At 70.2% G+C, this 55,701-nt stretch carries 57 protein-coding genes (1 of these 57 only partly in view); 24 read left to right on the top strand and 33 right to left on the bottom strand.

The features are described 5' to 3' along the window. Positions 1-88 precede the first annotated feature (88 nt). The 4 genes from I4J89_RS39930 to I4J89_RS39945 form a co-directional block, all read right to left on the bottom strand. The gene (locus tag I4J89_RS39930; RefSeq protein WP_196419409.1) at positions 89-2,674 is read right to left on the bottom strand and encodes a lipopolysaccharide biosynthesis protein; all 2,586 of its coding nucleotides are present in this window, start codon (positions 2,672-2,674) and stop codon (positions 89-91) included. Between the two features lie 248 nt (positions 2,675-2,922). Then, the gene (locus I4J89_RS39935) at positions 2,923-4,083 is read right to left on the bottom strand and encodes a magnesium and cobalt transport protein CorA (RefSeq protein WP_196419410.1); all 1,161 of its coding nucleotides are present in this window, start codon (positions 4,081-4,083) and stop codon (positions 2,923-2,925) included. Between the two features lie 57 nt (positions 4,084-4,140). After that, positions 4,141-4,878, bottom strand: a complete 738-nt coding sequence (locus I4J89_RS39940) for an ABC transporter permease (protein ID WP_196419411.1) — start codon at positions 4,876-4,878, stop codon at positions 4,141-4,143. Positions 4,879-4,880: 2 nt separating this feature from the next. Continuing rightward, a complete protein-coding gene (locus I4J89_RS39945; RefSeq protein ID WP_230860415.1) occupies positions 4,881-5,825 on the bottom strand; it encodes an ABC transporter ATP-binding protein in 945 nt (314 codons plus the stop codon). A 62-nt stretch (positions 5,826-5,887) separates the two neighbouring features. On the opposite strand from I4J89_RS39945, the gene I4J89_RS39950 reads away from it, so the two are divergent. Continuing rightward, positions 5,888-6,841, top strand: a complete 954-nt coding sequence (locus I4J89_RS39950) for a helix-turn-helix transcriptional regulator (protein ID WP_196419412.1) — start codon at positions 5,888-5,890, stop codon at positions 6,839-6,841. Between the two features lie 115 nt (positions 6,842-6,956). On the opposite strand, the gene I4J89_RS39955 is transcribed toward I4J89_RS39950, so the two are convergent. Further along, entirely contained in the window at positions 6,957-7,463 is a 507-nt protein-coding gene (locus I4J89_RS39955; protein WP_196419413.1) for a GNAT family N-acetyltransferase, read from the bottom strand. Further along, positions 7,456-7,977 carry a GNAT family N-acetyltransferase gene (locus tag I4J89_RS39960; protein WP_309238680.1) on the bottom strand — a complete coding sequence of 174 codons (522 nt, stop codon included), beginning with the start codon at positions 7,975-7,977 and terminating at the stop codon, positions 7,456-7,458. Before I4J89_RS39960 ends, I4J89_RS39955 begins: the two co-directional genes overlap by 8 nt. Positions 7,978-8,066: 89 nt before the next feature. Between I4J89_RS39960 and I4J89_RS39965 the strand changes: the two genes are divergently transcribed. Further along, positions 8,067-9,470: a beta-N-acetylhexosaminidase gene (locus I4J89_RS39965; RefSeq protein ID WP_309238681.1), complete on the top strand. Its 1,404-nt coding sequence runs from the start codon at positions 8,067-8,069 to the stop codon at positions 9,468-9,470. A gap of 4 nt (positions 9,471-9,474) precedes the next feature. On the opposite strand, the gene I4J89_RS39970 is transcribed toward I4J89_RS39965, so the two are convergent. Further along, positions 9,475-10,677 carry a cytochrome P450 gene (locus I4J89_RS39970; RefSeq protein WP_196419416.1) on the bottom strand — a complete coding sequence of 401 codons (1,203 nt, stop codon included), beginning with the start codon at positions 10,675-10,677 and terminating at the stop codon, positions 9,475-9,477. A gap of 89 nt (positions 10,678-10,766) precedes the next feature. Between I4J89_RS39970 and I4J89_RS39975 the strand changes: the two genes are divergently transcribed. Both I4J89_RS39975 and I4J89_RS39980 read left to right on the top strand, forming a co-directional pair. Next, positions 10,767-12,650, top strand: coding sequence for a M48 family metallopeptidase (locus I4J89_RS39975; RefSeq protein WP_196419417.1), 1,884 nt, complete (start codon positions 10,767-10,769; stop codon positions 12,648-12,650). Positions 12,651-12,800: 150 nt separating this feature from the next. Continuing rightward, positions 12,801-13,247 carry a hypothetical protein gene (locus I4J89_RS39980; protein WP_196419418.1) on the top strand — a complete coding sequence of 149 codons (447 nt, stop codon included), beginning with the start codon at positions 12,801-12,803 and terminating at the stop codon, positions 13,245-13,247. Between the two features lie 32 nt (positions 13,248-13,279). Here the strand turns inward: I4J89_RS39980 and I4J89_RS39985 are convergent, their stop codons facing one another. Together I4J89_RS39985 and I4J89_RS39990 are read right to left on the bottom strand one after the other, a co-directional pair. Beyond that, complete coding sequence (locus tag I4J89_RS39985; protein ID WP_196419419.1) at positions 13,280-14,197, bottom strand: hypothetical protein; 918 nt, start codon at positions 14,195-14,197, stop codon at positions 13,280-13,282. Positions 14,198-14,208: 11 nt separating this feature from the next. After that, on the bottom strand, positions 14,209-14,868 hold the full coding sequence (locus tag I4J89_RS39990) for a hypothetical protein (RefSeq protein WP_196419420.1): 660 nt from the start codon (positions 14,866-14,868) through the stop codon (positions 14,209-14,211). Positions 14,869-15,174: 306 nt separating this feature from the next. Between I4J89_RS39990 and I4J89_RS39995 the strand changes: the two genes are divergently transcribed. From I4J89_RS39995 to I4J89_RS40010, 4 genes are read left to right on the top strand one after another with little or no spacing between them, the layout of a single operon-like run. Beyond that, on the top strand, positions 15,175-17,838 hold the full coding sequence (locus I4J89_RS39995; protein WP_196419421.1) for a sensor histidine kinase: 2,664 nt from the start codon (positions 15,175-15,177) through the stop codon (positions 17,836-17,838). Beyond that, entirely contained in the window at positions 17,835-18,257 is a 423-nt protein-coding gene (locus tag I4J89_RS40000; protein WP_196419524.1) for a roadblock/LC7 domain-containing protein, read from the top strand. The genes I4J89_RS39995 and I4J89_RS40000 overlap by 4 nt, the downstream gene beginning before the upstream one ends. Then, positions 18,247-18,633, top strand: coding sequence for a DUF742 domain-containing protein (locus I4J89_RS40005; protein WP_196419422.1), 387 nt, complete (start codon positions 18,247-18,249; stop codon positions 18,631-18,633). Before I4J89_RS40000 ends, I4J89_RS40005 begins: the two co-directional genes overlap by 11 nt. After that, positions 18,614-19,213, top strand: coding sequence for a GTP-binding protein (locus tag I4J89_RS40010; protein WP_196419423.1), 600 nt, complete (start codon positions 18,614-18,616; stop codon positions 19,211-19,213). The genes I4J89_RS40005 and I4J89_RS40010 overlap by 20 nt, the downstream gene beginning before the upstream one ends. Positions 19,214-19,217: 4 nt before the next feature. On the opposite strand, the gene I4J89_RS40015 is transcribed toward I4J89_RS40010, so the two are convergent. The 3 genes from I4J89_RS40015 to I4J89_RS40025 all read right to left on the bottom strand — a co-directional run bounded on the left by I4J89_RS40015 (position 19,218) and on the right by I4J89_RS40025 (position 21,324). After that, positions 19,218-20,267 carry a LacI family DNA-binding transcriptional regulator gene (locus I4J89_RS40015; RefSeq protein ID WP_309238682.1) on the bottom strand — a complete coding sequence of 350 codons (1,050 nt, stop codon included), beginning with the start codon at positions 20,265-20,267 and terminating at the stop codon, positions 19,218-19,220. Positions 20,268-20,501: 234 nt separating this feature from the next. Continuing rightward, positions 20,502-20,777: a hypothetical protein gene (locus tag I4J89_RS40020; protein ID WP_196419425.1), complete on the bottom strand. Its 276-nt coding sequence runs from the start codon at positions 20,775-20,777 to the stop codon at positions 20,502-20,504. Between the two features lie 322 nt (positions 20,778-21,099). Continuing rightward, on the bottom strand, positions 21,100-21,324 hold the full coding sequence (locus tag I4J89_RS40025; RefSeq protein ID WP_196419426.1) for a hypothetical protein: 225 nt from the start codon (positions 21,322-21,324) through the stop codon (positions 21,100-21,102). A 91-nt stretch (positions 21,325-21,415) separates the two neighbouring features. Here I4J89_RS40025 and I4J89_RS40030 point away from each other — a divergent pair, with 91 nt between their 5' ends. After that, positions 21,416-22,474, top strand: coding sequence for a lactonase family protein (locus I4J89_RS40030; protein WP_196419427.1), 1,059 nt, complete (start codon positions 21,416-21,418; stop codon positions 22,472-22,474). 248 nt (positions 22,475-22,722) lie between these two features. Next, on the top strand, positions 22,723-24,435 hold the full coding sequence (locus I4J89_RS40035; RefSeq protein WP_196419428.1) for a substrate-binding domain-containing protein: 1,713 nt from the start codon (positions 22,723-22,725) through the stop codon (positions 24,433-24,435). A gap of 103 nt (positions 24,436-24,538) precedes the next feature. On the opposite strand, the gene I4J89_RS40040 is transcribed toward I4J89_RS40035, so the two are convergent. After that, a complete protein-coding gene (locus I4J89_RS40040) occupies positions 24,539-25,621 on the bottom strand; it encodes an ROK family transcriptional regulator (RefSeq protein ID WP_196419429.1) in 1,083 nt (360 codons plus the stop codon). A gap of 114 nt (positions 25,622-25,735) precedes the next feature. Between I4J89_RS40040 and xylA the strand changes: the two genes are divergently transcribed. The 5 genes from xylA (at position 25,736) to I4J89_RS40065 (ending at position 32,896) form a co-directional block, all read left to right on the top strand. Continuing rightward, complete coding sequence (xylA, locus tag I4J89_RS40045) at positions 25,736-26,923, top strand: xylose isomerase (RefSeq protein ID WP_196419430.1); 1,188 nt, start codon at positions 25,736-25,738, stop codon at positions 26,921-26,923. A 5-nt stretch (positions 26,924-26,928) separates the two neighbouring features. Further along, positions 26,929-28,329 (top strand): xylulokinase, encoded by a 1,401-nt coding sequence (gene xylB, locus I4J89_RS40050; protein ID WP_196419431.1) that lies wholly within the window; start codon positions 26,929-26,931, stop codon positions 28,327-28,329. Positions 28,330-28,473: 144 nt separating this feature from the next. Further along, positions 28,474-29,904, top strand: a complete 1,431-nt coding sequence (locus tag I4J89_RS40055; protein ID WP_196419432.1) for a pectinesterase family protein — start codon at positions 28,474-28,476, stop codon at positions 29,902-29,904. Positions 29,905-29,906: 2 nt separating this feature from the next. Beyond that, a complete protein-coding gene (locus I4J89_RS40060) occupies positions 29,907-31,358 on the top strand; it encodes an RICIN domain-containing protein (RefSeq protein WP_196419433.1) in 1,452 nt (483 codons plus the stop codon). Between the two features lie 77 nt (positions 31,359-31,435). Beyond that, positions 31,436-32,896, top strand: a complete 1,461-nt coding sequence (locus tag I4J89_RS40065; RefSeq protein WP_196419434.1) for an MFS transporter — start codon at positions 31,436-31,438, stop codon at positions 32,894-32,896. Here I4J89_RS40065 and I4J89_RS40070 read toward each other — a convergent pair. The 7 genes from I4J89_RS40070 to I4J89_RS40100 all read right to left on the bottom strand — a co-directional run bounded on the left by I4J89_RS40070 (position 32,804) and on the right by I4J89_RS40100 (position 38,125). Then, positions 32,804-34,414: a glycoside hydrolase family 13 protein gene (locus tag I4J89_RS40070; RefSeq protein WP_196419435.1), complete on the bottom strand. Its 1,611-nt coding sequence runs from the start codon at positions 34,412-34,414 to the stop codon at positions 32,804-32,806. The two genes, I4J89_RS40065 and I4J89_RS40070, sit on opposite strands and share 93 nt — an antisense overlap. 28 nt (positions 34,415-34,442) lie before the next feature. Further along, positions 34,443-35,162: an HD domain-containing protein gene (locus I4J89_RS40075; protein WP_196419436.1), complete on the bottom strand. Its 720-nt coding sequence runs from the start codon at positions 35,160-35,162 to the stop codon at positions 34,443-34,445. Positions 35,163-35,204: 42 nt separating this feature from the next. Beyond that, positions 35,205-36,146, bottom strand: coding sequence for an MHYT domain-containing protein (locus I4J89_RS40080; RefSeq protein ID WP_196419437.1), 942 nt, complete (start codon positions 36,144-36,146; stop codon positions 35,205-35,207). A 201-nt stretch (positions 36,147-36,347) separates the two neighbouring features. Next, positions 36,348-36,494: a GPGG-motif small membrane protein gene (locus I4J89_RS40085; RefSeq protein ID WP_196419438.1), complete on the bottom strand. Its 147-nt coding sequence runs from the start codon at positions 36,492-36,494 to the stop codon at positions 36,348-36,350. Positions 36,495-36,550: 56 nt separating this feature from the next. After that, positions 36,551-37,294 (bottom strand): metallophosphoesterase family protein, encoded by a 744-nt coding sequence (locus I4J89_RS40090; protein WP_196419439.1) that lies wholly within the window; start codon positions 37,292-37,294, stop codon positions 36,551-36,553. Further along, on the bottom strand, positions 37,291-37,539 hold the full coding sequence (locus I4J89_RS40095) for a hypothetical protein (protein WP_196419440.1): 249 nt from the start codon (positions 37,537-37,539) through the stop codon (positions 37,291-37,293). Before I4J89_RS40095 ends, I4J89_RS40090 begins: the two co-directional genes overlap by 4 nt. Position 37,540: 1 nt before the next feature. After that, complete coding sequence (locus I4J89_RS40100; protein WP_196419441.1) at positions 37,541-38,125, bottom strand: nucleotidyltransferase; 585 nt, start codon at positions 38,123-38,125, stop codon at positions 37,541-37,543. A 140-nt stretch (positions 38,126-38,265) separates the two neighbouring features. Between I4J89_RS40100 and I4J89_RS40105 the strand changes: the two genes are divergently transcribed. Then, positions 38,266-38,958 (top strand): nucleoside/nucleotide kinase family protein, encoded by a 693-nt coding sequence (locus I4J89_RS40105; RefSeq protein ID WP_196419442.1) that lies wholly within the window; start codon positions 38,266-38,268, stop codon positions 38,956-38,958. Here the strand turns inward: I4J89_RS40105 and I4J89_RS40110 are convergent. Beyond that, positions 38,943-39,632: an SDR family NAD(P)-dependent oxidoreductase gene (locus tag I4J89_RS40110; protein ID WP_196419443.1), complete on the bottom strand. Its 690-nt coding sequence runs from the start codon at positions 39,630-39,632 to the stop codon at positions 38,943-38,945. The two genes, I4J89_RS40105 and I4J89_RS40110, sit on opposite strands and share 16 nt — an antisense overlap. Positions 39,633-40,172: 540 nt before the next feature. Here I4J89_RS40110 and I4J89_RS40115 point away from each other — a divergent pair. Next, positions 40,173-41,174, top strand: coding sequence for a sigma-70 family RNA polymerase sigma factor (locus tag I4J89_RS40115; RefSeq protein WP_196419444.1), 1,002 nt, complete (start codon positions 40,173-40,175; stop codon positions 41,172-41,174). A gap of 72 nt (positions 41,175-41,246) precedes the next feature. Here I4J89_RS40115 and I4J89_RS40120 read toward each other — a convergent pair whose 3' ends face one another. The 3 genes from I4J89_RS40120 to I4J89_RS40130 all read right to left on the bottom strand — a co-directional run bounded on the left by I4J89_RS40120 (position 41,247) and on the right by I4J89_RS40130 (position 43,334). Then, positions 41,247-42,209, bottom strand: coding sequence for a C40 family peptidase (locus tag I4J89_RS40120; protein WP_309238683.1), 963 nt, complete (start codon positions 42,207-42,209; stop codon positions 41,247-41,249). A 346-nt stretch (positions 42,210-42,555) separates the two neighbouring features. After that, positions 42,556-42,879 (bottom strand): DUF3817 domain-containing protein, encoded by a 324-nt coding sequence (locus I4J89_RS40125; RefSeq protein WP_196419526.1) that lies wholly within the window; start codon positions 42,877-42,879, stop codon positions 42,556-42,558. A 23-nt stretch (positions 42,880-42,902) separates the two neighbouring features. Beyond that, positions 42,903-43,334 carry a hypothetical protein gene (locus I4J89_RS40130; protein WP_196419445.1) on the bottom strand — a complete coding sequence of 144 codons (432 nt, stop codon included), beginning with the start codon at positions 43,332-43,334 and terminating at the stop codon, positions 42,903-42,905. Positions 43,335-43,420: 86 nt separating this feature from the next. On the opposite strand from I4J89_RS40130, the gene I4J89_RS40135 reads away from it, so the two are divergent. Together I4J89_RS40135 and I4J89_RS40140 are read left to right on the top strand one after the other, a co-directional pair. Beyond that, positions 43,421-43,672, top strand: coding sequence for a DUF6158 family protein (locus I4J89_RS40135; protein WP_196419446.1), 252 nt, complete (start codon positions 43,421-43,423; stop codon positions 43,670-43,672). A 2-nt stretch (positions 43,673-43,674) separates the two neighbouring features. Further along, complete coding sequence (locus I4J89_RS40140) at positions 43,675-44,193, top strand: DUF1360 domain-containing protein (RefSeq protein WP_196419447.1); 519 nt, start codon at positions 43,675-43,677, stop codon at positions 44,191-44,193. Here the strand turns inward: I4J89_RS40140 and I4J89_RS40145 are convergent. Then, positions 44,190-44,384, bottom strand: coding sequence for a hypothetical protein (locus I4J89_RS40145; RefSeq protein ID WP_196419448.1), 195 nt, complete (start codon positions 44,382-44,384; stop codon positions 44,190-44,192). The genes I4J89_RS40140 and I4J89_RS40145 overlap by 4 nt on opposite strands. A 288-nt stretch (positions 44,385-44,672) precedes the next feature. Between I4J89_RS40145 and I4J89_RS40150 the strand changes: the two genes are divergently transcribed. Then, on the top strand, positions 44,673-44,876 hold the full coding sequence (locus I4J89_RS40150) for a hypothetical protein (protein ID WP_196419449.1): 204 nt from the start codon (positions 44,673-44,675) through the stop codon (positions 44,874-44,876). A 49-nt stretch (positions 44,877-44,925) separates the two neighbouring features. Further along, a complete protein-coding gene (locus I4J89_RS40155) occupies positions 44,926-45,759 on the top strand; it encodes a GAF and ANTAR domain-containing protein (protein ID WP_196419450.1) in 834 nt (277 codons plus the stop codon). A 7-nt stretch (positions 45,760-45,766) separates the two neighbouring features. Here the strand turns inward: I4J89_RS40155 and I4J89_RS40160 are convergent, their stop codons facing one another. The 5 genes from I4J89_RS40160 to I4J89_RS40180 all read right to left on the bottom strand — a co-directional run bounded on the left by I4J89_RS40160 (position 45,767) and on the right by I4J89_RS40180 (position 49,465). Further along, positions 45,767-46,078, bottom strand: a complete 312-nt coding sequence (locus I4J89_RS40160) for an antibiotic biosynthesis monooxygenase family protein (RefSeq protein ID WP_196419451.1) — start codon at positions 46,076-46,078, stop codon at positions 45,767-45,769. An 85-nt stretch (positions 46,079-46,163) separates the two neighbouring features. Continuing rightward, positions 46,164-47,843, bottom strand: a complete 1,680-nt coding sequence (locus I4J89_RS40165; RefSeq protein WP_196419452.1) for an MDR family MFS transporter — start codon at positions 47,841-47,843, stop codon at positions 46,164-46,166. After that, positions 47,840-48,313 (bottom strand): MarR family winged helix-turn-helix transcriptional regulator, encoded by a 474-nt coding sequence (locus tag I4J89_RS40170; protein WP_196419453.1) that lies wholly within the window; start codon positions 48,311-48,313, stop codon positions 47,840-47,842. Before I4J89_RS40170 ends, I4J89_RS40165 begins: the two co-directional genes overlap by 4 nt. A gap of 9 nt (positions 48,314-48,322) precedes the next feature. Then, complete coding sequence (locus I4J89_RS40175; protein WP_196419527.1) at positions 48,323-48,931, bottom strand: class I SAM-dependent methyltransferase; 609 nt, start codon at positions 48,929-48,931, stop codon at positions 48,323-48,325. A gap of 30 nt (positions 48,932-48,961) precedes the next feature. Then, the gene (locus I4J89_RS40180; RefSeq protein ID WP_196419454.1) at positions 48,962-49,465 is read right to left on the bottom strand and encodes a hypothetical protein; all 504 of its coding nucleotides are present in this window, start codon (positions 49,463-49,465) and stop codon (positions 48,962-48,964) included. 203 nt (positions 49,466-49,668) lie between these two features. Here I4J89_RS40180 and I4J89_RS40185 point away from each other — a divergent pair, with 203 nt between their 5' ends. Continuing rightward, the gene (locus I4J89_RS40185) at positions 49,669-50,325 is read left to right on the top strand and encodes a response regulator (protein ID WP_196419455.1); all 657 of its coding nucleotides are present in this window, start codon (positions 49,669-49,671) and stop codon (positions 50,323-50,325) included. 86 nt (positions 50,326-50,411) lie between these two features. After that, positions 50,412-51,770 carry a hypothetical protein gene (locus tag I4J89_RS40190; RefSeq protein ID WP_196419456.1) on the top strand — a complete coding sequence of 453 codons (1,359 nt, stop codon included), beginning with the start codon at positions 50,412-50,414 and terminating at the stop codon, positions 51,768-51,770. A gap of 37 nt (positions 51,771-51,807) precedes the next feature. Here the strand turns inward: I4J89_RS40190 and serA are convergent, their stop codons facing one another. Then, the gene (gene serA / locus I4J89_RS40195; protein WP_196419457.1) at positions 51,808-53,025 is read right to left on the bottom strand and encodes a phosphoglycerate dehydrogenase; all 1,218 of its coding nucleotides are present in this window, start codon (positions 53,023-53,025) and stop codon (positions 51,808-51,810) included. Between the two features lie 179 nt (positions 53,026-53,204). Then, entirely contained in the window at positions 53,205-54,131 is a 927-nt protein-coding gene (locus I4J89_RS40200; protein WP_196419458.1) for an aminoglycoside phosphotransferase family protein, read from the bottom strand. A gap of 464 nt (positions 54,132-54,595) precedes the next feature. On the opposite strand from I4J89_RS40200, the gene I4J89_RS40205 reads away from it, so the two are divergent. Next, a complete protein-coding gene (locus I4J89_RS40205) occupies positions 54,596-55,468 on the top strand; it encodes a DMT family transporter (protein WP_196419459.1) in 873 nt (290 codons plus the stop codon). Here I4J89_RS40205 and I4J89_RS40210 read toward each other — a convergent pair. Continuing rightward, a protein-coding gene (locus I4J89_RS40210) for a glycosyltransferase 87 family protein (RefSeq protein WP_196419460.1) crosses the window boundary here: on the bottom strand, positions 55,359-55,701 show its 3' portion. It continues 833 nt past the right edge of the window; the window shows 343 of its 1,176 coding nt (coding positions 834-1,176); the start codon falls outside the window, past its right edge; it ends in the stop codon at positions 55,359-55,361. The two genes, I4J89_RS40205 and I4J89_RS40210, sit on opposite strands and share 110 nt — an antisense overlap.

Raw genomic sequence — 55,701 nt, forward strand, 5'->3', positions numbered from 1 at the left:
CCGCGCGTCGTTTATGAATACCCGATGTGCGGGTTAGCGAGAAAGCGCCCGGCCGGCCGGGGGGCAGTCCGGCCGGGCGCCGTCCGGATCAGCGATGCGCCATGATGAGCCCGGCCGGGTCGTAGCAGACCACGTCCAGGGCGCGGGCGATCAGCGCCGGGTCGTAGGTGGTGGCGTGGAACGTCGCCTCCAGGTGCAGGACCCCGTTCATCTCGCTGGTGGTCAGCGTGATCCCCTCGGGCCCGTTGAGCGTCGGGACGCTCTGGTTGACCCGGCCCGCCGGCTCGACCGCCCACGGCAGGTCGCCGAGCACGTCGTGCCGCCCCTGGTTGCTGAAGGTGAGCTGCGGCCGGGGCTCGACCGGGCCCTCGGTGGGGTACGGGTCCGGCATGCCCGGCGCACCGGTCAGCATGATCTTGCCTTCGCGCAGCAGCATCATGGTGAGGATCCGGCCGGTGGCCAGCTCCGCCTTCAGCGTCTTGTGGATGGCGACCGGGTCGGTGAGGCTGGGCGGCGTCAGGAACGGCCCCTGGCAGAAGTTGCTGTCGATGCTGACGCCCTTGTCCAGGTAGCGGCGGGCGTCGGCGAGGAACGTGGCACCCCGCAGGTCCGGCCGGTAGCCGTGCTCGATCAGCGCCGCGGTGAACGCCGCGAAGGTGATGGCCGAGGTGGTGACGCCGGGCGCGTACTCGTCACGCCAGGCGCGCATCTGGCCGAGCACCCGCGCGGACCGGGCGGTGCGTACGGTCAGGCCGTCCTGCCACGGGCGGGTGGGCGCCGGCTCGGGGTGCGGCGGCCGCGCGAAGCTGAGGCCCGTCTTCCACCGGTCGGGGTGCAGACCGAACTGCTTCCACCAGGCCTTGACCAGCGCCGTGCGGTGCCGCACCGACGGGGCGATACGTGCCGCCCGCTGCTCGTACGCGGCCAGGACGATCTCCCGCACCAGCGTGTTCACCGGGCCCGCGTCGCCGTACGCGTGCGACACCTTCAGCGCGAAGTAGCCGCCGCCGACCAGGATCCGCACCGGGTGGTGCCCACGCGGCTCGGACTGGAGCTGCCGGGTCATCGCGTCGAAGTCCACCGGGCCGGGGCCGAGGTCGGTCACCGCCTCGTGCACGTACCGGGCGAACGACGCGCCGTCCATGTGCTGCCAGTTGGAGCCGTTCCGGTCCAGGCGGGAGACCGCGCGGTGGGTCGGGTCGGAGACGTGCAGGCCGATCAGCGCCTCGCGGACCCGCTCGGCGTTGACTCCGGTGAGCGGGCCGACCGTGCGGATGTACTCCAGCGGCAGCCATGCGCGCTCGCGCAGGGTGAGGCTGGTGGTGGACATGACGTTAACTCCCTCTGCTACCGCGGACATGTCGACGACGGGGGCGAAGACGACCTTCAGGACCATCGGCGCGACCAGCACCGTCTCGATCACCATCACGACGACCACCGCGGTGACCAGGTCGTTGAGGTCGCCCTTGCTGCCGCCCCACCAGGCGGCCAGCAACTCCGCCACGCCGGCGAAGACCGCGAAGATCGCGGCGCCGCGGAGCTTGTTCTGCACCCGGGAGATGGCCAGGAAGAAGTGGTGGAAGACGAACGGGATGTAGGACAGCGCCAGGATGGCGAGGGCGGTGCCGGCGGTCTCCGCGTACTCCGCGCCGAACAGCGACATGATGAAATCGGAGAGGAAGAACACCACCAGCGAGGCGGGCAGGCCGATCACGAGGCAGATCAGCAGGCCGACGCGTACCTTGCCGCGCAGCGCGGCCTTGTCGCCGGCGGTCACCGCGAAGAGGGTCAGCGCCACGTTGCCCGGCACCATGGCCAGGAACGAGAGCACCATGAACGCGGTGTAGAACGCGGCGTTCGCCTCGGCCGACAGGACCGCGGTCACCACCAGCGGCAGCGCTGCCCGCGGCAGGTAGGTCGCCAGGTTCAGCAGGTTGTGGTCGAAGGTCGCCTTGCCGCGGCCGCGCAACAGGTTCGCCCGGGGACGCAGCGAGTCGATCATGCCGCGCTTGCGGAGCGTCCGGTGCAGGATCACGGTCGACGCGACGATGCCGGCCACCCAGGTGAGCAGGATGCCGCCGCCGGTCAGCACGCCCGGCAGCAGCGCCACCAGGGCGAGGAGCACCAGCTTGATCACCGAGAACCAGGCGTTGCGCATCAGCTGGAGCGGGCCTTGCAGCAGGCCGACCATCGCCTCGTCGAGGACCAGGGTCATGGCGTTCAGCGCGATGCCGACGACCAGCAGCGCGGTCGCGGCGTTGCCGCCGAGCGCGTCCTGCAGGCTCGGGATCCACAGGTGGGCCAGCGCGACGTAGATCAGACCTCCGACGGTGGCCGCGGTGCCCGCGGTCAGCAGACAGGTCGAGATCAGGTCCCACTTGCCGCGGGCGATCGACGGCAGTTCGGCGATCAGCATGGTGCCCATGCCGAACATGCCGATCGTGCCGACCAGTGTCATCGCGGCCACTGCGGCGGAGGCCTGGCCGACCGCCTCGATCGGTGCCAGCTGGGCTGCCACCCACCAGTACGCGAAGCCGAACAGCGACGTGAGAAGCGTGGTCGCCATCAGGGATCCGGCGTTGAGGAAGAGGTCGACGTGACCCTTCAAGGCCGAGAAGATGCCGCCCTTGCCCGTCGACTCCGCGTGCTGCGGTGCGGCGTCGGTTGCCGTCACTAGGTACTCCCCCCAAAGATCGACGCAGTCAGCCAAACTAGTAACTAACCGTGTTCGTGCGCTAGGGCAAGGCGCCCGAGCTTCGCCGACCGTCCGGTGTGGAAACTAGCCGTATCGGTGGTTGACACGCACCGATGGGTTGACGAACCCCACCATGCTGGGGGTCTTTAACGCCGCTGTCACCCTTGATCGGGGCGCGTCGCGGCATTGTGACTTGCATCGCTATAACTGTGTGTGATCAATTTCGATCATAGCCAACCCGCTTGCTTGAGCCGCCGGTGGAGGCCGCCGCCGATCAGCGCCATGATGACGATCGAGGCGGCGAAACCGTACGGCGAGTCCAGCCCCGGCATCACGTCGAAGTTCATCCCGAAGATCCCGGCGATCACGGTGGGCACCGCGGCGATCGCGGCCCACGAGGCGATCTTGCGCATGTCGTGGTTCTGATCCACCGAGACCTGGGTCAGCCGGGCCTGGAGGATCGAGTTCAGCAGGTCGTCGAAGCCGGCCACCCGGTCCACCGCCCGGGCCAGCCGGCCGCGGACGTCCACCAGGTAGGGCCGTAGTCCGGTCGGCAACTCACGCATCTCCAGCAGTCGGGTCAGCGGGTCGGCGAGCGGCAGTACCGCGCGCTTGAACTCCACCATCTCCCGTTTGAGCTGGTAGATGTGCGCGAACTCGGAAGTGCGTACGGTGGCGAAGGTCTCCTCCTCGATCCGCTCGAGGTCGTGCTGCACATGATCGGAGACCTCCAGGTAGCTGTCCACCATCCGGCTGCCGACCGCGTACGCCACCGACCACGGACCCAGCCGCAGCACCTCCGGGCGCTGTTCCAGCTCCCGGCGCACCGCCCAGAGCGGGCCCACCGGGCCGTGCCGCACGGTGATCGCGAACCACGGGCCGATCAGCACCGTGACGTCGCCGGTTTCGACCACCTCCGAGGTGGCGGTGAGGTCGTCGTGCTCGACGTACCGCGCGGTGCGCAGGACGAGCCGGGTGACCTCGCCGACGGTCTCCACACCCGGCCGGTGCCCGCCCGAGACAGCCTGCTCGACAAGGAGGTGGTGCAGGCCGAACAACTCGGCCACCGCGCCCATGGTGGCCCGGTCCGGTTCGTGCAGGCCCAGCCAGACGAACGAGCCGCGCCGGCGGGCGAGCCGGGCGGCCTCGGGGTAGGGGATCTGTCCGGCCCCGCCGCGGCGTACCCCAGCGGTGTAGACCGCGCAGTCCACCACCGCGTCCGGATTGCCTCGGCGGGCGGCCGGCGCCGGCGTGGCCGGCTGGGTCAAGCTCTCCAGCAGCCGCCCGAGGGCCCGGGGGAAAGTGGGCAGAGCCGGCAGGACCGGCAGAGCGGGCCGCCGGGACTCGGCATCAGCCGAGCCGCGCCGCCCGCGTCGCCAACCGAGCATCGCCGCTACCTTTCTCCCGCACATTCGCTGCGAGAGAAAGGTAGCGGTCGCCGACCATCAGTCCGAGCGCTGCATGGCACGTACCCCGACGAAGAGGCCCAGCAGGGCCATGCCGGCGGCCGCGATCACACCCTCGACCGTGCCGCGCGTCAGGACGTCCCCCGAGAACAACGCGCGTTCCGCGTTCACCACGTACGTCATCGGGTTGAAGTGGGAGAGCGCGCGCAACCAGCCCGGACCGTTGTCGATCGGCAGCAGCACCCCGGCGAGCAGCAGCAACGGGAAGAGCAGCGTCTGCTGCACCGTCCAGAACAGCCACTCCTTGTTCTTCGAGGCCAGCGCGAGCGTGTAGGAGAGCGCGCCGAGACCGATGCAGAACCCGGCCAGGATGAGCAGGCCCAGCACGGCGCCGCCCAAGTGCAGCTCGAAGCCGAACGGGATGCAGACGACGACGATCAGCGCGGCCTGCGCGACCATCGGCACGATCTCCTTGAGTGCCCGCCCGATCAGCAGTGCCGGCCGCCGCAGCGGGGTGACCAGCATCCGTTCGTGCGAGCCGGTCTGCATCTCGAAGAGCAGGTTGGAGCCGGTCATCGAGGAGCCGAAGAGGCAGGACATCACGACGATCCCGGGGACGAACCATTGCAGCGACGACTCACCGGGTAGCAACGGCGCGAACAGCGCCAGAAAGAACAGTGGCTGGATCATCGAGAAGATCACCGAGAACGGGTCCCGGATGACCGGTCGCAGTTCCCGGCTGAAGACCACTCGGGTGTCGCTGACGAGCGAAGTCATGATCAGACCTCCACGGTCTCTTCGGCGCGGCCCTCGCGAAGGCTGCGGCCGGTCAGGGTCAGGAAGACGTCATCGAGCGTGGGGCGGGTGACCTCGATCGAGGAGACGGCGAGGCCGGCCGCGCTCAGGTCGTCGAGCAGCTTTGGGGCCTGTTGCGGGCCGTCCTCGGCGGTGACGCGTACCTCGGTGCCGTGCCGTTCGGCGTGTAGCGTGCGGGCCGCGGAGATCGCGTCGTGCTCGGCGGTGAAGCCGAGGATCACGTGGTCACCGACGTGCTTGGCCTTGAGCCGCTGCGGGGTGTCGTCCGCGATGATCCGTCCGTGGTCGATGACGATCACCCGCTCGGCCATCGAGTCGGCCTCGTCCAGGTAGTGCGTGGTGAGCACGATCGTGGTCTCCCGCGCTTCGCGCAGGCGCAGGATGTGCTCCTGGAGGTTGGCCCGGTTCTGCGGGTCCAGACCGGTGGAGGGCTCGTCGAGAAAGAGCAGCTCCGGCGAGTGGATCAGGCCCATCGCGATGTCCAGGCGGCGGCGCTGGCCGCCGGAGAGGGTGGAGACGGTACGGTCGGCGACGTCACCGAGCCCGAGAGAGTCGACCAGCTCGTTCGCCCGCTCCCGCGCCGGGCGGACCCGCATCCCGTACGCCCGGCCCTGGCTGACCAGCTCGTCGCGGCCCCGCTGGCTGTGCCCGGCGCCGTTGCCCTGTCCGATGTAGCCGATCCGCAGGCGTACCTCACGCTGTTGCCGTACGACGTCGAAGCCGCCGACCGAGGCGTTACCGGCGGTCGGCGGGATGAGGGTGGTCAGCATCCGCAACGTGGTCGACTTGCCGGCGCCGTTCGGCCCCAGCAGCGCCACCAGCTCGCCCCGCGCCACCGTCAGATTGATCCCGTCGACCGCGCGGACGTCCTTGAACTGCTTCGTCAGCTCTCGCGTCTCAATCATCATGTCAACGACGCTAAAGTTTTAAGCGGCCACTTTCTGACCGCAATGCGATGGAGTCTGGATTCATGGCGAATACGAGTGCTCGGATGCTGCGACTGCTGTCGTTGCTGCAGACCCACCGCTACTGGCCCGGCGGCGAGCTCGCCGAGCGTCTCGAGGTCAGCCCGCGCACGCTGCGGCGCGACGTGGACCGGCTGCGCGAGCTCGGCTACCCGGTGGACGCCGCCCGCGGCGTCGCGGGCGGCTATCAGCTCCAGGCCGGCGCGGCGGTGCCGCCGCTGCTGCTGGACGACGAGGAAGCGGTCGCGATCGCGGTCGGGCTGCGCAGCGCCGCCGCCGGCGCCGTGGCCGGTTTCGAGGAGACTTCGGTACGCGCACTCGCGAAGGTGATCCAGTTGCTCCCGCCCCGGTTGCGCCGCCGGATCGACGCGCTGCAAGCGGTCACCGCCCCCGGTGTGTTCGGCGGCGGCCCGACGCTGGACGCGGCGTCGCTGACCACGATCGCGATGGCGTGCCGGGGCGAGGAACGACTGCGGTTCGATTACACCCCGCGCGAGGGCGAGACGATGCGCCGGCACGTCGAGCCGCACCGGCTGGTCTCCCTCGGCCGCCGCTGGTACCTGGTCGCCTGGGACCTGGACCGGGGTGACTGGCGCAGTTTCCGGGTGGACCGGTTGACCGGCCCGGCCCTGACCGGTGCCCGGTTCCGTCCCCGGGACCTGCCCGGCGGCGACCCGGTGGCCTGGCTGCGGGCCCGGCTCGCCACCATCCCCAACCGCTACGACGTGTCGGTGCTGATCCACGCGCCGGCCGAGGTGGTCCGCTCCTTCGTCGGCCAATGGGCCGCGGTGGAGCCGCTGCCGGACGGATCGTCGCGCCTGCGGATGAGCGTCGACGACCTGGGCTGGCCGGTCATGCTGCTCGGGGTTCTCGCCGCACCGTTCACTGTGGAGTCGCCGGAGGAGCTCCGCGACCAGCTGCGCACGACCGGTGAAGCGCTGGTCCGTGGCGCGGCATGAGCCCAATATGGACGGACCGGCACCCCCGTGGCGCCGGTCCGCACAAAGAAGGTACCGACCGGGTGCGACACTTTCGCGTCACGTTTAAGCCCACGCTTATATAAAATTTCTTGAATCAGATCGGTCGGCGCAGGAGCCAGGATCGGTAGTCCTCGGCGCCGGTCGTGCCGTACGCCGGCCGCTCGCCCTCCTTGACGAAGCCGCGCGCCCGATAGAACGGGACGGCCAGCTCGTTTCCGGCCAGCGCGGCCACCCACATCTCGGTCGCGCCCTGCTCGCGGAGCTGCTCGGTGATCCGGTCCAGGAGCAGCGTGCCGAGCCCGCGCCCCCGTTCGCCCGGCTCCAGGTACAGGGTGAACAGCTCACCCGCGCCGGCGGTGGTGATGCCGCCGGCGGCGAAGCCGAGGACCCGGCCGTCGTGTTCGGCCACCTGATAGCCGAGCCAGTCCGGCGGGGTGGCCGCGATCGCCTTGCCGACCCGCTCCGGCCGGTAGAACTCGTCCAGCATCCGGTTCAGGTAATCGCTGCTCACCAGGCCGGCATAGGTCGCGTGGTACGCCCTCGCGCAGATGTCACAGATCGCTTCGACGTCCTCGTCCCGCGCAGCGCGCACCTCAGCCATGGGCGAAGGATAGGGTCCTTTGCCGGATATGGTCGTCGTGCCACTCGCGGCCGACCAGGAAGCGTTTCACCCCGACGATCTCGAAGCCGTGTCTGGCGTAGAACTTCGCGGCCCGGCTGTTCTGCTGATTCACCCCGAGCCAGCAGGACTCCGACCCGGTCCCGGCGGCCGCGGCGAGGGTCGCGGTCATCAGCGCGCCGGCCAGGCCGCTGCCGTGCCGCTCCGCCGCCAGATAGAACTTGCTCAGCTCGATGCTGGTCTTCTCGTCCACCACCGCGGCCACATCCGGGTCGGTGATCGGTCCGCGGACCAGCATCGAGTAGCCGGCCGGCTGATCGTCCGCGGACACAATCACGATGATCCGGTCCGGGTCGTCGAGGTAGCGGGCGAAGCTCTCCACCGACAGGTGCTCGGCGATGAAGGCGTCGATGTCCGCCTGCGCCGTTCCGGGCGGGCAGGCCAGCCCGAAGGTTCGGGCGGCTAGGTCGTGCAGCGGCTTCTCATCGCCGATCACGCCGTGACGTGTTTTATGGGGTGGCATGGGTTTTCCGCCGCGGGGCCAGCACGGTGATCGTCATGAGGAAACAGTTTAGAGTGTTCAGAGTGCGCGCCCAGACGAAGCAGCTCAGCGACGTGATCCCACTACCGGCCTCGGTGCGGCCGGACCCGGCCGTGACCTTCACGATCACTGCCGGCACGGCGGTAAGCGCAGTCGGCGAGGCCGCCGGTGTCGCCGCCCATCTGAACCTGCCGATCAGTGCGGACGGGTCCGTCCGCCTCCTCCTGGACGAGACGCTGGCGGCCGAGGCCTATCGGCTGGCGATCACGGCGGATTCGGTCACCTTGTCGGGCGGTTCGCCGCAGGGGCTGTTCTGGGGCGTGCAGACGGTGCTCCAGCTCGGCGAGGTGCTGCCGGGTGGCGTGATCGAGGACGCGCCCCGGTACGCGTACCGGGGCGCGATGCTGGACCTGGCCCGGCACTTCTTCACCGCCGCCGAGGTGAAGGCGCACATCGACCTGCTCGTCCAGTTCAAGATCAATCACCTGCATCTGCACCTCACCGACGACCAGGGCTGGCGACTGGAGATTCCCGGCTGGCCGCGGCTCACCGAGGTCAGCGGAGGTGCGGGCACCGGCGTGGACGGGACCGGGCCGGGCTTCCTCACGCTGGCCGAGTACGCCGACGTGGTCGCGTACGCCGCCGAACGGTTCGTCACGATCGTCCCGGAGATCGACATGCCGGGGCACGTGAACGCGGTGCATGTGGCGTACCCGGAACTGACCGCCGACGGTCAGGCGGTGGCGCCGCGCACCGACGCCGAGGTCGGCTACAGCTCGCTGGTCGCCGGCATGGAGGAGACGTACGCCTTCGTCGAAGACGTGATCAAGACGGTCGCCGACCTGACCCCCGGCCCCTACCTGCACATCGGCGGCGACGAGTGCCTGTCCACGCCGCCGGAGGACTACCGCACCTTCCTGGCCCGGGTGCTCCCGCTCCCCGGCAAGTACGGCAAGCGGGCGGTCGGCTGGCACGAGATCGCCGCGGCCGACCTGCCGGAGACCGCGGTCGTCCAGTTCTGGCGGATCGAGGGCGACGAGCCGAACGTGACCCGGGCCGCCGCGGCCGGACGGCAGGTCATCATGGCGCCGGCCGACCGTACCTATCTGGACATGAAGTACGACGCGGACACCCGGCTCGGCCTGGACTGGGCCGGTCACCTGAGTGTCGAGCGGGCGTACGACTGGGACCCGGCCGACCGGCTGCCCGGCGTCGGCGAGGAGGCACTGCTCGGGGTCGAGGCGCCGCTCTGGTCGGAGACGCTGCGCAGCGTGGCGGACGTGCAGTACCTGACGCTGCCCCGGCTGCCGGCCATCGCCGAGGTGGCCTGGTCGCCCCGGGGCAGCCGGGACTGGGAGTCGTTCCGGGCCCGGCTCGCCGCCTTCGGCCCGCGCTGGGACGCCGCCGGCATCGCCTACCACCGCTCCGCCGAGATCGACTGGCCCTGACCGGTCAGGGCACCACGATCTCGATGCCGCTTCTGGGCCGGGCCGGGATCCGGCTCAGGTCGATGTCGGGGTTCTGTGGCGGCAGGTAGTAGTTCAGGCGCGCCAGCCGCTGGACGAGCGTGCCCAGCACCGCGATCGTGACCTTCTCGCCGGGGCAGCGGTGCCCGGTCCGCGGATCTCCGCCGCCCTGCGGGATCAGGTCGAAGTCGCCGATCTCCCGGCCCAGGAAGCGGTCCGGGCGGAACGCGTACGGGTCCTCCCAGAGAGCCGGATCGTGGTGCTGGCCGTAGATGTCGAGCAGCACCAGCGTCCCGGCCGGGATCGGCTCACCCTGGAAGAAGAGGTCACGGGTCGCCCGTCCGCCGAGGAACGGTGCGAACGGGTAGAACCGGCGCAGTTCGTGCACGAACGCCCGGGTGTATTCGTCGTCGTCCCGCAGTCGTGACACGTGTCGTGGCCAGCGGTCCAGCGCGTGCGCCGCGAAGGCGACGAACCAGGCCACCGCCGTGGTCGGCCGGATGATGTTGAGCAGTTCCACGGCCGCGGTGCGCGGGTTCAGGAGCCCGTACTCGTCGGTGTGGTGCGCGACGACCGACAGGGGTTCCGGGGACGCCTCGGTTTCGCGTACCGTCGAAATGATCTTAGAAAAGCGCCGCTCCTGCCGCTGTCGCGCGGCCAGGGCCCGCGCGGCGCGCGGCCCCACCGTGGCGAAGCCGTCCGCCATCGCGACCAGATCGCGGGCCAGGGCATTCACCTCGGAGTCCGCCACCGGTACGCCCACCCAGCGGGTCACCGCCCTCGCGATGATCCGCGCCACCTCGTCGAACAGGACGACCGGATTGTCGCCCCGCCACCCCTCGGCCGCCTCGTCGAACGCCTCGCCGGCGAGTTTGGCCAGCGTGTCGATGCCGTCGCCGAGCAGCAGGTGGGTGAAGAGCAACTTGCGGAGCCGATGCGGCCCGCCGTCCAGGGTGTGCACGGCGCCCACGCCGAAGAGCGTGCGCACCATCAGGGCGGGCAGCGCGGTGTGCCGTTCCAGATTCCCGTCGGCGTAGAAGAACCGTGCCGCGGAGGGCCCGCAGATGCCGACCGCCGGCTGCCCCATGATCCGGGTCCGAACCGGGCCGCCGTGCGCGCGGCGGCGCAGATCGGGCAGCCAGGCGTACCCCTTGAGAGCGACGGCGAGGGTCTGATCGAGGTCGGCCATGTCGCTCGTATATCCCGCTGCGCGGGTGCGAAACGGACGCGCCTGGTTTCGGCACCTACGCTAGGGCCGATGTGCGGGAGGAGTACGGCTTGAGCAACGGTGCACGAGCGGCCAGGGTGTCGGCCGCGGCCCTGGCCGGGTTCCTGCTCGTCGCGGGACTCCAGTTGGCTGTGGTGCTGCTGGTCCTTTGGACGGCGCTCACGCTGCTGCCGAGCGCCGTCGCGCTCCGTGCCGGGGTTCCGCTGAGCATCGCCACGTTCGGTGCCGCCGGATACGCGACCTGGCGTGCCCTGCACACCCGGCGCCGCGTGCCGGCCGGGGTGGCGGTCACCCGCGACGACGCTCCGCGACTCTGGGAACTGGCCGACAAGGCCGCCGGTGCGGCCGGAGTGCGCCCGCCGGATTCGCTGACCGTGGTGGCCGACGCCACCGCGGTGCTCGGGGAACGGACCCGGCTGCTCGGCCTGATCGGCGGCCGCCGTGACCTGTATCTCGGCCTGCCGCTGCTGATGGCCTGGGATCCGGACCGGTTGCGCGCCGTGGTCGCGCACGAACTGGCGCACACCTCGCCCCGGCTGAGCCGGTGGGCTCCGGTCGCGTACCGCGGCCGGGTGGCCGTGAGCCGGATCGTGCCGCGCATCTCCCGGCGCAACCCGGCGGGGGCGGTGCTGCGCGCCTACGCCGGCTGGTACCGGCGAATCGAAGCGCCGTTCAGCCGGGCTCAGGAGCTGGCCGCCGACCGGATCGCCGCCGAGCACGCCGGCGTGGCGCCGGCGGTCGCGGCACTGCGCGACCTGCCGGCGCTGGCCGGGATGCAGCGGCTGTTCCACGCCGAATATCTCGGGCCGGGATGGCAGGCGGGGTACGTTCCGGACGACGTCTTCGGAGGGCTGCTGCGGGTGCTGGCCGCGCGTGCCGTGGAACTGACCCGGCTGCGGGCGCAGGACCCCGAGCCGTCCGGGCCGTGGGATCCGCATCCGCCGTTGGGGGAGCGGCTGGCGGCTCTGGCGCCCTCGCCCGACGGTGAGGAGCCGGCGGAGGCCGGTGAGCCCGCTGTCGCGGAGAACGCCGAACCGGCCGAAGAGCTGGTGCCTGACCTGCCCAAACTCGGGCGGGCGCTGCAAGCGGTGGCGTTCCCGCCCGGCGGGCGTACCGTCGTGTCCTGGTCCGAGTTTCTCAGCCTGGCGCGTACCGCCGAGATGGAGCGGGAGGCGGAGGCCACGCTGGCCACCATCTCGCGAGCGGTCGGCGCTCCGGTGCCCGGCCCGGAGCGGGTGCTGGAACTCGCCGGCGACGGCCGGCTGCGGGAGGCGGCCGGCACGCTCTTCCCGGACTTGTCGCCGGAGGAGACCACCGGGCGCGTCGTCGACCTGCTCGGCCTGATGCTGGCCCTCGCCGCGCTGCGCAGTGGAGTCGTCCGGTGGCGGCACAGCTGGACCGGCGCGGCCGAGGTGGTCGGGGTGGACGGCGCGTACCTGAATCTCGCCGAGCTGGCCGTGGCCGCCGCCGATCCGGCCACCACCCAGTCCGTCCGTGAGTATCTGGAGAAGATCGGTGTGGACCTGGCCGCGCCGGCGGGTGGCGCGGGACCGGCCCGCGCCCAGGTGCTCGGCGGTCTGGTCAACCTCTCCGCGGACGGGAAGCGGACCGACCTGCTGATCACCGATCTCGGTCTGTACCTGGTGCCCGGCCTGCCCCGTGGCCGGACCGCCGAGGCCCGGCGCCGGCTCGGCCGGATCGCCGCCGCGGGGATCCCGGCGTCGGCCAGCACGCCGGCCGACGCCGACGGCCGGTTCCTGCCGTTCGTCGACGTGGCGTCGCTGACCACGAAGCCGGGGCGCCGCCGGGGCTGGGTGATCGGCCTGCGCGACGGTGGAAGCGTGACCCTGCGCCCGGCGCTCGACACCGAGGAACTGCCCGGCGGCTGGTCGGCCTGGGAAGACGCGGCCGCCTTCCTGAGCGGAACCCGCTGATCCTCCAGTCTCATCCACGACGGATGAGCAACCATTACGTCACTTTGGGTCACAATAACCTCAGCGATTGTTCGCTTCGGTGTCTACGCAATTGGGTAGCACGGGTGCCGGGGAGGCGCGACGATCGTCTCGGAGGCGGGGAGGGCGCTCATGGAACGAGGTCCACTGGCGCTTTTCGGAGCCATCGTGGCGATCGGTCTCGGTCCGGCCCTCTGGCTGGGCGCCCAATTGGGCACGGTGAAACTCGCTCCGGACGAGCGTCCGGCCACCGTCGGCGAGCAGGTTCCGGACACCGGGACCGAGCTGGATTTCGGCGGGGCGGGTGCGGGTGACTCGCCGGAGACCGCGGATCCGGTGACGCGTTACCCGATTCCGCCGGCCGATTCCCGTACTCTCCGCACCACCACGAAATCGCCGGCCGACCCGGTGGTCGAGTTCACCCCGAGTCGCTCGGTGAGCCCGTCCGCCTCGCCGTCGATCAGCGAGCCGGCGCCGTCGCCGTCGGTGTCGCCCAGCGCGCCGTCCGCGGACCCCGAGCCGTCCGGGCCGCCCACCGGGGACGATCCGGACGTCGAGCCGACCTTCCCGCAGGACTGATGAGGGAGCCCCGGCCGGGGCTCCCTTCTCGTTCAGAGGCCGAGTAGCCGGTCCAGGATGTCCCGGTAGCTGCGCAGCTCCACGCGGAGCGCCTCGGTGTCGTCGCTGCCCTTGGACAGCGAGCCACGCTGGTCCCGGAGCGCGCTGGTGAGCTTGTCGACCGCCTCGTCCACCAGGCCGGCCGCCTCCGCGGTGGCACCCTTCGGGTCGTCGACGAAGCGCAGCTGCACGTCGCGCCACCGTTCCCGCAGGGCCTCGGTGTCGGCGGTCGGGAAGAACGCCGGCGGGCCGGCCGGCGTGGCCTTCTCGTGCTGATCCTTCTCGGTCTTGGTCTCGGGCCGGGTCTCATCGGCGAGCTTCGGGTCGTCGAACGTGCCGCGGTCCTCCAGGGCCAGATCGACGGCGGCCTCTTCGGACGCCTTCTCCGGCACCCTCTCGGACACCTTCGGGTCGTCGAACGTGCCGTGATCCTCGAGGGCGACGTCGACGGGGGTCTCGTCGGCGGGCTTGTCGTGGCCGGGCTCGTCGCGGTCGGCCTTGTCGTGGTCGGCCTTGTCGTGGTCGGCCTTGTCGTCGGTCGTGGTGGAGCTCAGCGGCACGGTCCGATCGACGTCGTCCGCGTGCCGGGCGTCGCCGATCGGAACGGTCTGGTCGTCCGCCACGCCGGACGCCGCGTCCGTGGTGCGGTCGGTGGGCCGGGGCCCGGCTTCCTGCGGGCCGGCGGCGGCCGACGCGGCGACCGCGCCGCCCACAGTGGACGCCCCGAACGCCGTCGGCTGCGGTGCGGGCTCGTGGACCGGCGGCCGGTCCGCGCCCTCGGCCGGCGCGTGCTGCCACGGTGAACCGGCACGCTGGGCCGGAACGGCCACCGGCTCGGACTGCACGGTGCCGTCCCGGTCCTCGGGGTCCCGCTCGTCGTTGTCCTTGGCCTCGTTGGAGAAGAAGCGCATCGTCAAGCTCCTCAGCGGCTGGTGGCGTCGGGGCGAGTACGCGTGACGCCGGGATCGGTGGTGGTGTCCTCTGTGTCGTCCACGTTACGGCGGGGTGCGGGTGCGGTGGTTTCCTCGGCGGCCGGGCCGTTGTGCGCCACCGGGTCCTCACCGAGCAGATCGGCGAAGAGCGCCCGGTAGTGGACCAGGGCCTGCCGCAGGTCCTCGGTCTCGGCCTCGTCGCTCTTGCTGCGCCGGCTGATGTCGTGCGCGGCGCGGTAGTGCTCGAGGGTGGAGGCGTGCTCCACGGACAGGTTGGCGAGGCGTTCGTCGTAGTCCCCGGTGGGGTAGCCACGCTCGGCGATCAGCCTGGTGACCAGCTCGTCGGCGGTCTCGACCGCCTCCTTCGGGTTGTCCACGAAGCGGATCTGGACTTCCTCCCAGGCGGCGGAGTACTTGGAGCGCGACTCCGCGGACAGGGGCTTGAGTTCGAGTTGCGCGTGCCGCTTGGTGCGCTCGAGCAGTTCCTTCTCGGCCTCGGTGCGGTTGCCGGTGTCGGCGACCACCCGGTCGTACTCGGGCCCGAAGGTCTGCTGGAGCTTGCGGCGCCGCGCGGCCCGGACACCGAGGGCGATCGCGGCCAGCGCCAGTAGGACGACGACGATCAGGACGATGGTGACGGTGGCGGACATCAGGTTCCTCCTTCTTCCGTAGGAGGTATTCCCACTGGGTACCAGCCGCCAATCCCATCACTCTGGGTCACCGTTACGGCGTTGTCACATGGCTGACCGTCGTACAAAAAGATCGCATGCCAATCTGCCAGGGCAAACGGGATGGAAGCCCAGCATCTGATACAGCGCGGAACTAGCTGAGACGGACGTCATTACGTATTCTGCCGAAGCGCATGAGTCAGGCGTGGCAGCCGTCGCATTCTGATCGCCTCGTCACGGCCGGCCAGGCGTTGATCGTTTCCTACCGAACCCCTCGGGCGGAGCCTGATGAGAAGTCACAACTGGTCGATCCGTTCGAAGATCATCGCGATGGTCGCGGTGCCGCTCTCGGCACTGCTCGCGCTCTGGATCTTCGCAACAGTGGTGACTTCCGGCCCGGCACTCACCCTGCTGGAGGCTCGCGAGGCCGTGCACCGGCTCGGTGACCCAGGGCTGCAATTGATCATGCAGGTGCAGCGGGAGCGGCACTTCTCCGCCGCCTACCTGGCCGTCCGTAAATCGGAGTCGAGCGATCTGGCCCAGCAGCGGGTGGCAACCGACAAGGCGATCGCCGCCTTCCGCGACTCCGCCGGCAAAGCCGACCTGGACGAGGCGGTCCGGGCCGAAGTGGCCGAACTGGACACCAAGCTCGGCGGGTTGCGTGAGATCCGCGCCCGGATCGACGCCCGGGACATCGACGTGCTCGGCCAGATGGAGTATTTCAACGGCGTGGCCGACCTCGGGTTCGACGTCTCCCGCACCGCTGCGATCTTCTTCAGCGAGCGGGTCGACCGGGAGGTCCGCGGTGTCATCAGCGCGTTCCGCGGCCAGGAGTACCTGAGCCGGGCCGACGCTCTGATGGCGGCGGCCGCGGCGGCGGGCCGTATCGACGGCGTCTCGCGCCGCGAGCTGATGGAGAACCTCAGCACCTCGCGGTACCTGCTGGAGGCCGGTGTCGCCGACATGCCGGTCGGCGTGCAGGGCGACTTCTCCAGACTGGTGATGAGCCCGACCCTGCTCGAGCTCACCCGGATGCAGAACGCGCTGATCGAGGACAGCTACATCGGCGGGCCGACGCCGATCTCGGGTGCTCAGTGGCAACCGGTCTACGACCAGGCGACGCAGGACCTGACCGCGTTCCAGTTGCGAGCGGTCGAGCAGATCGCCGAGGACGCCACGCCGCTAGCCGCGAGCGTGCTGCTCTGGCTGGCCGTCGCCGGCCTGCTCGGTCTCGCCGCCCTGATCGTCTCGGTCTTCGTCTCGGTACGGTTCGGCCGCTCGATCGTCGGCCGCCTGATCCGGCTGCGGCGCGAGGCCCTGGAGATGGCCTCCGAGCGACTGCCCTCGGTGGTCCGGCGGCTGCAACGCGGCGAGGCGGTCGACGTCGAGGTCGAGACACCGCCGCTGGAGTACGGCCGGGACGAGATCGGCCAGCTCGGTCACGCCTTCAACGACGTGCAGCGTACGGCCGTGCAGTCCGCGGTCGAGGAGGCGAACGTCCGGCGCGGCATCAACGAGGTGTTCCTCAACATCGCCCGGCGCAGCCAGACGCTGCTGCACCGCCAGCTCTCCCTGCTCGACCGGATGGAGCGCCGGGAGACCGAGCCGCAGGAGCTCGAGGACCTGTACCGGGTCGACCACCTCGCCACCCGGATGCGGCGGCACGCCGAGGACCTGGTCATCCTCGCCGGTGCGGCGCCGGGCCGGGGCTGGCGCAACCCGGTGCCGGTGATCGACGTGGTGCGCGGCGCGATCAGCGAGGTGGAGGACTACAAGCGGGTCGACATCCGCTCGGTGAACTCGTCCGCGATCGTCGGCCGGTCGGTGGGAGACGTGATCCACCTGCTCGCCGAGCTGATCGAGAACGCCGCGTCGTACTCGCCGCCGCACACCCGGGTGCAGGTCGTGGGCCAGGTGCTGCCGAACGGCTACGCGATCGAGATCGAGGACCGCGGGCTCGGGATGAGCCCGGAGGCGCTCGAGGAGGCGAACCGCCGTCTCGCCGAGCCACCGGACTTCGACCCGACCGACAGCGCGCGGCTGGGTCTGTTCGTCGTCGCCCAGCTGGCGAACCGGCACCAGATCCGGGTGTCGCTGCGAGCCTCCGGGTACGGCGGAATCACCGCCATCGTGCTGATCCCCGGCGAGCTGGTGACCGCCGCACCCGGCCCGGCCGTGCCGGTGGGGTCCGGTGGCGTACCGCAGCCGGCTCTGAACGGCCCGCTCGTCGGGTCGGGCAGCGACGACCCGGCGCGGCATTCGCTTGCCGCTCTGCAATGGCAGGGCGGCGAGGAGCTGCGCCAGGTGACCGTGGCCGGGCGGCGCGCCGAGGCCGACCCGGCGCCGGAGGAGGCGACGACCCAGTCCGGTTCGCACGCGGCCACCGGCGAGATCGGCGGGCCCTCGCCGAGCCTGGTCGCCGCCGAGTTGAGTCCGGACGGGCTGGTCCAGCGGCGGCGGGTCCGTCGCCGGAGCGAGCCACCGGCCGACCTGTCGCCGGACGCGATTCCAGCGCCGCGGGCGGTGCCGCGCAACTCGGCCCCCGCGGCACCGATGGAACCGCTGCCCCCGGCGCCGCTTCCGGAGGCCGTCGACGCGGACGGGCTGCCCAAGCGGGTCCGCCAGGCCAACCTGGCACCGCAGCTGCGCCAGCCGGTGGTGCAGCCGGAGTCGAGTGCGCCGGCGCGCTCCCCGGAGCAGGTCCGCTCGCTGATGAGCGCCCTGCAAATGGGTACCACCCGGGGCCGCGTCGACGCCTCCCGCGTCGCCTCCGCGGACCAGCCCGAGATCCCGGGCAATGGAGTGATCCCCGAGGCGGCTACCGTCAGCATCCCGGCCTTCGTCGATGTCGCGACGGCGCGGGACAACGCACCATCCGGGACCGAGGCGGGTGCGGCCGGCGACCGTGCCGCGGGTCCCGCGGAGAACCTCAGGCTGGAGAAGGACGCATAGTGGCAACGACGAAGCAGAGCGCGAACCTCACCTGGCTCCTCGACGACCTCGTCGAACGGGTGCCAACCGCGCAGCAGGCGGTGGTCCTCTCGGCCGACGGGCTCATGCTGGGTTGTTCCGCGGCGATGAGCCGCGAGGACGCCGAGCACCTCTCGGCCATGGCGGCCGGTTTCCAGAGCCTGGCCAAGGGCGCGAGCCGGCATTTCCGGGCGGGTCAGGTACGCCAGACGGTGGTCGAGATGGAGGAGGCCTTCCTCTTCGTCACGGCCGCCGGGCAGGGCGCCTGCCTCGCCGTGCTGGCCTCCGCCGACGCCGATCTGGGCCTGATCGCCTACGAGATGGCGATGCTGGTGACCCGGGTGGGACAGATCATGAGCGCTCCGGAGCGGACGGTCCTAGCACCGTCCGATGCCCTCTGAGCAGCCGCGGGTGAATCACGACTGGCTGGACAACGACGCGGGGCCGGTGGTTCGTCCGTACGCGATGACCCAGGGCCGGGTCGCTCCCTCGGGGGGCGACTTCGACCTGGTCGCCTTCGTCGTGGCCACGGTTCCCGACATGCCGCTCGGCCCGCAGCTGCAACCTGAGCACCACGCCATCGTGGCTGCCGCGTGGGAGCCGATCTCCGTGGTTGAATTGGCGTCCCAACTGGACCTCTCCATCGGCGTGGTCCGCGTGTTCCTCGGTGACCTACGCTCAGCGGGCCTCATCTCGCTGTACGAACCTCCGGCGGCCACGCAGCCGCACGACGTCGACGTACTCAAGGCGGTTGTCAATGGACTCCGTGCGCTCTGACCGCAACGGCGGCTCGTCGCGCATTCCCGTCGCCCTCAAGATTCTCATCGCCGGTGGGTTCGGGGCGGGCAAGACGACGATGGTCGGATCGGTCAGCGAGATCCGGCCACTCCAGACCGAGGAGGTCCTCACCGGCGCCGAGGGTGCCGATGACGTCTCCGGCGTGGAGGGCAAGACCACCACGACCGTGACGATGGACTTCGGCCGGATCACCATCACCGAGGACCTCCAGCTCTACCTGTTCGGCACGCCCGGCCAGGACCGGTTCTGGTTCCTCTGGGACGAGCTGTCGCAGGGCGCGCTGGGCGCCGTGGTGCTCGCCGACACCCGCCGGCTGGCCGACTGCTTCCCGTCGATCGACTACTTCGAGCAGCGGGGTACGCCGTTCGTCGTGGCGGTGAACTGCTTCGACACCCACCACCGGTTCGCGCCGGAGGCGGTGGCCCGCGCCCTAGACCTCGACCCGGGTGTGCCGGTCGTGCTCTTCGACGCCCGCGACCAGGTGGCGGCCCGCAACGTGCTGATCGAACTGGTGGAGTACGTGGCCCGGCGTCAGCTCACCTCCGCCGGGCGCCGCTGACGGTTCAGAGCGGCGCCGGTCCGGTGCTTCCCCGGACCACCAGCGTGGCGGGGAGCAGGACGTGCGGCACCGGACCGGTCTCCCCGGTGCGGGAGCGGCGGATCGCCTCGGTCAGCGCGGCCGCCGCCAACCGGCCCTTCTCCTCGACGTCCTGATGCACGGTGGTCAGGGCCGGCTGGAGCTGGGTGGCCAGCGGACCGTCGTCGAAGCCCACCACCGACAGGTCGGCCGGCACCCGTAGGCCCAGGTCGTCGGCGGCCTGGAGCACGCCGACCGCGGTGGCGTCGGAGAAGCACAGGATCGCGGTCGGCCGGTCCGGCCGGTCCAGCAGCGTGCGCGTGTCCCGGCGTACGTCATCGGTCCGCTCCAGAGGGTGCCGGATGACGACCGGCTCGACCCCCGCGGGTTTCAGCACGTCGAACCAGCCGAGCCTGCGCTGGCGGGAGGAGTGTCCCTCCACGACGTCGTCCGGGTCGGTGATGAAGCCGTACCGTCCGTGCTGGCCGTTCGTCGCGATGGCGATCCGGCGGTGGCCGAGGTCGAGCAGGTGCCGCGCGGCCGCGCCGGCGCCGTCGCGGTCGGCGATGTTGACGCTCGGCACGTCCTCGGCTCGTTCTTGGTCGACGAAGACCATCGGGAGCTTGCGCCGGCGCAGCCAGGCCACGGCCGGTGAGGTGGGGTCGCAGGAGTAGACCAGCGCCCCGTCGATCGCCACGTCCCGGGCCGGCACCAGGTCGTCCGAGCCGGAGGCGGTGAGCAGGGTGAGCGCGAGGCCGGTCGGGGTCAGCTCCTCGGCGATCGCGGCGAGGAAGCTGCCGGCCACCAGGTCGGTGAACGCGTACCGCAGCGAGTCGGTGAGCAGGATGCCGACGGCGCCCGTGGTGCCCTTCGCGAGCGCCCGGGCGGCGGGGTCGGGTCCGACGTAGCCGAGCTCCTGTGCGGCGGCGAGGATCCGCTCGCGCAGGGCGGGGGAGAGCTGGTCCGGGCGGGAGAACGCGTTCGACACCGTCATCCGGCTCACGCCGAGCCGGTCGGCGATGGTCTGTAACGTCACCCTGGGCACCGGTCACCGTCCCTTTCCGCTGCCCACACGGTAGCGCCGGATGCCGGGATCGCCTCCACCGGACGGCGGTGGGAGGCGATCCCGCGGTTCGGAATCCGACGGGACTTGGTGCTTGGCCCGGACCGGCTTGGCCGTTCTGGCTCGGACGCCTCTACCGCGTCCGCAGCGACCTTGCAGGTGGGATCGCTGCCTCGGAGCGCGAGCTTGACGTTCGCGCGTCACCGGTCAGTAGAGCACCCCGGAGAAAAGGTCCAAGATCGGCGTTCCGCTCGAGTTGTACGCGACAATCTCGGCCTTCGCCCCGGTCGAGGTTTCGCCGGGGAACCGTACCCATACCGTCTCGATCGACTTCTTGCTGCAGGACCATGCGCTGGTGGACCAACGGCGCGTTCCGTTCGGGTACGTGAGGTACACCCGGAAGGTGCTGCAGTTGCTCGGATAGTCGGCGAGGGTTCCGCTGGCCTTGTACTCGTACGCCCCGTTGACGATCTCCCGGCTCACGCAGGGAGTGGCTCTCCATCCGTTTTCCGTGTAGGTCGCCCGGCACTCCGTTTTGAGCGCCCACGCTGGAGTGCCGGTGGCGACTACCGCCCCGGCAGACGCGAGCACCGCTGCGAAGACGGCCGAAATGGCTCTTTTCCCGATCATCCATGACCTCCCGTAGCGCTGACCGGCAAGTCAGCGAGTCCGGTGCAGTCTAGATCAACTATTCGTCAGGATCTATGCGCCGACGCTGTACGTGTCGGACTGATGACGCTCCGGACTTAAGGCCATCCTCGCCGACAGGCCGCGCTGCCGAGCGAATTCGCTACGCCCCGGCACCTCAGCTTGAACCCCGGCGGGGATGGCGAATAGCGGTGGATCGGGCGGGAGCGGGCGGGGCGATCGCGACGGACGCACGGTACAGCGCGCGGGACAGCGACAACCGCAGGCGTGGAGTACGGCGTACGCGCTCGGGTTCAACGACGACCGGAGCGTCCGGCCGGGCACTGTAGACCTCGCGGGTGACGCTCTGGACCCCGCGGAGGTACGCGGCGGGCAGTTCCATGGCAGCCTCCTCGGTTCCTGTTCTGTACCGGTACAGTAACCCTGCTCTTCTGTACCGGTCAAGAAGACAAGTCGCCCGTAGGATCAGGGTCATGGGTTCCAGTGCTGAATACGTCTTCGTCGGCTGTTACACCGGAGAGAAGGGAGGCGAGGGGGACGGCATCACGCTGGTGCGCCGCGATCCGGCCACCGGGGAGCTGACCCGGCTGGGTCTGGCCGCACGCACTCCGTCGCCCTCATTCCTGGCGCAGCACCCGACTCTCCCGGTGCTGTACGCGGTCAACGAGCTGGACGAGGGCACGATCACCGCCTTCGCGGTCGCGCCGGACTGCTCGCTGATCCCGCTCGCGGTGCAGCCGACCGGCGGCGCCGACCCGTGCCACCTGGCCGTCACCGCGGACGGCCGCCACCTGGTCGTGGCGAACTACGGCGGGGGATCGGTCACCGTCTTCCCGCTGGACGCCGAGGGTGTGCCGGATACCCGCAGCGACCTGCTCACCCTGGCCGGCTCCGGTCCGGACGCCGAACGCCAGAGCGAGCCGCACGCACACCAGATCGTCCCGGACCCGAACGGCGCCGACGTGCTCATCTCCGACCTGGGCTCGGACCGGGTGTGGCGGTCCAGGTTGGACCCGGTCTCCGGCCGGCTGGGCCCGGCCGAGCCGGCGATCGAGGCGAAGCCCGGCACCGGTCCGCGGCACCTGACGCGCTCCACCGACGGTGCGGTCCTCCTGACCGGCGAGCTGGCGGCCAACCTGTCCTGGTACCGCCCGGCCGGCGGGCCTCAGCTCGAGTCGCGCGGGGAGGCGAGGACGAGCACGCTGCCCGGGCCGACCTTTCCGTCGGAGATCACCATGGGCCGGGACGGCCGATTCGCGTACGTGGCGAACCGCGGGCCGGACACCGTCTCGGTTTTCGAGTGGGACGGCGAAACGGCGACTCTGATCGCCGAAGTGCCCAGCGGTGGAGCCTGGCCGAGGCATATCACGCTCCTCGGCGATCACCTCTACGTAGCCAATGAGCGTTCACACAACGTGACGGTTTTCCGAGTCGATCCGGACACCGGAATTCCCGGTTCGCAAGGCGAGCCGACCGGTGAGCCGAGCCCCACCTGTCTGCTCCGGTGGAGCCCCTCGATGATCAGGCCATAGGCGAGATCGGGCAGGGCGGCATGTGTGGTGATCTTTCGGAGAAATCCGGCATCGCCGCCCCGCCGGTCGCCACCCATCGAGACGACGTAACTACGCTGGGTGTTTTCTAGATCGGCAATGGCCAATCTGAGTAACTTTCGTCCGAACGTATATGGCATTCAGCTTCTGACATGCGCACTATGGAGCGCGTGTCTGGCCGCCATCGTAGAACGTTCAACTCGAAGGGAGCCGGCGTAGTCGGAGGAGCGATGGCGATAGTCGTCGTCATTTCCGGCGCGTGGCTCACCTATCAACGGTTCGCCGACTCCGGTTGTACCGGATCGGTGCGACTGTCCGTAGCCGCTGCCCCCGAAATCGCCCCAGCGGTTAAGCAGGTCGCCGACAAGTGGAGCCAAGACGGCGCCGAGGTCGGTGGCACGTGCGTCTTCGTCGACGTCGCTGATCAGAGTGCGGCCACGGTCGCCGGCGCGGTATCCCGCGAGCACTCGGTGATCCTCGCCGGCCTGGGTCAGGCGCCAGAGTCGGTCAAGGTGCCCGACGTGTGGCTGCCGGACTCGTCGACCTGGCTGCTGCGCCTGAAGAACGAGGCTTCCGGGTTCGCGCCCTCCAAGGTCGTCTCGGTGGCGCAGAGCCCGCTGGTCGTCGCCATGCCCGAGCCGATCGCGCAGAAGGTCGGGTGGGAGGGCAAGAAGCTGTCGTGGAAGACGCTGCTGGCCCAGTTCAACTCCGACACGCCGCTGAAGGTCGGCATCGTCGACCCGGCCCGGGACGCGTCCGGGCTGATGAGCCTGCTCGCGATCTCCCAGTCGGCGACCGGCCTCGACCCGACCGGCGCCAAGCGGGTCGAGTCCCTGCGGACGCTCGCGGAGCGCGACGCGAAGGTGCGTGCGGAGCTCCTGGAGAGCTTCCCGCGTGCGGCCACCGAGGACGAGCTCGCCAGTGGTCTCAGTGCCGCGCCGCTCTCCGAGGAGGCCGTGGTCTCCTACAACGCTCAGCAGCCCACCGTGCGGCTCAGCGCGCTCTACGTGGACCCCAGCCCGCCGGCGCTTGACTACCCGTACATGATCATGCCGCAGGTGGTGGACCAGCAGAAGGCGGCCGCGGCCGACGGACTGCTCGCCCAGTTGACCGGCGGCGGCGCGAAGAACGCGCTCGGTAGCGCGGGTCTGCGCGCTCCCGACGGGACGTACGGCTCCACCTTCAAGGCTCCGGTCGGCGCCCCGGCGGCGTCGCCCGCGATCACCCCGTCGGCCGGCAAGCCCGCGACCGGTGGCACGGCCGCCTCCGGGGTGACCGGTGCGGACCTGAGTGGTGTGGTCGGTAGCTGGATCGCGACCACCCTGCCCGGCCGGGCGCTGGCGGTCTTCGACGTCTCCGGTTCGATGAACGAGCCGGTGCCGACCGCCGGTGGCGCGAGCCGTGCGGAGGTGACGAAGCAGGCGGCACGTGCCGGTCTGTCGCTCTTCGGTGACGACTGGCAGGTCGGCGTGTGGCGGTTCTCCACCAACCTGGACGGCAACAAGCCTTACAAGCAGCTCGAGCCGATCCAGCCGCTCACCAACGCACGGGACCGGCTGAGCCGGTCGATCGACAAGCTCAACCCGGTGAAGGACGGCGGAACCGGCCTCTACAACACGGTGCTGGCCTCGTACCTGCAGGTGAAGAAGGGCTACCAGGGCGGCCGGATCAATTCGGTCATCCTCTTCACCGACGGCGAGGACTCCAGCCCTCCGGGCGGACTCAGCCTGGAACAGCTGAAGGTGGAGCTCAAGAAGGCCTACGACCCGACGAAGAAGATCCGTCTGGTGCTCATCGGTATCGGTACCGAGGTCAACAAGGATGAGCTGAAGGCCATCGAGGGCGCGGTGGAAGGCAGTGGCGCCTTCTTCGCCGAGGACCCGACGGACATCACGAAGATCTTCGCGCAGGCGATCGGTCAGCGGTCCGGCTCAGGGAAGTAACGACAGACACACCAGGCGGCCGCCATCCTTACGCAAGGATGGCGGCCGCTCTGTGCATTTTCAGATGTACGCGCGACCGTGCTCTACCTCGCGAAAGAGGCGGTCACCCCGCCCGGCGCAACCAGGAGGCGGGGTCGTCGCGCACCGCCCGGATGACGGTGTCCGCCGCACCGCGCATGGCCGCGTCCGCGCCGAGCGTCGCCGCTCGTAGGGTCACCGGCGCCAGCCCGGCGGTGAGCACCCGGCGGTCCAGTTCCGCCTCGATCCCACCGCGCAGCCGCCCGAAATACGGCGCGTACGCCCCACCCAGCACGATCACCGGCACGTCCAGCAGATTGACCACCGCGGACAGGGCGATCCCGAGCGCCCGGGCGGCCAACGGCTCGTCCCCGGCCAGGAACTCCTGCCCCGCGTACTGCTCCAGGCATCCGTTCGCCCCGCAGCGGCAGAGCCGGCCGTCCGGGAAGACGGTGAGGTGCCCGATCTCGCCGCTCCAGCCGCGCACACCCCGGTAGAGATCACCGTCCAGAACCAGGCCGGCACCGATGCCGATCTCGCCCGACACATACAGAAACGTGGGGTCGCCGCCGGTGACCCGTAGCTCGCCGAGCGCCGCCAGGTTGGCCTCGTTGTCCACGGTGACCGGCAGGTCGGCCAGCTCCGGAACGCCGCGCAGCAGGGCCGGCGCGTCCACGTCCTGCCAGCCGAGGTTGGGTGCCACCCGGATCAGTCCGCCGTCGGCGACCAGGCCCGGCACGGCCAGCGCGGCGCCGGTCACGGTCAGCCCGTCGGCCTCCGCGGCGAGGCGGGCCCGGGCGGCCAGCGCGCCCAGAGCGGTGAGGGACCGCGCGGCGCCGGCCGGCCGCTGGTCGTCGTGCTCCACGAAGCGCTGCCGCACCGCGCCGGTCAGGTCGACCACGCAGGCCGCCAGGTAGTCGACGTTGATCTCCAGCCCCAGGCCGGCCGGGCCGGCCGAGGTGAGCGCCAGCCCGGCGGCGGGCCGCCCGGCGCCGGTGCGCGGTGGCGGGTCGATCTCGGTCAGCAGTCCGCCGGCGATCAGATCGTCGACAAGCGCGGAGACGGTGGCGCGGGTGAGCCCGGTGGCCGCCGCGATAGCCGCCCGAGATGGGTGATCTGCGCTGTTCGCCACGGTGTGCAGAACCAGCGCGAGATTATGGGCTCGCACGCTCGCTTGGCGCACTGGCGTCGTCGGGGCGCTCAACACGCCCTTGACACTGCCACACCTGAGTCAAATAATTCAACCAATAAACAAATCCACCATGTTTCGTGGAGGTAACCCGTGGCACTCCAGCCCACCCGTGACGACAAGTTCTCCTTCGGCCTCTGGACGGTCGGCTGGCAGGCCCGCGACCCGTTCGGTGACGCCACCCGCACCGCCCTCGACCCGGTCGAGGCCGTGCACAAGCTCGCCGAGATCGGGGCCTACGGCATCACGTTCCACGACGACGACCTGGTGCCGTTCGGTGCTGACACGCAGACCCGCGACGGCATCATCGCCGGCTTCAAGAAGGCGCTCGACGAGACCGGCCTGATCGTCCCGATGGTGACCACCAACCTCTTCACCCACCCGGTGTTCAAGGACGGTGGCTTCACCAGCAACGACCGTTCGGTCCGGCGTTACGCGCTGCGCAAGGTGCTGCGCCAGATGGACCTCGGCGCGGAGCTCGGCGCCAAGACCCTGGTCATCTGGGGCGGCCGCGAGGGCGCTGAGTACGACTCGGCCAAGGACGTCCAGGCCGCCCTCGACCGCTACCGCGAGGCGCTCAACCTGCTCGCGCAGTACTCCGAGGATCGTGGCTACGGCCTGCGCTTCGCCATCGAGCCGAAGCCGAACGAGCCGCGTGGCGACATCCTGCTGCCCACCGCCGGTCATGCCATCGCGTTCACCCAGGAGCTGGACCGTCCTGAGCTGTTCGGCATCAACCCCGAGGTGGGCCACGAGCAGATGGCCGGCCTCAACTTCACCCACGGCATCGCCCAGGCGCTGTGGCACGGCAAGCTCTTCCACATCGACCTGAACGGTCAGCACGGCCCGAAGTATGACCAGGACCTGGTCTTCGGTCACGGCGACCTGCTCAACGCGTTCTCCCTGGTCGACCTGCTGGAGCACGGCGGCGTCGACGGCGCCCCGGCCTACGACGGTCCCCGGCACTTCGACTACAAGCCGTCGCGCACCGAGGACTACGACGGCGTCTGGGAGTCGGCGAAGGCCAACATCCGGATGTACCTGCTGCTCAAGGAGCGGGCCAAGGCGTTCCGCGCCGACCCCGAGGTGCAGGCGGCGCTCGCCGCGTCCAAGGTCGCCGAGCTCGGCGCGCCGACGCTGAACCCGGGCGAGACGTACACCGATCTGCTCGCCGACCGCAGCGCGTTCGAGGACTTCGACGCCGACGCCGCCGGCGCCCAGGGGTACGGCTTCGTCAAGCTGAACCAGCTCGCCATCGAGCACCTCATCGGGGCCCGGTAACCGCGATGGCACTGGTAGCCGGGATCGACAGCTCGACCCAGTCCTGCAAGGTCGTGATCCGCGACGCGGAGACCGGCCGGCTGGTCCGGCAGGGCCGGGCGAGTCACCCGGACGGCACCGAGGTGCATCCGGACGCCTGGTGGGCCGCGCTCCAGTCGGCGATCGAGGAGGCCGGCGGCCTGGACGACGTGGCCGCCGCCTCGGTCGCCGGTCAGCAGCACGGCATGGTCGTGCTGGACGAGAACGGCGAGGTGGTCCGCCCGGCGCTGCTGTGGAACGACACGCGCAGCGCCGGGGCGGCCGCCGACCTGATCGAGGAGCTGGGCGGCGGCGACAAGTGGGCGGACGCGGTCGGCATCGTGCCGGTCGCCAGCTTCACGCTGACCAAGCTGCGCTGGCTGGCCCGCAACGAGCCGGCGAATGCGGCGAGGGTGGCCGCGGTCTGCCTGCCGCACGACTGGCTGACCTGGAAATTATCAGGATCCACTGATATTTCGGACATCAGGACTGATCGCAGCGACGCCAGCGGCACCCTCTACTGGTCGGCGAAGACCAACGAGTACCGGCACGACCTGCTGGAACTCGGCTTCGGCCGCCCGATCGCGGTACCCGAGGTGCTCGGCCCCACCGGCATCGCGGGGCGACTGGCCAACGGCGCGCCGCTGGGGCCCGGCGCCGGTGACAACGCGGCGGCCGCCCTCGGCACCGGCGCGTTGCCCGGCGACGTGATCGTCTCGATCGGGACCTCCGGCACGGTCTTCGTCTCCTCGGACGTCGCGCCGCAGGACCCGAGCGGCACGGTGGCCGGCTTCGCCGACACCACCGGGCGTTTCCTGCCGATCGTGGTCACGCTCAACGCGGCCCGGGTGCTCGACGCCGCGGCCAAGCTGCTCGGCGTCGATCACGAGGAGCTGTCCCGGCTCGCGCTGTCGGCTCCGGCCGGTGCGGACGGGCTGGTCCTGGTGCCGTACCTGGAGGGGGAGCGCACCCCGAACCGGCCGGACGCCACCGGCGCGATCCACGGTCTCACCCTGAGGACCTCGGACCCGGCCCACCTGGCCCGGGCCGCCGTCGAGGGCATGCTCTGCGCGCTCGCCGACGGCCTGGACGCGCTGGTCGCGAACGGCGCGGCCGCCAACCGGATCGTTCTGGTCGGCGGTGGGGCGCGCAGCGAGGCGGTTCGCCGCATCGCACCGGCGCTCTTCGGTAAGCCGGTGCTGGTCCCGCCGCCCGGCGAGTACGTCGCCGACGGCGCGGCACGCCAGGCCGCGTGGGTCACCCTGGGCGGTGACGTCCCGCCCACCTGGTCGGCGGAAACCCCTGCGCTGTACGAGGACAGCAGCGTCCCGCTGATCCGCGAGCAGTACGCGGCCGCACAGGACGCCGTGATCGACCGGCCTCGCTGAGTCCTGGGGACGGCTCTGCCGGGCCGTCCCCCAACTTATTTGCGAACTTTTCTGTTGTCCCCTCTCCGCAGCGGCATCTACCTACCTGCACAGGAAGACCGGCCATCCCCCGGCCGCCATCCCCGCAGGTAAGGAAGGACCGCAGTGGCAGAGAGAAGATCTCGCAAGCGGACGCTGCTCGGCCTCGTGGCCGCGCTCGTCGTGCCGGCCGGGCTCGTCGGTTACTCGATGTTGCCGTCGAGCGCGGCGGCCGCCCCGACGGCGGGCAACACGTACCAGCTCATCGTGAAGAAGAGCGGGAAGTGCATCGACGTGCCGGCCGCGTCGAAGGACAACGGTGCCCTGCTTCAGCAGTGGGGTTGCACGGCGAACTCGACGTGGCAGCAGTTCAAGCTGGTGGCGTCGGGCAGCAACTTCCTGTTGCAGAACGTGAACAGCGGTAAGTGCATCGACGTGCCGTCCGCTTCGAAGACGTCGGGTCAGCAGCTGCAGCAGTGGGGTTGCGTGGGCAGCCAGACCAACCAGCAGTTCCGGCTGGCCGCTTCCGGGACCGACACGTTCCAGATCATCAACATCAACAGTGGCCTGTGCATCTCCGACCAGGGGGCCTCGACGGCCAACGGCGCGGCGATCATCCAGGAGACCTGCACCGCCAACTCCAACAAGCAGTGGGCGTTCACCCAGGTCGGCGGCGGATCCACCGGGTCCTTCACGGTGGCGAGCGACGGCACCGGGACGTACCGGACCGTGCAGGCGGCGATCGACGCGGTCGGCGCGAACAACGCCAGCCGCAAGACGATCACCATCAAGCCGGGTACGTACCGGGAGATCGTGACCGTCCCGTCGAACAAGCCGTTCATCACGCTTCAGGGCGGCGGCGACTCGGCCGACGACGTGGTGATCGTCAACAACCGCAGCAACGCCGGTGGTTACGGCACCTCGGGCAGCGCCACCTTCTTCGCCAACGGCAAGGAGCTCGTCGCCGCCAACCTGACCATCGCGAACGACTACGGCGAGGGCAGTCAGGCGGTGGCCGCGAACCTGGGTGGCGACAAGCTGGTCTTCGACAACGTGCGTTTCCTCGGCGCCCAGGACACCCTGCTGGTCAACAGCGGCCGCTCGTACGTCAAGAACTCCTACGTGGAGGGCACCGTCGACTTCATCTTCGGCGGGGGCACCGCGGTCTTCAACGCGACGAGGATCTATCAGAAGCGGAGCACTGGCGGCCCGATCACGGCGGCCCGGACCGACCCGGGGAACGCGTACGGCTTCCTCATCTACAAGAGCACGGTGACCGGCGCGACCAACAACACCACCCAGCTCGGCCGCCCGTGGGGCGCGGACGCGCAGGTGCTGTTCCGCGAGACCAGCCTGAGCGCCACCATCAAGACCGCCCAGCCGTGGACCGACATGTCGTCGAACTCGTGGAAGAACGCCCGGTTCCTGGAGTACAAGAACACCGGTTCCGGGGCGACCACCAACAGCAACCGGCCGCAGCTGAGCGACTCGCAGGCCGCCAACTACACCCCGCAGAAGTACCTCGCGGGCTCGGACAACTGGAATCCGGTGGGTTGATCATGGCTATCTCCAAGAAGCGCGCCGCCCTGCTGGCCACGGTCCTGGCCGTCCCGGCCGCGGTCATCGGCTGGTCGGTGCTCCCGTCGAGCGCGGCGGCCGCTCCCACGGCCGGTAACACGTACCAGCTCGTCGTGAAGAAGAGCGGGAAGTGCATCGACGTGCCGGCCGCGTCTAAGGACAACGGCGCCCTGCTTCAGCAGTGGGGTTGCACGGCGAACTCGACGTGGCAGCAGTTCAAGCTGGTGGCGTCGGGCAGCAACTTCCTGTTGCAGAACGTGAACAGCGGTAAGTGCATCGACGTGCCGTCCGCTTCGAAGACGTCGGGTCAGCAGCTGCAGCAGTGGGGTTGCGTCGGTTCGCAGACCAACCAGCAGTGGAAGGTGGCCGCTTCCGGGACCGACACGTTCCAGATCATCAACATCAACAGTGGCCTGTGCATCTCCGACCAGGGGGCCTCGACGGCCAACGGCGCGGCGATCATCCAGGAGACCTGCTCCGCCAACTCGAATAAGCAGTGGGCGTTCACCCAGGCGGGTGCCTCGAGCGGGGACCGGACCTGGCCGGCCACGCCGGACGGGTTCGCCGCCACCGGCGGCGGCACGACCGGCGGCGCGGCCGGCGCCACGGTCACCGTGAGGACGCTCGCCGACCTGACCAAGTACGTCACGGCCACCGAGCCGTACGTCATCAAGGTGGCCGGGACGATCACGATCACCCCGAAGGGCACCGAGCTCAAGGTCAAGTCGAACAAGACCATCGTCGGGGCCGGCACCACCGGCGAGATCGTGGGTGGTGGCTTCTTCCTGGGCGAGGGCGTCAAGAACGTCATCATCCGGAACCTCACCATCCGGGACACCCAGATGACCGAGGACGACCCGGACGACAAGACGTACGACTACGACGGCATCCAGATGGACACGGCGGATCACATCTGGATCGACCACTGCAAGATCACCCGGATGAACGACGGCATGATCGACAGCCGGAAGGACACCACGTACCTGACCGTGTCCTGGAACATCCTGGACACCGGCAACAAGGCGTTCGGCATCGGCTGGACCGAGAACGTGACGGCGCGGATGACGATCCACCACAACTGGATCAAGAACACCGCGCAGCGGAACCCGAGCACGGACAACGTCGCGTACGCCCACCTGTACAACAACTACCTGCAGAACATCACCTCGTACGGCAATCTGTCGCGGGGCGGCACCAGGATGGTTCTGGAGAACAGCTACTTCGACAGGGTGGCGAACCCCTACTACAACGACACGTCGGCCGCCCAGCTCAAGCAGAGCGGCAGCATCGTGACGAACTCGTCGGGCAAGCAGCAGACCAACGGGTCCGCGTTCGACCCGAAGAGCTTCTACTCGTACACCCTCGACGCGGCGGCGGACGTCCCCGCACTGCTGGCGAAGTACGCCGGCCCGCAGGCCAACATCGGAAATTAACCAGGACCCGCGGGGGAACGGGAAGGGCGGCGCTGTCCCATGGCAGCGCCGCCCACGCGTCTAACGTATACCGCGGGATGGGCAGAGGCGGGGCCGTGCACCGCGTATACAGCGTGGTGGTCTTCGTCATCCTGGCCGCCCTGGACAACGTCGCCATCGGGATCGTCCCGCCGCTCTACGGCAGCATCGCCACCGAGCTCGACGTCGGTGAGGGACACATCGCGCTCGCGACCACGATGATGTTCCTGTTCAGCGCGGTCGCGGCGATCGTTTTCGCGTACGTCGGAGATCGCACCGACCGTAAGCCGGTCCTGGTGGCCGGCACCCTGATCTGGGTGATCGGCACCGCCTGGTCCGGCCTGGCCGGCAGCTATCCGTCCTTCCTCGCCGCCCAGATCCTCGCGGCGATCGGGCTGGGCGGGGTGGCCTCGGTCAGCTTCGCCGTGGTCAGCGACCTGATCTCACCGAGGCGCCGCGGTCTGGTGATGAGCTTCTGGGGCCTGTCACAGGGCGTCGGCACCCTGGCCGGCACCCTGGTCGGCGGCATTCTCGGACATGGGGACTGGCGGCGGCCGTTCCTGATCACCGCGGCCGCCGGGGTGCTGGCCACCCTGGCCTATCTGCTCACCTACAACGTGCCGCGCGGGGAGAGCCAGCCCGAGCTCGCCGGGGTCGAGTACGACGAGCGCATCCACCACGAGGACATCCCGGTCATCCTGCGGCGGCGCACCAACATCTGGCTGATCCTTCAGGGCGGCACCGCGCAGATCGCGTTCGGCTCGCTGGTCTGGCTGCCGATCCTGTTCCGGGCACGGGCCGAGGACCAGGGGTACTCACCGGGTACGGCGGTGCTGATCGGCAGCGTCTTCGCGACGATCTTCCAGCTCGGGGCGGCGCTGTCCATCCTCGGCGGGCTCGCCGGTGACCGGCTGCAACGGCGTACGCCTCGGGGTCGCGCCCTCGTCGCATCGGTCGGCGTGCTCGCCGCCGTGCCGTTCTACGTGGTGCTGTTCTTCGTCCCCATGAAGATCACGGTGCCGGACGGCGCCGGCACCGGCGCGGTGATCCGCGGCGTGCTGGCGAACGTGGTGACCGAGCCGACCGTCGCCGCCTGCCTGGCCACCGCGGTGTTCGCGCTGATGCTGACCTCGGCGAACTCACCCAACTGGTTCGCCATGATCGCCGACGTGAACCCGCCGCAGCACCGCGGCACCGTCTACAGCCTCGGCAACCTGGTCAACGGCGTCGGCCGGGCCGGCGGCAACGCCCTGGTCGGCGTGGCGTTCCATCGCCTCTCCGGCACGTTCCCGCCACCGTTGAACTACGCGGTCGGGCTCGCCGGGTTCGTGTTCTTCTTCGTGCCGACCGGGATCATGTACTGGCTGGCAAGCAGGACGGTCGCGGAGGACATGGCACGCACCCACGCCGACCTGCTGGCCGTGGCCTCAGAGCAACGCCCACACGGTGACATCGGTGGGGACGCGACCGTCGGCGTCCAGGGGCTCACTGCTCAGCAGGACCCGGGCCCCGTCCGGTAGCGAGACCGGCTCCGCGCCGAAGTTGGTGAGCACCACCAGGCCGTCGTTGCGGAAGGCGAGCGCGTCCGGGCCGCTGTCCAGCCAGGCCAGCGAGCCGGCGCCCAGGCCGTGCTCGCGCCGGGCCCGCAGCGCCACCCGATACAACTCGTAGGTCGAGCCGGGCACGTCCACCTGCCGGTCCAGGGCGTACTCCGCCCAGATCGCCGGCTGCGGCAGCCAGCTCGCGTCTGCCGGGCCGAAGCCGTAGGAGGGTGCGTCCGCCTCCCAGGGGATCGGCACCCGGCAGCCGTCCCGGCCCCGCTCGGCGTGTCCGGACCGCTCCCAGGCCGGGTCCTGCCGGTACTCGTCGGGTAGCGTGGTGTGCTCCGGCAGCCCCAGCTCCTCGCCCTGGTACAGGTACGCCGACCCGGGCAGCGCGAGCATCAGCAGCGTCGCCGCGCGGGCCCGCCGCAGCCCGAGACCGGCGTCCGGCTGCGGGTCCTCGACGCCGATGCCGGGACGGCGTCCCTGGCCGACCGGGTAGCCCAGCCGGGACGCGTGCCGCACCACGTCGTGGTTGGAGAGCACCCACGTCGTGGTGGCTCCCACCGTCTCGTTGGCGGCCAGCGAGGAGTCGATCACCTGACGCAGCTCGGCCGGTGACCAGGGCGCCTCCAGGTACGGGAAGTTGAACGCCTGGTGCATCTCGTCCGGGCGCACGTACCGGGCCAGCCGCTCCTCGGGCTGCACCCAGGCCTCGGCGACCAGAATCCGCCCGCCCGGGTACTCGTCGAGGACCGCACGCCACTGGCGGTAAATCTCGTGCACCCCCTCCTGGTCCCACATCGGCGGCGGCGGACCGACCGAGTCCAAGCCACCGAGGATCACCGAGGGCGCGGTCCAGTCGGTGAGCTCGGCGTCCTTGATCAGGCCGTGCGCCACGTCCACCCGGAAACCGTCGACGCCGCGGTCCAGCCAGAACCGCAGGATGTCCAGGAACTCGGCACGCACCTCCGGGTGGTCCCAGTTGAGGTCGGGCTGGGAGACGTCGAACAGGTGCAGGTACCACTGACCGTCCGGCAGGCGCTCCCAGGCGGAACCGCCGAAGACGCTCTGCCACGAGTTCGGCGGCTCATCGCCGTCACGGAAGATGTAGCGCTCCCGCTCCGGGCTGCCCGGCGCGGAACGCAGTGCGGCCTGGAACCACACGTGCTCGCTGGAGGTGTGGTTCGGCACCAGGTCCACGATGACCTTGAGACCGAGGTCGTGTGCCGTGCCGATCAGCTTGTCGGCGTCGCCGAGCGAGCCGAACCGCGGGTCGACGCCCCGGTAGTCGGCCACGTCGTACCCGGCGTCGTGCTGCGGGCTGGGATAGAAGGGCGAGAGCCACACGGCGTCCACGCCCAGCTCGCGGAGCTGCGGCAGGCGTGCGGTGATGCCGGGCAGGTCACCCATGCCGTCACCGTCGCCGTCGGCGAACGAGCGCGGGTAGATCTGATAGATGACGGCGTCGCGCCACCAGACGTCTGTGGAGGGCATGGCCCCCAGCGTATGGCGGGCTCTGCCCTCAGTCGTCGAGGATGGCCGCGAAACGCTCCTCGGCGAGGTCCAGCTGGTCGAAGATGTGCTCCTTGGCCTGCGTCGACAGCGGCGTGTCCGATCGGCCCACCAGTTCCCGCAACTTGGGCACGAGCGGCCGATACTTCGTCGCCGACCGGTACGCCTTGTCGCTCGAGGTGTGGATGACCCCGACCCCGTTGTCGGTGAAGTCCGAGATCTTGATCACGCGGGCCCACGGGTCCCGTTCCAGGTTCTCCGCGACGTGCTCCCGGTACTGCTCGTGCCGATCCCGCGCGGGGTCGTACTCCGGGTTGGTGACCGACCGGACCAGCTCGGACACCCGCGGGTTGAAGCGGCGGGCCAGCTCGGTCAGCGCGGCCTCGGTGGCCACCGGGTACGACTCGTCCGGTTCGAGACCGCCCAGCTCCGCCGGGTGGTCCTCGACGGCGTCGTGCAGCAGCGCCGCGGTCAGCACGTCGGCGTCCCGGACGCCGTAATACCGGATGATGCGGATCGCCACCCGGAGCAGATGGTTCAGATAGGGCTCACGGACCCGACGGTCGTCGGCGTGCAACCTCGACGCGAGGTCGAGCGCCGCCTCCAGTTGCTTGCGCTCGTCGTCGGGGAAGGACTCCAGCTCAAGGCCGAAACGATCGCGCAGTCCCGCTTCGCCGTACACCTCCGTGATCGCGTGTAGTGGCATCGAGAGCAGCAACCGTGGTGCCATGCCGATCAGATATACCCGATCACAGTCGGCAATGGGTTTCCATCAGCTACCCGATGTTGCCGGAGGCGCCGTGGGCGCGGGTGCCGCGGACGGCCGGGGCTTCGGTGAGGGCCGGCCGGCGACGGCCCGATTCGTCATCACGGCGCGTGCGGCGGGGGTGAGCCGGACCGCGCCCATGGAGGCCTGCTTCAGCGACCACGGCTGTGCGGTCTCGGCGTGGATGCCGCGCTTCGGGGTGCCCGCACCGTCGGTGAACTCCTCCTCGGTCATCGCCTGGAGGGCGCTCAGCGCGACCCCGACGATGGTGGCCGCCGTGATCACCGTGATCGGGACCAGCATGGTGAGCGGGCGGATTCCGCCGGGAAGGGGCGCGGACACGTGCAGCTCGATCGACATGGCCGCCATCCCGGTGTAGTGCATGCCGCAGACGGCGAGCGCCATGACCGCGGCGGCGGCGCTGACCCGCAGCCAGCCCCGTACCGACATGGCGAACCAGAGCGCCACCGTGCTGGCCGCGAAGGCGATCACCGTGGAGGCGGCCACCAGCAGCGGGTTGTAGTGGATGGTGGCCGGCAGGCGCATGCCCTCCATGCCGGTGAAGTGCATGGCGATCACACCGCCGCCCGTGAGCATCCCGGCCACGACGGTCTTGGCGGTGCTACGGGTGCCGTGCCCCACCACCATCAGTCCGACGCCGACGGTCAGCACCGCGAAACCGAGGCTGAGCAGGGTGAGCGCGAGGTCGTAGCGGACCGGGCTGTCCGGCACGTCGAAGCCGAGCATCGCGGAGAAGTGCATGAGCCAGATGCCGCCACCGCCGATCGCGAACGCGGAGATCACCAGCCAGCGGTTGCGCCGGCTGCGGTTGTGCGCGTCCCGCGCCCGGCCGGCGCAGAGCAACCCGAGGAACGATCCGAGGAAGGCCAGAAGATAGGCGGCTATCGGGTTGTAGATCCCGTAGCTGAAGTGATGCACATGAGCCACTGATGACCTCGCGAAGTCGGCGATCGAACGCCGAGATTGAGTCAGAAATCAGCGGCCGTACATCGCACGTCGTGTGCGGCGGTGCTCCAAAGAGAACCGGGGCCACCGTCGCGCTGTCCGGATCGGACAGGGCGGCGGCGACCCCGGTTCTCGGGTCGTCATTACTGGTCAGGGGATAGCGGTCGGTACTTCCGGGGCAGGTCAGACGTTGAAGATGCTGACGCCGCCCGGACCCACGAGCAGGCCGACGACGATCAGCACGATGCCCCACAGGATCTGCCGCCGGAACAGCGCGACGATACCGGCGACCACGAGGATAACGGCGAGGATCAGAAGCAGAAGTTCCATGCGATCGAGGTACCCGGAGCCTGGAAATCGAAAACCTGTGATCCCACCCATCCGGGTTACGCGTGGGCCAATTCCATATCCACCGCGTCGGACAGCAGCTGGTACACGTTGTACGCCTGCTTGATCACGGGGTGCGCGACGTTGCGGACCGGGACGCCGCCCGGAGTGCGGCCGCGTTCCGAGCCGTGGTGCGCGTGGCCGTGCAGGGCGAGCGCGGTCGGTGCCGAGTCGATCGCCTGCCCGAGCTGGTAGCAGCCGAGGAAGGGGTAGATCTCCAGCGGCTCGCCGACCAGGGTCTCCGGCACCGGGGAGTAATGGGTCAGCGCGACCAGGGCGTCGCACTCCACCGAGCGCAGCGCCTCGCCCAGGCGGGCCGAGATGTCCTCGGTGGTGCCCACGAAGTCCTTCATCTCGCGCTCGCCGAAGTTGCTCGCGCAGGCGCCGGCGAAGCCGCCGCCGAATCCCTTCGCGCCGGCCACGCCGAGTCGATGGCCCTTGATCTCCAGTACGGTCGCCGAGCACTCCAGCACGGTGATCCCGGCGTCGGTGAGCACCTTGGCGACGTCGTCCTGCAGGTCGCTCTGATGGTCGTGGTTGCCTAGCACCACCACCACCGGCACCGCCAGGCCGCCGAACTCCTTGGCGAAACAGCCGGCCTCTTCGACGGTGCCGTGCCGGGTCAGGTCGCCGGCGACGAGCAGCGCGTCGGCCCGGTCGGGCAGTTGCTCCAGGGCCGGCCGGTAGCGGCCCACCACGTCCTTGTCCACGTGGACATCGCCTACGGCGGCGATCCGGATCATGAAATCTCCTCCACCTCGCTGGGTGCCTGCGCCCGGGTGATGCCGATGTCACAGGTGATCTCGATCTCGGGGAACCGGGTGGTGACCTGGCGGCAGATCTCGTCGCGCCGCTGGGCGCTCTCCACCTCACCGCCGAGCACCACGAGGTTCTCCCGGCGCTGCACCGTGATGCCCTGTTCGGAGATCCGGTCATCCTCGGTGAGCAACCGTTGGATTTCGGCCTCCAGGTTGATCTGGTGGGTCATCTCATCCCCCTACCTTCAGCTCCCGCCCGCCCGGGAACGGGACGACGTCCAGCCGGTCCAGCAACACGAAGAACGCTTCGGCGTACGGCGACTTGGTGGTCTCCCGGCGCACCCGGTCCCAGTCGATCTGCTCGCGCAGTGACCGGGCGACCGGCAGTCCGGTGGCGAAATCGCAGTAGTGCTGGCTGTAGCTCAGCAGCTTGTGAATCATCAATTGGCTCGCCGAGAGCACCGGCATGTAGATCGCCTCGACCGAGATCTGGTCGGTGTCGTGCAGCGTCTCGTCGGTCACCGGCGACTCCACCGGGCGGTAGATCAGGTCCACCATCCGGCCCTCGTCGAAGACCTTCACCAGCCAGTCCTCGGGCGGCTGTTCGGTCTCGAATCCGACCGCGGCGAGCTCCTGCAGCGCCCGGTCCTTGTCCTGCTCGCGGATGAGAAAATCCACGTCGTGGTCACTGGAGTAGCCGCCGCGGGCGTAGACCGCGAAGCTCCCACCCAGTGCGAAGGGTATGTCGGCCGCTTTGAGCGTCGACGCCACGCGTTTCAACGTGACGGCCAAACCTTCGTCCACCCGGTGTGGCATGGCGACCTCCTGTCCCGTGTCCGGTCCGTGAACGACTACCCGGAGTCGCCACACCTTGAACCCCTCGCCCCATTCTGGTACGGACAGGATCCGTCGCGGTGCGGAACGGATGGTGCGCCCCCGGGCTACCGTCAGTTGTTATGGCTCTCCTCCCGCAGTCTCCCCGGATCGGCCGCCGCGTCCGCACCATCGCGCTGGTCGGTATCGACGGCTCCGGCAAGACCACTCAGGCGCACCGGTTGGCGGCTGAGCTGGCCGCCGCCGGGCTGCCCGCCGTGTACCGGCGCAACGCCGGCGGGCGGCACTGGTTCGGCCGGGTCGCCGGGCTGGTCGGCAAGGAGGACGCCGAGCAGTTGCTGGGGCGCCGGGGCATGCTCGGCGTCGAGTCGGTGCTGCGCTGGCTCGCCATCGCCCGTACGATGCTGCGCCGCATGATCCGCCGGGACATCGCGGTGATGGATCGGTACGCGGTCTGCCAGTACGCGAGCCTGCGCGCCCGCGGTGCCCGCCCGGCCGCCGAGCGCCGCGCCCGCCTGGCCTACCGGCTCTTCCCGCGACCGGACGTGACGTTCCTGCTCGCCGTGGACCCCGAGGTCGCCCACGAGCGGATCGAGCGCCGCGGGTACGACCACGAGTCGATGGACTACCTGTGGGCCGCCACGAAGGCGTACGAGTCGCTGCCGGAGTACCGGGACTTCGTGGTGATCGACGCCAACGGCACGCCCGATGAGGTGAGCGCCGCGATCCATGCCGAGCTGGCTGCTTTCACCGAGCCGGCAGCGGTGCCCGCCGCGCGCCGGACCGAGCCGGAACCCCTTCAGGCCTGCCCGTAGACCGGGATCCGCGCGCCGCTCGTCGGTGCCGACGCGTCCGAGGCGAGGAAGAGCACCACGCCGGCGATCTCCTCGGGCCGTACCCAGCGGCTGCGGTCGGCGTCCGGCTGGGCCGCCCGGTTGCCCGGGGTGTCGATCACGCTGGGCAGCACGGTGTTGCACCGGACCCGCTGCTTCTTGTACTCCACCGCGACCGCCTCGGCGAAGGCCAGTACGGCCGCCTTGGCGGTCACGTATCCGGCCGCACCCGGGAACGGGGACAGCGCGGCCCGCGACGAGACACACACCACCGAGCCACCTCCCGCGGCGACCAGGTACGGAAGGGTCGCGGCCGTGGTCAGATACGTCGACCGCAGGTTGGTCGTGAGCATCGCCTCGAACTCCTCGACCGGGGTGTCGGCGATCAGACCGCCGCCCGCGTACCCGCCGACCAGGTTCACCACGGCCCGCAGCGGCGCCTCCGGATCGCTCCCGGCCACCTCGGCCGCCGCCCGGACGTCCGCTTCGACGGTCAGGTCCGCCTCCACCGGGATCGCGCCGGCCGGCAGCCGGTCGGTCGTCCCGGGCCGGACCGGGGCCACCACGCGCCACCCGGCTGCCAGGAACGCGGAGACCGTCGCCCCGCCCAGACCGCCCGTGCCACCCGTCACCAAAGCCGTACGCGCATCCGTCATGCGGAGCAGCCTGTCATACCGACGGGGATGTGCTTTTCCTCACTTGTTCGAGGAAACTGGCCGCCACCTGGGAATGTCTGCGTCTCAAGAGATGTCACCCGTGTGGGCGAGTGAACTGTGGCGTGGTGTGGCGCATCCTGACCGATGGTCCCGTTCCGGTGCGGAGCACGGGATTTCCTTCAGGCGTTTGTTTCAGGCTCGTCGCGGGCCGGCCGATGCTGCACATGAACCCCGCAGGCGTGAAACCCGTACACGGGGGTGATGAGCGTCGCGGACCCCAGGTGATGCCCGTCGCTGTGACGTTGAGAGGCCGAATGGTGTTATGAAGCGCGCCGAGGGTATCCGCCTGTCTACGGGACGGGCGCCGAGAGCACGCACTCAGGTACCACGCACTCAGGTACCGCGCACTGGGCTCTCAGGTAAGACCCAGGCATTCGTGACACTTTCGACCCACCAGCTGGAATCAGTACAGCCGGCAATTTGTTGTGTAGATGGCAGCCACCGCAATGCACGAGCTGCGGACGTTACGGGAGAGGGCTGATGGACGCAGGTAATGCCCGTAACAGGGTTAGTGACGGCAATGAGGGGACCGTGGGCAACGTGGAGAAGAGCACCGTGATGCGTACCGACCAGGTCGCCGAAGAGCGCGACCTCGTTGGAGTCTACCTGCACGAGATCTCCCGGACGCCGTTGTTGGACGCCGCACGGGAGGTTGAACTCTCCAAGGCAATCGAGGCGGGCCTCTACGCCGAGCACCTGCTCGATCAGGGCGAGGTTCGCCGCGGCGTCAGCCGGGAGGAACTGGAGCGGCTCGTCACCGAGGGCCAGCGCGCGAAGGACCTGTTCATCAGGGCGAACCTTCGGCTGGTCGTCTCCATCGCACGTCGCTACGTGCGGTCCGGCATGCCGATGCTGGACCTGATTCAAGAGGGCAACACCGGTCTGGTCCGCGCGGTCGAGAAGTTCGACTACGAGCGCGGCTACAAGTTCTCGACCTACGCCACCTGGTGGGTGCGGCAGGCGATCAGCCGGGCCATCGCCCAGCAGGAGCGCACCGTCCGGCTCCCCGTGCACCTGGTCGAGGACGTCAACCGGATGCGTAACGTCACCCGCCAGCTCGTCCGTGAGCTGGGCGGCGACCCGGAGCCGGAGCAGGTCGCCGCGGCCCTGGGTGTGACCGTCGAGCGGGTCAACGAGCTCACTCGCTGGGCGCAGGACACCGTCTCCCTGGACACCCCGGTCGGCGACGACGGCGACACCAACCTCGGTGACCTGGTCGCCGACAGCGACGCACCGTCGCCCGAGGAGATCGTGCTGAACGCGCTGGAGCGTCAGCGCATCGAAGGCCTGCTGAACCACCTGGACGACCGGTCGGCAGGCATCATGCGCGCCCGGTACGGCCTGGAGGACGGCCGGGAGCACTCGCTGACCGAGGTGGCCTCGCGCTTCTCGCTCAGCCGGGAGCGGATCCGCCAGCTGGAGATCCAGGCGCTCGGCCGGCTGCGTGAGCTGGCCCGGGCCGAGGGCCTGCAGGCCGCCTGACGCACCACGAACGAGTAACGAAAGGCCGGTGCCCCCGGGATTCGGGGGCACCGGCCTTTCGTCGTACCAGGGTTACTTGATTCGGCCGTAGCCGTTCGGGCTCATGATGTCGATCGTCCGGTGCAGCACGTCACGGCCGGCCGACGGCGCATCGATGATCTTTCCGCCGCCGACGTAGATGGCGACGTGCCCGTTCGAGCGGTAGAACACCAGGTCGCCTGGTTGCAGGTCGGCACGGCTGATCCGGGCCGTGGCGCTGTACTGCGCGGCGGCGTTGTGCGGCAATGACTTGCCCGCCGCGGCCCAGGCCGCCGAGGTGAGACCGGAGCAGTCGTACGAGTTCGGGCCGGCGTCGCCGTAGCCGTACGGCTTGCCGATCTGGTTGAAGGCGAAGGTCACGGCCTTGCCCGCCGAGCCGGGGATGTCCGGGATCTTGCCGGTGTAGCCCCCGGTGTCCTCCGTGGGGCTGCCGTAGGCCTGCTCCCGCAGGTCGTACAGCTTGTCGAGGTCGCCCTCGATCTTCTTCTTGCGGTCGGCGAGTTCCTGGACCTGCGCGGTCTGCTTGTCCTGAGTGACCTTGAGGGCCGCCTTACGCTCGGCGTACGTCTCGGTCGTCTCGGTGAAGGCGTCGATGTCCTGCTGGTTCGCCTGCGCGATCTGCTCCAGATAGGCCATCCGCTGCAGCAGGGTGTCCTCGTCGCCGCTCGCCAGCACGTTGAGCGGACCCACTCGTCCCTGGATGTACGAGGTGGCGGCGATGGTCTTCACCTTGGCGGTGGCGTTCGCGAGAGCGGCCTGGGTCGGCTTCAGCGACGCTTCCAGCTTGACCGTGTCCGCCTTGGTCTTCTTCAGGTCGAGCCGCATCTTGTTGTACGACTCGGTGACGTCCTCGAGCTTCTCCGACGCCGCGTCGATCTTCTTCTTGAGCTCGCTCTTGGACGGGGCCGCGTGTACGGCCGTCGCTCCCGACGTGGTGATCGCGAGCGCTGTCAGCGCGACCACGAGCGCCCGGAGCCGGGTACGGGGGTGTGGCACTGGTCAGGGGCCTTTCTTCCGCTTGGCCGCCCACCGGGGGTGCTGATGCTTGGGTCCAGCAGCGCCGCGGGCGGGAAGAAGGCCCTACCGCTGGTTTCCCGGTTCCGGTCGTGACGGCCGCCACCGGGGGAGGTGGCGGCCGTCACGGAGAGTCGGCGGCGTTGGCCGGCGCCACCCGAGGGTTTGTGGCTGCGGACCGAACCAACCGCATTAACCTATCGACGGAAGAAAAGAAATCAAGACCTGACCGACTGATTTCTACCAATAGCCTGGCTTGCGCTATTAATCCCGATAACCGAGTGTTATTTCGTCGCCGCTGAGCGTTATTTCGGTACGGGATTCCGGACTATTCGCTCAGCGCCGGCTCGTATGCGGAGTTCGGCACCCAGTGGCTGGTGACGCGACGCTCGGCCCAGAACGAGAAGAACGGAATGGTGCCGGCCAGCATCACGATCAGCATCCGGCTGAACGGCCACTTCGCCCGCCGCGCCAGGTCGAAGGTGAGCACCAGGTACACCATGTACAGGAAGCCGTGGAACGGGCCGACCAGCTCGACCACCGTGGGGTTGTCGGCAAGGTACTTCAGTGGCATGCCGATCACCACGAGGAGGATGAGGACCACGCCGACGATCCAGGCGATGATCCGGTAGCGGGTGAGGGCTCCCTGCACGGCGGGTGTCTCCTTGCTCGTCTTCACTGGGGGATGCGGCCGGGGTAGTCGGCGGGCCGGGCCCCGGGATGGGCGGCCAGCCAGGCCAGGTAGTCGTTGTAGGCCTCGAGGGCGGGATCGGTGTCGTCGGCCGGGGCCGCCGGTGCCGCCACCCGGACCGGGCGGCCCAGGGTGATCGGGGCGTCCGCGGAGCGGGGTGCGACCGGAGCCGGCGTCTCGTCAGCGGTGGGCTCGGTCTCGCCGCGAGACCGGCGCCGGGCCAGCTGGATCTCCCGGACCCAGATGAAGACGACGAAGCCTCCGAAGACCGGCCACTGGAACATGTAGCCCCAGCTGATCGAGTTGCCGTCGGTGGCGCGGCTGAACTGCCACCAGCCCAGGCCGAGGCAGGTCGCGGTCAGCACGAGAGCGACGAAATGCCGGGCCATCCACGCCGGAGTCCACAGCCCCTTCATGCCCACGAGCGTACCGGCGCGGGTTTGGCGACCGCCCCCTCGGGCAACCGTGCTTGGCGAGCGAGGCGAACGAACGGAGGTGCACGATGACGGACGCGCGATTCGAAGACGGCGCGGCGGTGGTCTTCGACACCGGCATAGACCCTGCGGGTCTGGCCGACGACGACCTCTTCCGCGAGCTGAGCAGTCTCTACCGGACCCGGCTGCAGACCCTGCGGCACGGTCCCGACGCGGCCCTGGAGAACCATTTCAAGCGGACCGCGGAGCTGGAGACCGAGTACATGGCGCGGTATCCGGGCCGCGAGGTCGACCCCCACCGGCTGACCCAGGACTTCTGAGGATGACTTCTCTTCGCACCAGGGTGGCCCGAGTGGCCCGGGATTACGCACCGCACGACCACCGGCCGCTCGACGGCTACCTCGTCGCGATGGGTGCGTTCGGCGCCCTTGCGGCCAGCCTCGCCGGTGCCGCCAAGCTGAGCGGCCGCCCGTTGCCGGACCGGCCCGCCATGGCGGACGTGGCGCTGTTGTCGATCGCCACTCACAAGCTGAGCCGGCTGGTCGCCAAGGACGCGGTGACCAGCCCGCTGCGTGCCCCGTTCACCCGCTACGCGGAGCCGGCCGGAGCGGCCGAGCTCAACGAGGAGGTACGCGACGGCGGCAGCAGCGTCCGGCACGGCATCGGCGAGCTGATCACCTGCCCGTTCTGCCTCGCTGTCTGGGTGGCCACCGGGCTGACCGGTGGACTGGTGCTCGCACCCCGGCTGACCCGGCTGGCGGCGACCGCGCTCACCGCGACGGCCGTCTCCGACTTCCTCCAGATGGCGTACTCGATCGCCAAGGAGAAGGCGGAGGGCTAGATCGACCGCAGGGCCTCGGCGGCCTCGTCCTGGGCGTACTCGCCTTCGGGCAGGGCGTCGATGCGGGTCAGCAGGGCCGCCGGGAGGTCCGAGGCGATCGCCCGGCGTTGCAGGTCGCCGCTGGTCAGGCGCTCTTGCGCGTCGTACGCGGCGTCGAGGAACTCGTCCAGCACACGGATGTCGTCGGTCACGGCACGGCTCTACCCGTACCGCCGCCGGGCAAACCCGGAGGCTGTAATCCAGGTCACATACGCTCCAGGAATCCCGGTGACGTGCCGACAGTTGTGAACAGATGCCGGTGTGCCCAGTGTCCCCGGGCCTCACCCTAAGCCTTCACGGAGTTCCGTTCGGCTGGAGCCGTGTCGCGCCACTCGCCGCGAGGCGACCTGCACACCGGCATCTACATCCGCGCCGCGCCCCCGGCCCACCCGGGGGCGGCGCCCGGTTTGCCCCCAACCCGCCCCGGGGAAACATCAACCATGACCGACGAACGGACCGGACGACGCGCCGCCGATCTGCTGCCGGAGGAGACGGCGTCGGGCAGTGCCGACCCGCGTGCCCAGGCCGAGGCGATCCTCGCCGACTCCGACGAACGCGAGGACGACCCCGGCGCGGCACCGGACTCATTTCTCGAAAGACGTCGCTCGGACGAGACGGTTTATCCGGACAACAACCCTCGATAGGGGCACCTGGCCGCCCACCGTTCTTGATCGACGTGGCAATATCCGTCCAGTGTCCGTCCCGCAACGTCGCATCCCGGCCGTGCAACGCGGCGCCCGTCTGACCCGGCGCGTGCCCGCCGAGAGCACGTCCACGTCCGACGTGGTCCGCTGGATCGCGGGTGGACCGGGCCGCGGCCGGAGCAGACGCCAGGCTCCACTCGCCGCGTCCGGCGGACCGCACTCGGTCGAGCTCGCCGGGCTGCTGCATGAACTGACCGTCCGGCTGCTCTCCGCCGACCGGCTCGGGCAGGCACTGGACCGGCTCGCGGTCTTCGGCGCGAGCGCCCTGCCGGGCGTCGCGCGCTGCTCGGTCGCTCTGATCGGCGAAGGCGGGCCGCTCACCCGGGCCGGTGCCGGCGCGGCGGGGGAGACCTTCGACGAGCAGATGTACGCCCGGAGCACCGGTCCCGGACTGGAGGCGGCCCGGACCCGCTCCCTGGTCGTCTCCGGTGACCTGGCCGATGACGAGCGCTGGCCCGAACTGGGCGGCGCGGCCCGGGTCGCCGGGGTCCGCGCGGTCCTGGCGGTCCCGCTCGACGTGCGCCGCTCCTCGGTGGGTGCGCTCAGCCTCTACCTGGGCCGGGCCGGTGACATCGACCCGGAACTGCTGCTCACCGCGATGGCGGTGGCCGGACAGGCGGAGGTGCTGCTCGGCGAGTTGCAGCGGCGGGAAGGGCTGTCCGAGGGCGCCGAGGTGGACCGGGCGGTCGGCGTGATCATCGCTCAGCGCGGGTGCGGCGTGCAGGAGGCGTACGCGATCCTCCAGGAGAGCGCCCAGCGTCTCGGGCTGGACCGGCGCAGCGTCGCCGAGCGGCTGCTGATCGCAGCCGCCCGCAACGCCTGAGCTTGGTTTACGAGGTCGGCTTGTCCACGTGCTGGACGACCTCGAACTCCAGCAGGCTGGCTCCGGTGGCTACCGGCCGGCTGCGCTCGCCGGCGTGTGCCTCCTTGGCGCTGCCGTTCGACCAGGCCTGGAACGCCTCCTCCGACTCCCAGCGGGTGTAGACGAAGTAGCGGTTCTCGCCGGCCACCGGGCGCAGCAGTTCGAAGCCGAGGAAGCCCGGGGAGTTCTCCACCGCGCCGTGCCGGGCCGCGAAACGCTTCTCCAGCTCGGGGCCGGCGCCTTCGGGGACTTCAATCGCGTTGATCTTCACAACAGCCATGCGGTCACGCTACTGCGCACACCTGAGAGCGGGAGTCGCGACGCGGGGTACGGGGACTGTGCTCCGCCCGTACCCCGAATGGGTTTTATCCGGCCTGCGGGCCGGAACCCGGACCTGGCACGCCCGCGCCCTTCTCGGCCTGAAGCGCGTCCTCGGCGCGCGCCTGTTGCGCCGAGCGCTGCGCCAGCGGCAGCTCCGGCAGGAAGAAGACCACGACCAGGCCGATCAGCATCACGGCGAAGGCCATCAGATAGACGACGTGCACGCTGTCCGAGAAGCCGACCTTGAACGGGTGCGCGATCACGTCGGAGAGCTGGTCCAGGAACGACGTGTCGTTGAGCGCGTCGCTGCTGGTGGCGCGCTTGAGCAGCTCCTGCTGCGCGGGGTCGGCCTGCAAGGCGGCCTGGAACTCCGGGGTCTGCTGAGCGGCGGTGAACCGGTCCCGGATGTTGCCCGGCAGCACGTTGAAGAGCACCGAGAGGAAGACCGCGGTGCCCAGCGTGCCGCCCATCGAGCGGAAGAAGGTCACCGCGCCGGTGGCCGTGCCGATCTCCCGGGGCGAGACCGCGTTCTGCACCGCGGTGATCATCGGCTGCATGTTGCTGCCCAGGCCGAGGCCCATCAGCACCATCACCAGCATGGTCTGCCAGAGCGGGGTGTCCGCGCCGACCAGCGAGAAGAGGAAGAGCGCGACGACCATCAGGACGCTGCCGACGATCGGGAAGATGCGGTAGCGGCCGGTCCGGGAGATCAGCTGGCCGGAGACGATCGAGCCGGCCATGATGCCCACCACGAACGGGATCATCTGGAGGCCGGCCATGGTGGCCGAGGAACCCTTCACGATCTGCAGGTAGAGCGGGACGGTCATCAGACCGCCGAACATCGCCATGCCGAGGATCGTGCTGGAGACGGAGCCGACCGCGACCGTACGGTTGCCGAAGAGCCGCAGCGGCAGCAGCGCCTCCTCCTTGTACGCCCGCTCGGCCAGGATGAACCCGATCAGGCCGAGCACACCGATCACGTAGCAGGTGATCGCCTTCCCGGAGTCCCAGCCCCAGTCCCGGCCCTGCTCGGCGACGGTGAGCAGGGGCACCAGACAGAGGATCAGGGTCATCGCGCCGGGCCAGTCGATCCGGTGGTCGACCCGGTGGTGCGGCAGATGCAGCACCTTGGCGACCACCGCCATGGCGGCGATGCCGATCGGCACGTTCAGGTAGAACACCCAGCGCCAGCCGTCCACCCCGAGGATCTTGTCGGCGCCGGCGAAGAAGCCGCCCAGGATCGGGCCGAGCACGCTGGCGGTGCCGAAGACGGCGAGGAAGAAGCCCTGGTATTTGGCGCGCTCGCGGGGCGGAACGATGTCGCCGATGATCGCCAGAGCGAGCGACATCAGACCGCCGGCCCCGATGCCCTGGACCGCCCGGAAGGCGGCGAGCTGCCACATGTTGTCGGAGAGGCCGCAGAGGAACGACCCGACGATGAAGACGCCGATGGCGAAGAGGAAGAACGGGCGCCGGCCGTAGATGTCCGACAGCTTGCCGTAGAGCGGCGTGGAGATCGTCGAGGTGATCAGGAACGCCGTGGTCGCCCAGGCCTGGAGGTCGAAGCCCTGCAGGTCGTCGGCGATGGTCCGGGTCGCGGTCGCCATGATCGTCTGATCGAGGGCGGCCAGGAACATGCCCATCATCAGACCGCCCAGGATCGTCAGGATCTGGCGGTGCGTGAACTCCACCGGTGGGGCGGCTGCTGGGCTGGGGTGGCTCACGGAATCTCCCGTGGGGATGCGGTGGGATCGGTGCGTATTAGCGCCTCGATCGAGCTGTTGAACTCTTCGAAGAGGTCGGTGAAAGCGGTGATCCGCTCGGCCGGCCAGTCGTTCAGCGCGTCGCCGAGCAGCGCCACGCGGGCAGCCCGGAGCCGCTCGCAGGCGGCCTCGCCGGCCTCGGTGACCGCGAGCCGGGAAGCACGGCCGTCCACCGGGTCGGCCTCGCGGCGGGCCAGGCCCGCCTTGACCAGCTGGGCGACCTGCCGGCTGATCGTCGACGGGTCGGCCTGCTTGATCTCGGCGAGGTCGGTGACCCGCATCGGGCCCGACGACTGCAACGGAAGCAGCAGCATCAGCGCGGAGAACTCGGCGCCGAGGTCGCCGGTCTTCAGCATGCCCCGGAACCGCGTGCCCATCCTGATGAACCGCACGATCTCGTCGGCAAGTCGGGTGGTGTCCTGCTCGTGCATGGTTGTACCTTACAAGTTGTTGCGTGGTGAACGCATCTTCCAGACGCCGGTCCGCAGCGACTCGGTCTCCTCGAGAGCGGCCGGGACCGGAACCACGTACTCGGTCACCAGCTCGAAGAGCCGGTCCGGGAAATACCCCCGGCCCGGGTCCCCAACCAGCACCGACGCGCCGCGCCGGCTCGCCGCGCGCAGCAGCGAGGTCATCGGCGGTGCGACCGCCGGGCTGTAGAAGACGTCGCCGGCGAGTACCACCTCCGGGTCGGCCACCCGCTCGGCGAGCGTCACCCGGTTGGCGGCGGCGTTGCGGTGAGCGGCGGCCACCGCGGCGGGATCGATGTCCGACGCCTCGACCGCCGAGGCCCCGCACCGGGCGGCGGCGATCGCGGCCACCCCGGAACCGGTGGCGACGTCGCGTACCCGGCGGCCGGCCACCTCCTCCGGACGATCCAGCAGGTAGCGGGCGAGCGCCTGGCCGCCGGCCCAGGCGAAGGCCCAGAACGGCGGTGGCTCGTCGCTGCGGAACTCGCCGCCGGTCAGGTCGAACAGCCCGACCGGGCGGTCGACGAGGTGAAGCGAGATCTCCGGGGCGAGCGGAACGGGTTGCAATGTGATCGGCAGCACCCCGCGATTGTCTCCGGGGCGCCTCGATCAGATCGGCTGGGCGGCGCTTTCCGGGCGCTTTTCCGGGTTCGCCATGACGAGCTTCGCGCGGTACTCGGCGCGCGCCTCGGCGGCCCAGGGCGCGCACTCCTCCTCCAGCAGGGGCCGGGAGGCGAGGAAGGCGGCGGCGCTGAGCGGGCGGGCGGCGCGCTCGGGGGAACGGCCGGCGGCGGCGGTGATCAGCGCGTCGAAGGTGGCGACGTCGACGCGTACGCGCTCGGGAGCCAGGCGGAAGAGGCCTCGGTGCCCGGTGACGACCGATTCGCTGCCCCGGACATCCGGCTCCAGCCGCTCGCGCAGCACCCGCAGGTCGTCCTTCACCGTGGCCGGAGCGATACCCAGCGTGTCGGCCAGCTCCACAAGCGACAGCTCACCCCGCAACGCGAGCAGCGCGAGCAGGTGACGCGGGCGCTCGCCACCGAAGTCGTCACCGGAGAGGCGGATGCCCCGGGTGCGGACCTCGATACGGCCGAAGAGCTGGATGTCGAACATGATCAAAAACTTTGCGGCCGGTGGCCAGGCGGCGGCAAGCCCCAATGCGAGGGGGTATCTCGGCCGAAAGACTGGTTATCGCATCCGCTTGGCGTCATCCTTCTGTCGGCCGTACTGAACGGGCACCTGTTGGTAGGTCAGGGTTCCTGGCGGGTAATCCTTAGACTGCGCGGAGCCCGCCGGGCGAAAGGGGAAGGTGACGTATGGACAGCGACGAGGCGATCCGAGTGCTCGTCGTCGACGGTCACCAGACCTTCGCCGAGCTGCTAGGACACGCTCTGGCCGGGCAACCGGACCTGCGGTGTGTGGGGCATGCGCGTACCGGGGCGGAGGCGCTGCAACTCTCCGCCGAGCTCGTGCCGGACGTGATCCTGCTCGATCCGGAACTGTCCGATGCCGACGGGATCGCCATCACCGAGCTGATCCGGGTGCGCCAGCCCGACACACGTGTGGTGATCCTCACGGCGAGCGAGGAGCAGGCGCTCGTACGACGGGCCACGGCCGCCGGTGCCGCCGGATTCCTGTCGAAGAACGGTGCGCTCGGTGACGTACTGAACGCGCTGCGCACCGCGCACGGCGGCGGGATGACCGTGTCCACCGACATCCTGGCCCGGCTGCTGCGCAGCACCACCCCGGTGAGCGCGCCGCGCGGCGGTGGTCTCACCGCCCGCGAGGACGAGGTGTTGCAGCTGATGGCGGCCGGTTTGGACGCACGTGCGGTGGCTCGCAGGCTGGGCATCAGCGTGCACACCTGCCGTGGATACCAGAAGGCGGTTCTGGCCAAACTGGGCGCGCACAGCCAGCTCGAAGCGGTCGCGATCGCCACCCGGCGCGGACTCGTCCGTCCTGACCCGCGGTAAACCTTCCGATCACTCATCCGACAGGCGGTTCCGTCCGTACTCCTTGCGGGGGCGTCATTCACGGGCGCTGGGGCAGGGAGGAAGCAGTGGACCGTACCGCTGTCGACACGTCGTCCGATCCGGTCGTGACCGGGGTCGCCGCCGAGGAGAGCTCGGCCGGGTCCGCGTTACCCCGACGCCGGCCGCGGGCCGAGAAACCGGCCGAACCGGCGGAGCCGGCGGTGAACTGGTTCGGCGATTCGGCGGGTGCCGCCGAGGCGCCGTCGGTGTCGGTGTCGCCGGTGTCGCCGGAAGCTTCCGAAGCTCCGCGGGCTACGCCGGAGTTCGGGCCGGCTTCGCCGGGCGGGCCGGGGCGCACCTCGTTCGGTTTCAGCGATGGGCCGATCGGGGGCGTGCGTCCGGCCGTGCTGCCGATCCGAGCTCCTGACGTTTCAGTGGTCTCCGCCGAGCCGGCTGCTCCTTCTCCTGCTCCTTCTCCTGCTTCTGATCGGGCTCCCTGGGAGCCGGTTCCGTTCGAGCCGGCCGGGCCCCGGGCGACGAGCGTGGACGGCTGGGCCACCCCCGCGGTATGGCCGGAGAGCGACCGGATCGCCCCGGCCTGGTCCGATGACAGTGCGGACCAGCGCCCGGCCGGCCGCAACGAGCCGGCGGTGTGGAGTGACACCCCGGCCGCGCCGCCCACGCCCCGGCGGCAGTCCCGGCTGGTCACCTTCGGCATGGGGCTGCTCGGCGCGGTGGCGGTCGCGGTCATCGCCCTCACCGGGGTGGTCTACTACACCGGCCCGGACACCGAGATCAGCGAGATGCTCCAGCTCGGAACCGGCGGCACCGACGAACGGGTCGTGAGCGGCCCGCTGGACGGCCGTACCGTGGCCACCTTCGAACTGCTCGCGGCCACCGACCGAGTCCGGCTGAGCATCGCGGACCTGGGCACGGACCTGTACCGGATCAGCACCGCGGAGGGCGCGGGCATCCGGCCCAATCCGGGGGTCCGCGACGACCTGGTGACCCTGGACCTGGCTCGGGACGAGGCGGGCACCGGCGGTGAGGTCGAGGTGGTGCTGAGCGCGAAGGTGCGCTGGGCGCTGCGCTTCTCCGGGTACGCCGCGGAGCGGATCGTCGACCTCAGCGACGGGCGGGTCACCCGCATCGAGATGGTCGGTGGGACCCGGCGGGCCGACATGACGTTCGCCGAGGCGTCCGGGACCATTCCCATGAAGATCACCGGCGGTATCGAGGAGCTGGTGCTGCGGGCTCCGGTGGACAACCCGATCCGGGTTCGGGTCGGTGGCGGGGCGGGGACTGTGACGGCCGGTTCGCGTACGCTGCGCGACCTGCCACCCGGCGCCACGCTGACACCCAAGGACTGGCAGAAGGCCAACCGCTACGACGTGGACGCCGTCTCCGCCATCACCCTGCTGACCGTGGAGGAGAAGAAGCCGTGACCGGTGCGACGGATCGCCGCACCGGTCCGGATCCCGGTCAGGACAGGACGCGCAGCCGTACGGTCTGCTCCATCGCGCGGAGCTGCTCCAGCACCTCGTCGCTGTAGCCGCGGGCGATGTCGGTGATCAGGTAGCCGTACTCGCCGCGGGTGCTGAGCATCTGGCCCTCGACGTTGACACCGTGCTCGGCGAGGATCCGGTTGACCTGGGCCAGCACGCCCGGGGTGTTCTTGTGCATGTGCACGATGCGGTGCATGCCGGGCAGCTCGGGCAGGGTCACGCCGGGCAGGTTGACGCTCAGCGTGGTGTTGCCCTCGGTCACGAACTTGGCCAGCTTGTTCGCCACGAACCCGCCGATGTCCGACTGGGCCTCCTCGGTCGAACCGCCGATGTGCGGGGTGAGGATGACGTTCGGCAGGCCGCGCAGCTCGGACAGGAACTCGTCTCCCCGGCCCTTCGGCTCCTTGGGGAAGACGTCGACGGCGGCGCCGGACAGGTGCCCGCTCTTCAGCGCGTCGCGCAGGGCCAGGTGGTCGACGACGATGCCGCGGGACAGGTTGAGGAACAGGCTGCCCGGCCGCATCTTGGTGAACTGCTCGGCGCCGAAGAAGCCGGCGTTGCCCGGGCGCCCGTCCACGTGCAGGGTGACGATGTCGCTGGTCTCCAGCAGCTCGTCCAGGCTGGCGCAGCGGTGCGCGTTGCTCAGCGCCAGCTTGTCGGCGGTGTCGTAGAACGAGACCGACATGCCCAGGTTCTCCGCGAGCACCGACAGCTGCGTGCCGATGTTGCCGTACCCGACGATGCCGAGACGGCGGCCGCGGATCTCGTGCGCGCCATCGGCCGACTTGTCCCAGACGCCGGTGTGCATCAGCGCGTTCTTCTCGGTCAGCCGCCGGGTCAGCGCGATGATCTCGGCGATGGCCAGCTCGACCACCGAGCGGGTGTTGGAGAACGGGGCGTTGAAGACGGCGACGCCACCGGCGGTGGCGGCCGGCAGATCGATCTGGTCGGTGCCGATGCAGAACGCGCCGATACCCACGAGCTTGTCGGCGGCCTCCAGCACCTTCGCCGTCACCTGGGTCTTGGAGCGGATGCCCAGCAGGTTCACCCCGCGGATGCGCTCGATCAGCTCGACCTCGTCGAGCGCGTTGCGCACGGACTCGACCTGGAAGCCGTCCTCCTCCAGACGGGACACCGCGTCGGGGTGGATGCTCTCCAACAGCAGGACTCGCACCTTGGCCTGGTCGATCATCATCTTCCGTTCCATGTTTCGGTTGGCCGCCCGGGCCGCCACGCCGAAGCCCAGTTCACAGGGCGTCAAGCCTAGTCTCCCGGCGAGCCGGGCCCGGTGCGGTGTGCCTGAGGTCCCATCTGCCGGTCAACCCGTCAACTGTTACGGGCAGGCAGCGGGTGTGGTTCAGTTCCGTTTCGGTGCTATCGCCCGGTCAGGGCTTCTCGTAGCCAGGGCAACAGGGCGTCGCCCTGGAAACGCTGGAAGGCCCGGACCGTGGGCAGGCCGGGTGGCGGCGGGCGCCGGGACTGCCGCTGGAAGTAGCCGGCCACGCCGGCTATCACGTCCACCGCGGCGTCGTGGTCGACGCCGTCGAGGGCCCGGGACGGGTCGCCGCCGTGCACGATCACGTTCAGCGCGAGGAGCACCGTGTCCAGCCAGGCCGGACCCAGGCAGCCCCAGGGCCAATCGACGACGATGATCCGGCCGTCCTCGCGTACCAGCATGTTGTCGGCCCGGATGTCGCAGTGCACGAGGGTGTCGCCGGCCGAGATCGCCGCGACGCCGCGCCGTGCGGCGTCGCGCAAGATGTCCAGGTGCCGCAGGGCCCACGGGTCGAGGTCCGTCGGCGGGCCGGCGGCCAGCGTCTCCCAGCCGCCGAAGTCGGGGGCCAGGTGGTCGGTCGCCCTGGGCAGGCCGGGAAGCGGCGCCGGCGTGAGCGCGGCCGCCAGGTCGCGCAGCGCGGTCACGGCCGCATCGATCTCGGGCGCGATCCATGGGGTACGCGGATGCGCGCCGGCCACGTCCTCCAGGATCAGCACCACCCAGTCGCCGTCGTCGAAGCCGCCCATCAGCCGAGGCACCGGTGCGTGCGCGGGAAGTGCGGCGGTGATCCGCAGTTCCCGGCGGGCCATCTCGGCCGAGTCCCGGTTGAGTGCCGGGGTCACCGCCTTGACGAACGCCGCCTGCCCGGAGGCCGTGCGCACCCGGTCGGCGGTGCCCGGTGAGAACCCGCCGGGCTGTGATCGTGCCTCGGTCACCGGGCCGCCGCCGATGATCCCCTCGACCCGGTGCCGGACCGGGGCGGGCAGATCCGCCCAGCGGATCCGGGCGCCGCTCGCTGTGACCATGCCCGGGATGGTGGCAGGCCACGGGCCGGGCACGAAACGGAATTCTCATGCCGTGGGGACCGGCCGCCCGGGAAATGTCATACCGGCGCGCGAAGATGCGGGCATGTTCATCGACGGCTCTGAGTCGGCGGTCCGTGACTGGCGGGCCGATCTTCGTGAGCGCGCCGCGGAGGCGGCACTGCGCCGGGCGACCCGCGCAGCCGCACGGCGCTCGGCCGCACGGCGACGTGCGCACGGCCTGGTGGAGCGAAACGCGGCACGACGGGCACGGGCCAGGGCTCGCGCGGCGCCGCGCCATGCGGATGAGTAGTTCGTCCGCTTTGCGGCGGTCACCTTTTCCCTGGTCGGTATGTTCAATGGAGCGAGGTTCGCGCGATCGGGTGACTCCGAGGCCGCGGCTCGAGCGTTCGGGGCCAGGGCCGTGGGTCGGCGGCCGGTGATCCGGCGGGCAGCGAGGTGGGGCGATGGGATCGCTGGGGTGGGCTGTCGGGCTCTCCCTGCTCTCGGCGGGTGCCTACGCCGCTGCCGCCGTCGCCCAGGAGCGTCTCGCCGAGCACGGCCATCGTGGCTGGTCCCGGTGGGCCGTCGCGCTGCTGCTCACCGGGACCGGGGTGTCGCTGCACGTCCTCGCGCTGAACTTCGGGACGGTCGCCGTGGTGCAGGCACTCGGCACGCTGACGCTGCTCTTCGCGCTACCCATCGAGGTGATCCGCTACCACACCCGGATCAGCCGGGCGGCCTGGGTCGACGCGGGCCTGACCGTGGCCGGCCTGGCCGCGGTCCTCTCCTTGTCGGTGGAGTCGGAGGGACCGGCGCTGCTCACCGAGCGGGACGCCCGGGGTCTCGCGTCGGTCACCGCGGCGGCGGTCTTCGTCTGTACGCTGGCCGCCTGGCGGGCCGGTCCGCGAGCCCGCGCGATGTTGCTCGCTGCGGCGTCGGGCACGGCGTTCGGCATCGCCTCGGTGCTGTCCAAGGCGGTGCTCGCCTCGTTCACCACCGGCGGCGCGGGCACGGTGTCGGGCGTCGCCGTGGGGATGGTCGTGGCTTTCGCGACCACCGGTTACCTGCTCGGCCAGCTGTCGTACCGGGGTGCCGGCCTGGCCACCCCACTGGCCACCGTGAGCGTGACGAACCCGCTGGTCGCCGCGCTGGCCGGGGTGGTGCTGTTCGGCGAGAGCGTCCGGTTCGGGGCCACCGGGCTGGTCGCGGCCGGCGTGGCCGCCGCGGTCATGGGCTGGGGAGTGGTCGGCCTGGCCCGGCGGACCGCGGGTACGGGGACGGGCTCGCGGCAGCCGTCGGACGGTCCCGCGCCCACCCGGCAGTCGACGGCCGGTTAGCGGGTTCGTGTCGGGCCGGGCTTCGGGTCGGGAGCAGCAGGGCGAGAGCGATGGCCAGCAGGAGGCGGGACTCGCGCAGCGGTGTCCAGGCGAGGGCGGTGACCGGCGCCAGCATGACGGTCAGGACGGCGACGCGGGCCGGGCGGATCAGCGGCAGGAAGGCGGCGAGCACCAGCCAGACCTGGTGATGCGTCCAGGAGACCGGGGAGAGGACGACGCCGGCCGCGCCGGTG

Source organism: Actinoplanes aureus, from assembly GCF_015704865.1.
GTDB classification, from domain to species: Bacteria; Actinomycetota; Actinomycetes; order Mycobacteriales; family Micromonosporaceae; genus Actinoplanes; species Actinoplanes aureus.

Excerpts from the sequence above, each read along its gene's own strand:
- I4J89_RS40090 (WP_196419439.1), bottom strand. The coding sequence starts at position 37,294 with ATGATCCGGATCGCCGCCGTAGGCGATGTCCACGTGGACAAGGACGTG.
- I4J89_RS40010 (WP_196419423.1), top strand. The coding sequence starts at position 18,614 with ATGGACTCCGTGCGCTCTGACCGCAACGGCGGCTCGTCGCGCATTCCC.
- I4J89_RS40200 (WP_196419458.1), bottom strand. The coding sequence starts at position 54,131 with ATGGTCACAGCGAGCGGCGCCCGGATCCGCTGGGCGGATCTGCCCGCC.
- I4J89_RS40085 (WP_196419438.1), bottom strand. The coding sequence starts at position 36,494 with ATGGAACTTCTGCTTCTGATCCTCGCCGTTATCCTCGTGGTCGCCGGT.
- I4J89_RS40065 (WP_196419434.1), top strand. The coding sequence starts at position 31,436 with ATGGGCAGAGGCGGGGCCGTGCACCGCGTATACAGCGTGGTGGTCTTC.
- I4J89_RS40070 (WP_196419435.1), bottom strand. The coding sequence starts at position 34,414 with ATGCCCTCCACAGACGTCTGGTGGCGCGACGCCGTCATCTATCAGATC.
- I4J89_RS40030 (WP_196419427.1), top strand. The coding sequence starts at position 21,416 with ATGGGTTCCAGTGCTGAATACGTCTTCGTCGGCTGTTACACCGGAGAG.
- I4J89_RS39970 (WP_196419416.1), bottom strand. The coding sequence starts at position 10,677 with ATGGCCGACCTCGATCAGACCCTCGCCGTCGCTCTCAAGGGGTACGCC.
- I4J89_RS39955 (WP_196419413.1), bottom strand. The coding sequence starts at position 7,463 with ATGGCTGAGGTGCGCGCTGCGCGGGACGAGGACGTCGAAGCGATCTGT.
- I4J89_RS40035 (WP_196419428.1), top strand. The coding sequence starts at position 22,723 with ATGGCGATAGTCGTCGTCATTTCCGGCGCGTGGCTCACCTATCAACGG.
- I4J89_RS40115 (WP_196419444.1), top strand. The coding sequence starts at position 40,173 with ATGGACGCAGGTAATGCCCGTAACAGGGTTAGTGACGGCAATGAGGGG.
- xylB (WP_196419431.1), top strand. The coding sequence starts at position 26,929 with ATGGCACTGGTAGCCGGGATCGACAGCTCGACCCAGTCCTGCAAGGTC.
- I4J89_RS40100 (WP_196419441.1), bottom strand. The coding sequence starts at position 38,125 with ATGCCACACCGGGTGGACGAAGGTTTGGCCGTCACGTTGAAACGCGTG.
- I4J89_RS40005 (WP_196419422.1), top strand. The coding sequence starts at position 18,247 with ATGCCCTCTGAGCAGCCGCGGGTGAATCACGACTGGCTGGACAACGAC.
- I4J89_RS40160 (WP_196419451.1), bottom strand. The coding sequence starts at position 46,078 with ATGGCTGTTGTGAAGATCAACGCGATTGAAGTCCCCGAAGGCGCCGGC.
- I4J89_RS39990 (WP_196419420.1), bottom strand. The coding sequence starts at position 14,868 with ATGTCCGCCACCGTCACCATCGTCCTGATCGTCGTCGTCCTACTGGCG.
- I4J89_RS40135 (WP_196419446.1), top strand. The coding sequence starts at position 43,421 with ATGACGGACGCGCGATTCGAAGACGGCGCGGCGGTGGTCTTCGACACC.
- I4J89_RS40075 (WP_196419436.1), bottom strand. The coding sequence starts at position 35,162 with ATGGCACCACGGTTGCTGCTCTCGATGCCACTACACGCGATCACGGAG.
- I4J89_RS40025 (WP_196419426.1), bottom strand. The coding sequence starts at position 21,324 with ATGGAACTGCCCGCCGCGTACCTCCGCGGGGTCCAGAGCGTCACCCGC.
- I4J89_RS40150 (WP_196419449.1), top strand. The coding sequence starts at position 44,673 with ATGACCGACGAACGGACCGGACGACGCGCCGCCGATCTGCTGCCGGAG.
- I4J89_RS40140 (WP_196419447.1), top strand. The coding sequence starts at position 43,675 with ATGACTTCTCTTCGCACCAGGGTGGCCCGAGTGGCCCGGGATTACGCA.
- I4J89_RS39945 (WP_230860415.1), bottom strand. The coding sequence starts at position 5,825 with ATGATGATTGAGACGCGAGAGCTGACGAAGCAGTTCAAGGACGTCCGC.
- I4J89_RS40130 (WP_196419445.1), bottom strand. The coding sequence starts at position 43,334 with ATGAAGGGGCTGTGGACTCCGGCGTGGATGGCCCGGCATTTCGTCGCT.
- I4J89_RS40185 (WP_196419455.1), top strand. The coding sequence starts at position 49,669 with ATGGACAGCGACGAGGCGATCCGAGTGCTCGTCGTCGACGGTCACCAG.
- I4J89_RS39940 (WP_196419411.1), bottom strand. The coding sequence starts at position 4,878 with ATGACTTCGCTCGTCAGCGACACCCGAGTGGTCTTCAGCCGGGAACTG.
- I4J89_RS40180 (WP_196419454.1), bottom strand. The coding sequence starts at position 49,465 with ATGTTCGACATCCAGCTCTTCGGCCGTATCGAGGTCCGCACCCGGGGC.
- I4J89_RS40170 (WP_196419453.1), bottom strand. The coding sequence starts at position 48,313 with ATGCACGAGCAGGACACCACCCGACTTGCCGACGAGATCGTGCGGTTC.
- I4J89_RS40205 (WP_196419459.1), top strand. The coding sequence starts at position 54,596 with ATGGGATCGCTGGGGTGGGCTGTCGGGCTCTCCCTGCTCTCGGCGGGT.
- I4J89_RS39950 (WP_196419412.1), top strand. The coding sequence starts at position 5,888 with ATGGCGAATACGAGTGCTCGGATGCTGCGACTGCTGTCGTTGCTGCAG.
- serA (WP_196419457.1), bottom strand. The coding sequence starts at position 53,025 with ATGATGATCGACCAGGCCAAGGTGCGAGTCCTGCTGTTGGAGAGCATC.
- I4J89_RS39980 (WP_196419418.1), top strand. The coding sequence starts at position 12,801 with ATGGAACGAGGTCCACTGGCGCTTTTCGGAGCCATCGTGGCGATCGGT.
- I4J89_RS40060 (WP_196419433.1), top strand. The coding sequence starts at position 29,907 with ATGGCTATCTCCAAGAAGCGCGCCGCCCTGCTGGCCACGGTCCTGGCC.
- I4J89_RS40110 (WP_196419443.1), bottom strand. The coding sequence starts at position 39,632 with ATGACGGATGCGCGTACGGCTTTGGTGACGGGTGGCACGGGCGGTCTG.
- I4J89_RS39985 (WP_196419419.1), bottom strand. The coding sequence starts at position 14,197 with ATGCGCTTCTTCTCCAACGAGGCCAAGGACAACGACGAGCGGGACCCC.
- I4J89_RS39935 (WP_196419410.1), bottom strand. The coding sequence starts at position 4,083 with ATGCTCGGTTGGCGACGCGGGCGGCGCGGCTCGGCTGATGCCGAGTCC.
- I4J89_RS40095 (WP_196419440.1), bottom strand. The coding sequence starts at position 37,539 with ATGACCCACCAGATCAACCTGGAGGCCGAAATCCAACGGTTGCTCACC.
- I4J89_RS39995 (WP_196419421.1), top strand. The coding sequence starts at position 15,175 with ATGAGAAGTCACAACTGGTCGATCCGTTCGAAGATCATCGCGATGGTC.
- I4J89_RS40105 (WP_196419442.1), top strand. The coding sequence starts at position 38,266 with ATGGCTCTCCTCCCGCAGTCTCCCCGGATCGGCCGCCGCGTCCGCACC.